We start from the raw sequence: 51897 nt of genomic DNA, 5'->3' as shown, positions 1-51897 counted from the left end.
TGTTTATCCACAGCCCATGAGAGAGATCAGATCAGCAAAGTAGTGAAATTTGCTGTTTGTTTTATGGAAAAAAGACAAATTCACTATGGGCTTAAAATATCAGAATGAGTATTTTGATAAGTTTTATGAATTATTTTATAGAGAGGTTTTGTCTGTTTTTAAAACCCCCAAAACACCTACAAAACCCTCTTAGATATATATTAAAAATTGTATTTATGTGTTGTGTTTAGTATAGGTTGTTTATTTGAAAGATTAACTTATTGAAATATAATAACTTTTATTTTTGACTAAAAAATATATATAAAGGGGGGGGTAAAAAGAACACCCAAAACCCCCATAACCCCCCAAAACTAATGATGGGGAGTGCTTTGAAGGTTTACTGTTATATTGTTTAATGTTTTATAAGATTTCCAAATTGCCTCAGTGTGATGTCTTATGATCTTTCACTAAGGGGTGCCATTCATAGCGTATGGTAGGTCGACCACTTTGAGAGCACTTGTCTCCAGAGATTTTACGAATATAGTTACAACGACATAAAAGCTCTAAAGCTTGCTTAACGGTTTGATTGTCTGTTAAACATTTCCAATCACGTTTATAAACATCCCTTGCTGTAAAACCATCGGGTAAACAATCACAGCGTTCAACAATTAATTTTGCACGCTCTGCTGTTAATGTATCCCCCGCCGCATAAAGTCTTTTGACATGACTTAACAGATATTTTTCCCAACGCAACGCTGTTGTAATGGCATAGAGACCAATTTCAAAACCACCACTATTAAGAAGTTCAAAAATCAACGCAAGGCTTGCTATGGTCTTTGGCATTTTTAAAAGATGCGATTGTAAGCTTTCTGAGTGAGTACCTCCTTTTGCCTCTCTATGAAGGTTTTCTAACCATTCATAAAATTTCTCTTGTGCTTTTGGCATAAAACGCATGATCAGCGGGTGTTCTGGAGAACCTAATCGTTTATCACGAAAAGAGCGAAAAACACCTTCATACTTTTGCCAGCCCTCTTGATTGGGAGGTCTATCAATCAATTTCCATTCTTGATTTTCATCGGGCCACACAATCATTTGAAACCGTTGCAATAAACCGTCATCGTTTATTCCATGGTGGATTGCTTGAATGATGGGAAGAATTCGTGAAGGTTGAATGCCTCCAATTATTGATAACGTTACATGGGGGATAAAAATGGTTCCCCGCTCGATACGGTCATAGGTAAATTGATCATCTCCATTAAAAGATGTGAGATAAAAAGCACGGTCTGTTTGATATTCCTTTCTTTCTAGATTGGTTAAAAAACCAGATAACTCATCACGAACCATTAAGAGACCACGGGGGTTTTCTTTTAACAATTCCCCAAGCTTTTCGACCGTGACATCATTGACAATAAACCGAGAGACATCATCATCATGTGTATTATCTTTAGAGGGGGCTTCAGACAAAAGAGCACGGGCTGTTTCAAGATCTCCTTTTTTGATCGCTTTATGGGCTTGTTTTTTCTTTTCTGATTTATCTAAAATTTCAAGTATCTCTTCAATTTCTTGTTTTTCTTTCTGTTTTAACCAGTCTTTATACCATTGCTTTTGAAGGCAAGTGATAGGAGCTAAAGCGGCTTTCATGGCTGGTGTTTTCATGGTTGAAGGCTGTCCAATAAGAGCGCCCCAGAGATTAGGGACAATCGTCCAATCATCATGTTGTTTTGGAGCAACCCGCACGCCATTACCAATGACAGCCGCCAAACCGCATAAAGCAGAGACAGCAATAAAATCCATTGGAGCTTGTTGACGCTCTGAAACGTCATAAATATAGTCCATGAATGGCATTGGGAGCTGTAATGGATTAAAAGGTTCAACGGGTAAAAGAGCACTCTCAATCTGTTGTAATTCCTTCCAACCGTTTTGTTGCAAGGCGACTTCATAAGGAATGGCTTTTAAACAAGTATTTTCGTTTAAAGAGACATTATCGTTATCATTGACGGGAGTATTTTCATTCTTGTTTTGTAAATTACTATCTTTCATAGTTTCCCTCTTTTAAGAAAGTAATACGTTATTAAAATCAGTTCCTTTTGGAGCTTGCATGATAAAGACCTCAAAGCCTTGTCTATAGGCACGCTTTGCAAGGGTAAGACCTGCTTTACGACCCGCATCATCGCCGTCCATTGCAATTGTCAGACGTCCTTTTGTATGGGGTAAATTCACACGCATCATGCCACTGGTTGAAAGAGACGCCCATAAATTCACGGGCTCTGATAACAACCCAGACAGAAGAGATAGACCCGTTTCAATGCCTTCACAAATGACCAGATGTTTGGGATTGGATTGACTTAAATGCACAGCACCGCCCATGACAGAACCCAACATGGCTTTTGCTGGTTTCTGATCTGTTTTGCAGCCATTGGCTTGTAAAAAGGTTCTATGAATGGCAAAGGAGCCAGCGCCCTTAACAAGAGCCACCAACGCGGGCAGTGTAATCCCTAAAGGGTGTGGACACTTGCTATGAAAGCGTAAATCAGTAGGCAAATCACATGTAATACCCCGCATACGTAAATAGGTTTCTGCTAAAGTATTTTTGATTGGTTGGCTTTGTTGCCAAATTGCTTTTGCTCTCTCTGTTTTCTGTTTTGCTCGTTTGAGATCAGCACAAAACTGTTTTGATAAAGAGAGCGTATGATCATAAGCTTTATCAAAAAAGGCTTGTTTTCCAAGCAAGCCAATTCTTCTGAGCGCTTGTATGATCTCTCTAAAAGAGCAGCCAGCATAACAAGTGAGTAAAAGACGCCCATCATATCCATTGGCAAGGGATAAGCTAGGCAGCCTATCATCATGAGCAGGACAACGGGCTATCCCATAATATCCATGCCAAACTCCACGTAATGCACAAGTAATTTTTTGAGCTGTTGTATGCAATGCATAAGCATTGCTTGTTGTAGCATTTGTAAAATGCATAAAATCCCTTCCTGCTACTTGCATTACAGGACAGATTCTGTTATTTCGGGATTTGCGAAAGTCGAAATACTTTGTCTGTCCTATAAGGCAAAGTTTTCTTTAGGCGGTGTCGTTGCCACGTTGGTTTTTTGCTTTTTCGATTACATCGCAAAGGTCAGATTGTAACCAGCGCGCTAAGGAACCAATCTTTAAAGGCTTTGGTACCGAGCCATCAGCGACCCGCCGCCAAAGTGTTGAAACGCTTATATTAAGTAGTTTTGCACTCTCACGTACTGTGAGGAGTGGTTCATTTGGAATCATGAAATCCCCTCTATATTAAATGATAGAATCACTGTTTATTAACTATATATAAATAGCAATTCGTAGCAAACTTTTCCAGCAAAAAAACAATATCTTGTGATTTTTTATCAAGATAAGCAATAATTTGTGATTGTATTATCCGTTATGGATAAAACAAGGAAAATGGAGACATAGAGCTATCCACAACTTTTATTGTTTTGACCAGTGATATAAGAAGCCCATCTATCCATAAAAATACGACGCTGTTCTAAATAGTCTGTACGACGATAAGCACGCTCCACTTTTCTCCCTACCGTATGACCTAGAATGGTTTCAGCGACCTCATAAGGGGCATTGGTTGTTTCTGCGAGCCAATCACGTAAACTAGAGCGAAAACCATGGGGGCAAGCTTCCAGAGCAGTTTTTTTCATGTATTGTAGCATGCTGTTTTGTGCAAGAGGACCGCGACCGGTTGCAGAAAAAAGAAACCCATTGCGAGATAAAAGGCGTGCTTGTTTAATCACTTTTAGTGCTTCTGATGATAAAGGAACGCGAAATTCTTCTGTAGCATCGCGTCGTCCTTTCATACTTTCAGCAGGGATAGTCCATATATCCCCATCAATCTGATCTTCACGCATATAACGCAAAGGGCGTGTACGAACACCTGTCAAAATAAGTAAACGCAAAGCCAGTTGTGTCATGGTTGTTGTTTTGCAGAGTGACTGATAAAAGGAAGGCACATCTTTCCAATCCATTGCAGGTAAATTTTGTGCTTTATGGCGTTGCTTCCCTAAAAGAGCGCGTGCTTTTATTGTTGCTTGTAAATCAACATCCAATCCTAATGCAGCCGCATGTTTAAGACAAAGATTAAGACGATTTATTGCTTTCTCTGCTGTTGCAGCTTTTGTATGCCATATGGGAGCAAGAACATTACGTATCTCTGTTTGTGTAATTTCTGAAATAGGAATACAGCCTAATTTGGGGAGAATATAAAGTTGTAAAGGTAGAAACCAATTCCCAGCCTTGCCATCTCCTTTTAATTCAGCTTTACGACTTTCAAAAGCATCTAAGGCAATGTCTTTTAGGTAATGGAGATTACTTATTGCCTCACGCTTTTGTTTCTCACGTTCTTTAATGGGATCACGCCCCTCATGCAAAACAGAACGCCATTGATTTGCTAATTCACGGGCTTTTTTTAAAGAAACATTTCGCAACGCACCCAAGCCCATTTCGCGGCGCCGACCATGAATGGTATAACGATAAAGCCATTGAGCACCACCATCTTTACGCTTATGGAGAAGCAAGCCGGCACCATCATTATATTTGCCAGCCCCCAATGTTGCGACAGCCCTTGCATTAAGACGATTCATAAGAGGCATTTTTACTCCTTTCTTTCCTCATTTTTACCCACACACCAGCCCCGCTTTTGACGTGCAAGCAAGTGATATTAATTGATTCAATCTGAGAGGGTTTGTGATGAGAAAATCTTACTATATTCGGAGTTATGATTCAAGTTGAAAAAGAATGATTTATTATTATAAATCAATGTGTTGCCAGATCCCGGATACTAATGCGAGGGCGCTCGCAACCGGAGGGGGCTTTAAGTGCAAAAAGTGCAAACTAAAAATCCACATTTTTACGATATTTCTTTGGGCAAGAAAATTCGCTTCAAAAGAAAAATCATGGGGATTTCTCAAAAACAATTGGGAAATCATTTGGGGGTAACATTCCAACAAATACAAAAATATGAAAAAGGTTTAAATCGCGTAAGTGCAAAATGTTTGCAGGAAATTGCTGATAGACTCGATGTTCCCATTTCCTTCTTTTACGCTGATAGCGCACAAAAAGAAGATAGCCTCTGTTATTATGATGACCAAATATCGAGTAAAGAAGAGTATTTACTTTTGAAAAACTTCAGAATCCTTACTCGTAAAAAACAAAAGGCAATCTTGCAATTGATTTCTGATGAAAAAAACAGCCTCTTATTTTCATGAATTTACGGAAAAGAAATCAATGTGTTGAATAACATTGAAAAGCATTTTCAACTGTCTCCCCCAAAGGACGAAGATTTTTATCCGATCTGGAAACAGTTTGAGTGGAAATCTTTGTCTTTAGAGAGGGAGGGAAGAGATCAAATAATTGAACACTGAACAAATAAAAGATTAAAAAAAACTTCCAACGCAATGCATCATACCATCTTTTAAAAATTAAAGAACGTGAAGAGAAACAATTGACAGAAGATAAAAAATTCACTTAAGTGCACTCTCAAAGAGATGAAGACTTCGCATAAAATATTCAATTTTTTCAATTCTGAAAGATTAAAAAAGACCGAATTATTTGAAATAAAACTAACTTATTGTGCGAACGATTATGATTGATGTGCACAAAATGGGATTGTTGAAGATATAATTTAATGATGTTCCTTGACCAACTCACTCTCTCCTGAGTATAGCGCGGGGAATAAACGTGGAGAGACACGAAGGAGTATAGAAAATGAGTTTTAAAGTTGCAATTGTCGGCGCAACAGGAAATGTCGGTCGTGAAATGCTTACAATTTTAGAAGAGCGTGGTTTTCCTGCACACGAAATCGTCCCTCTGGCTTCACGACGCTCATTAGGGCAAGAAGTTTCTTATGGAGACAAAACTTTAAAAGTAAAAGCACTGGATACTTATGATTTCTCTGACACAGATTTGTGTCTTATGTCTGCGGGGGGAAGCATTTCCAAAGAATATGCTCCTAAAATTGCTGCAGCCGGCTGTGTCGTTATCGACAATTCCTCCACGTGGCGCTATGATGCTAATGTTCCGTTGATTGTCCCTGAAGTCAATGCACAAGCTGTAACTGCCTTTTCTAAGCGTAATATTATAGCCAATCCCAATTGTTCAACCATTCAACTGGTCTTAGCTTTAAAACCTCTCCATGATGCTGCCACCATTAAACGGGTTGTTGTCTCTACATATCAATCGGTTTCTGGAGCTGGTAAAGAAGGAATGGACGAACTTTTCGAACAATCACGCGCAGTGTTTGTTGCTGATCCAATTACATCAAAAAAATTCACCAAACGCATTGCCTTTAATGTCATTCCCCATATCGATGTTTTCATGGAAGATGGTTATACAAAAGAAGAATGGAAAATGACGGCTGAAACGAAAAAAATTCTTGATCCCAAAATTAAATTAACAGCCACTGCTGTTCGGGTTCCAGTCTTTATCGGTCATGCAGAAGCCGTCCATGTTGAATTTGAAAAACCACTCAGCGTATCTGAAGCACAAGAGCTTCTCCGCGATGCACCCGGTTGTCAGCTTATCGATAAACACGAAGATGGTGGCTATACCACACCTTATGAATGTACGGGAGAAGATGATACCTTTATTAGCCGTGTTCGTGAAGATATCACCGTTGAAAATGGTTTAGCTTTCTGGGTTGTCGCCGATAATTTAAGAAAAGGAGCCGCATTAAATGCCGTTCAAATTGCTGAATTGCTTATTTCTCGTAATTTGATAAAGCCTAAGTCTGTAAATTAACCATTTCTCTATCCGAAAGAATGAAAAGGTAAAGAGCCGATCTATCAAAAATTCCGGCTTCTCTTCAGCAGGATCTTCCCCTACTAAGGGTTCATATCACCACCCTAAAGGACAGTAATTCGAGGCATTGATAAATTTTACTCTGAATATTCTTAACTCCCGCCACCTTAAGTTACCTCTCGCCGCCTTAAAAAACGAAGATCTCTATCTGCTCTTGTACACAATCGCACTTTTTAACGCGTTTGCACCGATCACCGTCCTCATGCCGCCTTACGACACAACAGTAACAAGGAAAAAAAGCCCTAGCCAGTCTGTAAAAATCCAACTTTTCTCAAGCAAATTCCACTGAACGCCCCCCGAAAAGGACAGAGCTAGAGGCATTGATAAATTTTACTCTGAATATTCTTAACTCCCGCCACCTTAAGTTACCCCTCGCCGCCTTGATACCATTTTACGGTACAATAGGATCAGCAGCATAAAGCATTTTTTGCTTCATGCTGCCATCTTGTTTGTCATCTCTCTCGTGAGATTGACTTTATCCTTATTGAGCAGGATAGGTCACAACACGGTAACGCGTTTCATTGCGTTCAAAGTTTTTGTAATTGACATCACGAGGAAAGAAGGGATTATAAGCATTCACACGCTTTACAGAAACGCCTTGTGCTTTTGGCGAAGGATTTAAAATTGTCCGTTCATCCCTTTTTTTGACACCTGTGGCATCGATAATCACATCGGTTCTATACAATTTTTGCATGTTTTTGCGTGTTTTTTGCATCGCCGGAAGCGCTTTAAAGTCAGAAACAGCCTGTTTTACTTTTTCTTTTTTTACTTTTGGCGACTTTATCATGGAAGTTGATTTTACAGGCGCCTTTTTAAAAGCAATAGTAGGAACATTGTTGACATTGACATAACGTGCAGATGCCCAACCAACTTTTCCATGATAACCAAGAGAACACCAAGTTTTATTGGATAGACAGCCATAAATTTGTACTTTTGCTCCCATTGGAACCATTGCGATCACTTTATAAGCTGTCGCAGGACCTGTGCGTAAAGATACCTGACCTGATGCAACACGCGCAACGGTTCCAGCAATGGTCCCAGCTGCTTGCGCGTGAGAAGTAGTCACAGCCCCCCCTGATGCTCCCAAAGCGCATAAACTCCCCAAAGCCCATAAAGTCATCGTCGTTGATAAAAAATTCTTTCTTAACATTATTTTTCTTCCTCTCTAACATGTGAAGGGCAAAATATTCGCCTTTGCAAAAATTTGCTGCGTTTAAATCCAGTAATCATCAATCTTTCTTTTCCCCCAAAGCCCCCAACCACAGGCAACAAAATCTCTCTTTGTCCCCTCCACCGCTCTCCACAAACACGGGCCTTTTGATCTTGATTGCGCAGTCTATTCCTCATGAATTGACGACTAAAACATCATCTGATTGCTTGACTCTTCAACCAATCATTCTCTTAAAGAAGTTTTTAAAGTGTCATTGGTTCCCTCAACAAATCATTACAATAGAAGAATTGATGACCTGAATTTCAGAGATTTTCTATGAACAAATGATGATATTTCCCCAAAACTGCCGAAAATGGAGAGAAAAAGAATACTCTTTTTAAAATAAAAGTGATTGAATATTCTCTAAAGCTTGTATAGGCTCAGATCTTCCTAAAAAAATACAGAGTATATTGAAGATTTCCTCAAAAAATCTCTTATAAAAGAAAGTTAAAAGCACATGACATTAAAATTTTTTTCTCGTAGTTGTCTTAGAGGATTATTCCTCTCTCTCTTGGCACTTTTTTTGTCTACTGCTTTTTCCATGGCTGCAGACAAAACAAAAATCAAACTCGGTATTATGGAGGGACGGGATGCGATTATCTGGAAAATTGCTGCTGAACAGGCTAAAAAAGACGGTTTAGATATTGAACTCGTTTATTTTTCTGATTACGCTTTGCCCAACGACGCTGTTAACGCAGGAGAGATCGATGCGAATGCTTTTCAGCACGCACCTTATCTTAATGAACAAATGAAACAACGTGGCTATAAACTTTCAATTGTTGGCTATACATTTATTGCTCCAATCGGTGTTTATTCGCACAAAATAAAAGATTTAAAAGATCTGCGTGATGGTGCACATGTTGGTATTCCTAATGACCCATCGAATGGTGGAAGAGCCTTACTTCTTCTCAATTCTTTAGGTCTCATTAAGTTAAAAGATCCTCATAATATTCTTGCATCTCCACTTGATATTATTGAAAATCCTAAAAACCTACAAATTCGTGAACTCGATGCCGGTATGCTCGGGCGTGCAATCGACGATTTTGATATTGCAATTATAAACACAAACTGGGCTATTGTTTCTGGATTAAACTTCGAAAAAGATGTAGTCGCATGGGAGAGCGCAAAAAATAATCCTTATGATAATATCATCGTTGTACGCACGAGTGAAAAAGATGAACCATGGGTAAAAAAATTAGTTGCCGCTTACAACAATGAACTTATCCGTGCAAAAATCAAAGAGGTTTTTGGTACAACAGCCCAAACATCTTGGTAATTGTGCCAAATATCCCGGTAATCGTGAATGGAAAAACCTACTCTTATCTCCTTAAAAAACATCAGCCGTTGTTTTAACAAAACGGCTGGTGTTCCGGTAATCAATAATCTCTCTTTAAATATCCATGCTGGTGAAATCCTTGGCATTATTGGGCGCAGTGGAGCAGGAAAATCAACACTTATTCGCTGTTTAAATGGGTTAGAGAAAATTGATGCAGGGTCCATTTTTTTTGAAGGTGTTGATATTTCAAATCTATCAGAGATAGAATGGGCGCCTTATCGACAACGGATTGGAATGATTTTTCAACATTTCAATCTTCTCTCATCACAAAATATTCTTGATAACATTGCATTGCCCCTTAAATTAAGTGGTGTCAGTAAAAAACAACGCCACAAACGCGCCCTTGAACTGATTGAATTGGTTGGGTTATATGGGAAAGAATATTGTTATCCGGCACAATTATCCGGAGGGCAAAAACAACGGGTTGGCATTGCCCGTGCTCTAGCCGCTAATCCTAAAATATTGTTATCCGATGAAGCAACTTCTGCTCTTGATCCTGAAACAACACAATCTATTCTAGAGCTCCTTGCTAATATTAACAAACACCTCAATCTCACGATTGTGCTCATTACCCATGAAATGGAAGTTGTACGCACCATAGCGCATCGCGTCGTTGTTCTTAATCAAGGGCAGATTGTAGAAGAAGGACATGTGAAAGATATTTTTACATCACCGCAAGACGATACAACTATCGCCATGCTCAAACTTGTCACGCCACAACTTCCTGAAAAATTTGCGAAAAATCTCAAACCCATCGGACAAGAGGCTGTCATTGAAATCAATATTGCCGGTGAAATTGCCCAGCAACCTTTTCTTCATCTGCTAGAAAATGAGAGTGGTTTAAAAGCACGTATTTTGCATGGTGGCATTGATACAGTTCAAGATGAAACCATCGGGCGACTCTTCTTGGCTCTTCCTGGAGAAGATAAAGAAGCTTTAGACAAAGCTGTTCAATGGTTAACGAAAAAAGGACGATATTGTGAGGTATTAGGTTATGTTTAATGTTCTCACGCATGAACTTCCCCAAGCTGTTATTGATACAATATTGATGGCACTTAGTGCATCTTTTATGGCATTTATTATAGGGCTTCCCCTTGGTCTTCTTCTTCACACAACAGCACGTGGAGGGATTTTTGCCTCATGTCTCATCAATCGCCCTTTAAGCATGATCATTGACAGTATTCGTGCCATTCCCTTTATTATTCTTGCATTTTATCTTCTTCCCGTTACGCGTATCGTTGTAGGACGAGGGATAGGAATGCCTGCTGTAATTTTTATACTGACCATTTCAGCCATTCCTTTTTATGCACGCATGGCCGAACTCTCTTTTAAAACCGTTGAAAACGGCCTCATTGAAGCTATCCGCTCTATGGGTGCAAGCCGTCTGCAAATTATCAGACATGTTCTTATTCCTGAAGCTCTCCCTAGCCTAATTACAGGTTTTACAGTCATGGTCATTTCTCTCATAGGTGCCACCTCACTTGCCGGATATCTTGGTGGAGGCGGTTTAGGAGACATGGCAATCCGCTATGGCTATCAACGTTATAATACCTTCATCATGACCATCGTTATCATTCTTTTGATCATGCTCAATATTATAACCCAATGGACTTCTGATAAAATCGTACAAAAACTTGATAAAACGAAGCATTAAAAGACTTAGAATTTCACGGGCTTGCATTATCACTCTCTTTGCCACTTCCAAAGTGCAACACCTTGCAAGTAGAAACACCCCTTGGCGATCTGAAACCGCTCATAAAAAGCCAAGCACTTTTTCTCTTTTCTTAAACGATTTTATCGGCAAAAGCCCCAATTTGTAACCAAGCAAATAGTTTTAATGGCTTCAACATAAAAGGGGATAAAATGAGAGATCTTACAACATTCAAAACTCTCTCTCACCATAAAACGATAAATTATCTTGTTAAATCATTCTCTTAATCACGATCTGATCAAAACTTAGACAAGATATTGATTTATAGTGATAATATAGCGTTATTCATATTGAATGAGAATACCGAATATCGTAAGATCTTTTATTTCAAATCTCTCCATGTTGAATCAATCAAAATCGCCTGCACGTTACAAATGAGATTAGCGTGTGGATAAAAACTATTAAGAAAGGACTAAAAATGGCTCTTATGAACCGTCTTAAGAAAAGTCTGTCGCAATTGGGCGCTGGCAAATATAACGATGGTACCGACTTGTTACTTCATAAGCGTAAAGATGGGGGCTCAATGGCTTTATCGTTCTACCATTCACGGGCCCGTCACGAAATGGGCTTAGATGCCTTGAGAGGTGTTTCTTTTAAAAAAGCCAGTGAACGAGCAACCCAATAGCGTTCTGTTTTGCATGAGAGGCGTGACTCCATTAGCAACACCCCATCAAAACAATCGAACAGACAGAACAATCTGCTATCGCTATCAAGGCTATAACACCTCCACCATAATTATGATTGATCACTCTCAATGTATGATTGTTATCTTCCAAAGTGTTTGATAAAAAATAGCAATCTCTCGCCAATCCATTGCTGATCTATTAATGGTTTTATGACATTATTTTCTTAAACAAGGTTTGTGCTTTAACTTTCTACCTGTAAATCAAAATCTAAACCAAATACAGCAGCATATTTTAAACGATATTGAGTTGGATAAAATCTCTAAACACTATTCCTGCTTTTGTATGCCAAAGTGCAAACAAGCCTATTGCATATCTTTGTAGACATAATTCTAAAACGGGAAAACTGCCTAATTTTAGAAGAATATTAAAGGCGTAAAGATGTAAACCAATTTCCATCTTTACCATCATTCTTTAGTTTGGCATTAAAACTTTCAAAAGCATCTAAAGCAATATCCTTTAAAATAATGGAGATTACGCATTGTCCCACGCTTTTTGTTTATCACGTTCTTTAATGGATCATAACCTGCTGGTAAAAACAGAAGTCCCCAAACGAAATAGACTTGGCTCACATATTCATACGCTTGTTTGAAAAAGGCATCAAAGCCTCTAAGTCCATTTCGCGACAGTATCCGTGAATGGTATAACAGTCAATCCATTGAACCTCCATCTTTACGCTTTATAAAAGAGCAGACTAACATCATCATACACTTTGCCAGTGCACAGTGTTGCAAATCACCCCTTAACACTCGAGACAGTTCATAAGAAGCATAGCTTTCTTGTACAGTTTCACTCCATACAAGACCCCCCGCTTTTAAACATGCAAATGAGTGGTTTTGATTGTTTCAACATAAAAATAGGTTTAGAATGAGAGAAGCTTACGATATTCTAGCCTCGCATTCCGGATGAATGACACGAAGCTATCCTTATAAATAAATATATCCTCAATGTTATCATCGAAGAAAATTCGAAGAAAATTGTATGAAAATTCTTCAAACAAAGCACTCAAATAATCTTAAAGGTTGGAAGATTTTTCTCCCATAACAGCAACAATAAGCCATTGAGCCGTAAGGGCTGGTTTTTTTAACTGTTCAACTTCCACTGTAACCCCATAATGGAAAACCACGCGACCAGAAGGGCGAATTTCTGCATCATCTAACACAAAACGCGCACGCACCCGTGCCCCTGTTTTCACAGGACTCATGAAGCGTACTTTATCAAAACCATAATTAATCCCCATTGTAGCCCCGTCTAACTCTGGAAGAGCCTCATAAGCAAGCGTAGACAAAAGCGATAATGTTAAAAAACCATGAGCAATCGTTCCCCTAAAAGGCGTCTCTTTAGCCTTTTCCTCATCAACGTGTATCCATTGATGATCATCTGTAGCGCATGCAAATTGATTAATCATATCTTGTGTAACAAGACGCCACCCCGATAATCCTATTTCTTTCCCAATAAAAGTAGTGACATCTTGTACTGCGATTTTTTGCTGCATAACGCTATTCCTATTTTATTTGATAAAACCCACCACCCCTCTTGCTTTTATAAAACCCATTGATTAGAGCATCAAGAATAAAAGATTAATTGTCTTAAAAACAAATACACCTTATGAATAAAAAAACTCTTTTAGTAAAATAGTTTTCAAATGGGAAAAAAGAATGGCGAGCAATGTGAACCTAACAGGTTTAGCGCATGATTTGAAGCAACGTGCAGAAAACCATCCCCCCATCCGTATTGGACTGATTGGCTGTGGTGAAATGGGCACAGATTTATTATCAAGTGTTGCGCATATGGAGGGTATAACAGTCGCCGCCGTAGCCACGAGGACACCATCGCGTATTTTTGATGCTGCAACACTCGCCTATGGTGAAGAAGGACATGTCTGTGAAGTTGAAAATGCTCATGCCCTCACGCAAAGCGTTGAAAAAGGTTTGATTGCAGCCACAGACGATATTGACCTTGTTTTGCGCCATGAACAAATTGACATTATCGTTGATGCAACAGGTTATCCTGAAGCAGGAGCTGAAATTGGTTTTAAAGCGCTTGAAAACAACAAACATCTTGTCATGATGAATGTGGAAGCCGATGTTACGATTGGTGTGTATCTGAAACATGAGGCAGAAAAACGAGGCCTTATTTATACCCTTGGTGCTGGTGATGAACCTACTTCCTGCATGGAACTCATTGAGTTTGTTTCAGCTCTTGGGCATAAAATTGTTGCAGCAGGAAAGGGAAAAAATAATCCTCTCCTCTTTGATGCCACACCTGATGCTTACGAAGAAGAAGCTCTCCGCCGTAATATGAATGTGCGTATGTTGGTTGAATTTATTGATGGTTCCAAAACAATGGTTGAAATGGCAGCAATTGCCAATGCCACTGGGCTTCTCCCCGATTGCCCAGGAATGCACGGCCCCCAAGCGGCGCTGCAAGATTTAAACAAAGTCCTTATCCCTAAACAAGATGGGGGCATTTTGCAGCAATATGGTGTGGTGGATTATTCAATAGGTCAAGGTGTCTCCCCAGGTGTCTTTGTCATTGCAGAAATAACACATCCACGTTTACGCGAACGTATGGAAGATTTAAAAATTGGTCAGGGACCTTATTTCACCTTTCACCGCCCCTATCATTTAACAGCTATGGAAGTTCCCCTCACCTGCGCACGCGTTATGCTTTACGGCAAAAAAGATATGGTTCCCCTTAGCCACCCAGTGGTAGAAGTCTGTGCTGTTGCTAAAAAAGATTTACACCCCGGCGATCAGTTAGATTTTATCGGTCTTTATAGTTATCGCGCTTGGATCATGAATATTGCAGAAGCACGCGCTCGCCAAGCCATTCCTTGTGGTCTTTTAGAAAAAGCAACAGTAACAGCTGAAATTAAAAAAAATGAACTCATTACAGTACACAATACGGCTATTCGTGAAGATCAATGGATTGCACGTCTTCGTGCCAAACAAGACCTTTTACTTCATTGTCCTTCTCTTGGCTAAGCTATAAATATCCTCTCCTTACCCTAATATAAAAATCCATTGATTTATAAGGAACAACGTTTCTTTTCTATATGAGAGTAACGCGTAAAAAATAAACGCATTTTGGATTAAGAATACTTCCTTCGTGAAGATTACATGAATTGAAAATCTTTATATCAAACAAGACCTTATGCTTGCCCGCTCCTCCCGCTCATGTATTCCCTCCTTATCACCTTACTTAACAGCATCCTTCCCTTTAAGCAACAGAACAACCCAGAATAAACTTGTATTGCAAATTCAAGTGTCTGTTTTAATAAAAACATTTTCCAACACCGCACATCAGCACCTCTCTCTCACAAGAAAGCCTGTAAATACTATAAAAACTCTCCATGAAATAATATAAAATTTATTATGTATCGATATCTTTACGCTATAAAAATACAAAACGGCATCATAATTTTATTTTCCAATTCCCAATACTACGATAGCCCTTGAGCCTTAGAGATGAATAATGAAAGAATTTTTACTCTTTTCTTAAAGAGTTTTTATCCATACACGAATGCACCTTGTGATAGGCAAAAAATGCTTTTGATGAATTCAACATGAACAGACTTGAAATGATGAATATTTATAAAGCAATAAGTTATTTTTAATTTAATATATTGATTTATAACAATAAATTTCATCAGTCACTTATATTCTAAGAAAAAATACAGAAATATTTTTTATTTTATCTCTTCTTATTTTACCCTATAAAAACATTGTAAAAAGGATAAATATACCTTTGATGAATAGCCTTTATATAAGAACAGCAAAACAATATTAAAAGGCTGATAAAGAGGGTGCAAGTGTTATGACGAGGAAATAACCATAGACTTAAAAAAATCAGGTTACACCACTTTGAAAAGAAAAAACATCAATTGTCGGGCGTTGAACTTTAATAACACCCAAAAAGATATGTTAAGTATTAAGAATAGTGATTTCCCATCCAATACAGCATATACTACTCCAAATATTGATTTTTTCAAAACAATGAAGTGAGAATAAAAAACTCATCGACTGTGTCGATGAGTCTTCTACTAAAGTGTAGAAAATATTCCTAAAAGAGATACAACAGTCCCCAATATATCTCCACCCCATAAAGAAGCAAGAAGTGATAAAATGCCTATCCCACCCCAAAAGGCTGAACCTGAAAATGCAGAAACTTTTTCAACTTTCCCAAAAGAAACGCCATCTTGTTTCTCAACGCCATAAATAACAGCTCTATCCGCAGCTTTAATAACTGCATTGTTGTCTTCTGTAGAAACAGTAACTGCCATTCTCTCTTGAAATTGATTTTTTACAAAACTTGCATTCCCCTCTATAATTTGTACAAAAAACAGAATAAATAGTGTAAAAGTAAATGAACATACACGATTTTTAAATATTTTAAACATAGCTTTATTTGCTCCTCTTTTTCTTCACTGTAAAAGTAAAAGAATATTCATATATATAAAAATATATAATACAATATGATATATTATATATAAATTTACGATAAATATAATACATTATGTATTACATGTAAAGACATAAAACAACATAATTTAAATGTTAAAAATAAACCTGATGAATTCAAAATAATAATAACAATACTAAAAAATGTCTGAACGGACTACTTAAGAAAATTTATTTTAAAATCAAATGATTATAAAACATATTGAACACCATAGAGCATCGCCTCACATTACAAAAAAACTTATTAAAGTAAAATGTATCGCTCATCTCTATTCTATTATCATTACCTAAAATTTTAAAAAGATTCATGAATATCAAAAATAATTTCTTCCTTTTACAATAGAATCATTGATCATTAATGCTATTAAATTAAAAGAAGACCAGCAATATTTTGTAATTTCTATCTCTCTACTTCAAAATAATAAAAATTCATCAACTTTCACATCAAAATAAAGATTTAAAAAGTAAATTTTCATTTGGAAAATTATATAATAAAACTTCTATAAATGCTTTGAAATGACAATAAATTTTAAAACAGTATAAACTTTAAAAATGACAACATAATAATATTTATCTCTTATATTAATAATACTTGTCTATTATTAAGATAAAAGAAAGCTGGAATAGCGCTTCGAATATCTTTTATTATATTACGCATCGATACGGCGCAAGTTCGCTATCGGTTGTCGAGAAATAAAATTTCTAGCAAGTAAAAACAGCGACCTAACACAAATATATCTCCATAAATAAGCCTTAAAAGTGTGTACTATTTTTTAACAAAACGGTTATAAATTGTAAAAGAGCTATCAAGATCTCTATTTCCAAACAGAAAAGACGTGAAGGAAATGATTTTCAACTTTTATTAATATATAAAACACACTATAGTATCTTCAAAAAGGTCACTCAGCCTCCTATCTCATACAGCATAAAGCATTGAAAACTTTTCAAAATTAACAAAATGCATTTATAAAATAAGACAACCTATTAACTTTACAAAAACATTATAAGCAACACGAGAGCGCTAGAAAACTACCTAAAACCAAATACTAAGAGTGTCATGAAAAATGAGATAATCCCCCAAAATACTGAAAAACAACTTTCCTGCTTCACTTTCATAAAAGTTAGCTGATTTTTTTCCTCAATAGGATAGATCACAGCCCTATCTATATTTCGAGTCACTATATTTTCTTCTTCATTAATAAAGAATAATTCTCTTTGAAAGAACTCTTTAGCAATATTCATATGCCTTTCTGCACCTTGTGCAAAAAAAGAATGAACGCTATAAAAATATAGAAATAAAAATTATTTTTAAATATTTTAAACATAATTTCATATTATCCTATTTTTCTTTAAATAAAAAAGTAAAATAATAATACAAGTTATAAAAATTATTTGTCTAATAATGTATTTTTATACATACAATTAATATATTATATATTTGATGCAAGTGTCATTAAAATTTTAATAAAAAGATTGATCAAATATTTGAAAGAAAAGTGATAAAGCAACCTATGAAAAAATCACGTTTTTGAAGGACCAGCTTCAAAATAAACAACTTAAAAAAATATGCCCTTGAAAACCGATATTAAATAATCAATTTATCAACCACTCATCTTAAAAGCAACCTACTGTATTTATAGTCATGATGCATTGTTTTGCATGTTGAATGAAAGACCTGACCATTATAAATCCCCCCTTAATCTTAATGCTGTTTATATTGAATCAATGAAATTTATTTGCTTACAGATTACAAGCAAGAGTGGTGTGTAGGGCGAAAAACTTAAAGAAAAAAATAGCACTTATGGGATATTTAAAGAGCCGAATGCTGTTGTAAAAATCGGAAATTGACCAAGTGTATGATAGTGCCCCCTTTTTACTTCAACAAGTATAAAGATGATAGTGTACAACAGTTTTGTTATTATATGAATTTACCATTATATCATTCGACGTGCAACGCCGCAAAATAAGCTTGGATACCTGATGTTTTCTTTAAAACAAGCGATGTGCAACACGATGGGGTTCTGTTTATCATGGTTTCAACGGTGTTTCTTCTTTATCATCTTATAAGCTCATTAAGCTTTCTAGAATTTCGTGACGCTGCGCATAAAATGGTATAACTGTAAATTCACTGAGCGCCACCATCTTGACGCTTAATAAAAGAGCAAGCCAGCACCATCACACACTTTGCCAGCACCCAATATTGCAAACCAGCCCTTGGCACTTGAAATGGTTCATAAGAGGCAAGTCTTTCTTATACAGTTTCACGTCACATAGCTAATCCGCCCACACAGCTAATCCGCTTGTGATGTACAAGAGGCATGATTTTATTGCCTCAACATGAAACAAGCTTGGGATAAGAAAATTTTATGATATTCGAGACTCTCATGCAACATGAAAAAACAAACACTCTTTACAAATCAATATATTGTCATTATGCGATTTCATCTCACATAAATTCTTCTCATGACATTCATTTTTCTCATGAATACTAAAATCTGTTAAGACATTATTCAAAGTAAAATGAGTCAACAACCATTTCTATTCTTTTGTAAGATGTTGATGCAAACTTGAATTAAGAAACGTAAGAATCCTGATTGAAACCAAAGTCTGTATCCTCGTAGCCTTTGCTACAACACAAACGCTTTGGTTATCCTCGCTCCATAGCAGAAAGAAGAATATCCAACTTCATCTAAACTTACCTTTTTAAGAGATAATGAAAGAAATATTTTTCATTCCATGATATGAATTATTTAAATTTCCTAAATACTTACTTATCAAAAACAAAAAGACGCATCAAAAACGCTTACAAAAGATACCGATCTTTAGAGAGGCGCCACATATTCCATCAAAACTGTGTTAGCTTTTCTCAATAAAACCTTCACTATTTTTAATAAAGTTCTCATTTTTAGAATATCCCTATGGGATGTAAAAATACACTATTTGCGTTTCTCATATAGATAGATTAAATAGTGACAGCACCTTTGATCACTTTGTCTGTGTTAACTTCTCTTTTGGGCAATAATTTATGGTATCTAACACGCCTTTTCTCGCTCTTTTACCTTTGGGCGCACACGAATATCACGGAGAGCACCTTCCCTTTGAAACCGACTGGATTATTGCTGAAGCTTTTGCAAAAGCCCTCACTTTACAAACAAAAGAGCAATATCATATCGCACTTTTACCGGTTGAAAAAATTGGCTATTCTATAGAACATATGGATGTTACAGGGACACAGACCCTTACCTTTTCTGATGCGATTAAACGCTGGATAAAGATTGGTGAAAACTGCTATCACAAAGGGATCAAACGTCTTCTTATTCTCAATGCTCACGGAGGCAATTCACCTTTAATGAACATTGTTATCACCGAATTACGAAAGCGCCTTTCCATGCTCGCTGTCGCAACAAGCTGGAGCCGTTTTGGTTTGCCAAAAGGTCTGATAGAGCCTTCTCAACAGCATCTTGATATCCATGGAGGTTTTATTGAAACCTCTCTCATGCTCTATTTAGCTCCAGAAAAAGTCCATATGGAAAAGGCAGCAAACTTTCACAATAAACAAGCGGATATGATTGCCAATTATCGCTATTTACGCGCTTATGGTCCCCATGCCTTTGGCTGGACAATGCGTGATCTAAACACGCAAGGTGCAGTAGGAGATGCAAGCAAAGCGACACCACAAGCCGGTGAAGCAATCTTTTCTCATGTTCTATCTCAGCTTCGTGATTTACTTGATGATATCAAGCGATTTAACATAAACACATGGCAATAAAGAACAATAAAAGGTCCCCTTATGGAAACATCCCCCCCAAAAAAACTTCCTGTTACGGTTCTCACGGGCTATCTTGGTGCAGGAAAAACCACCCTTCTCAACCGCATTCTCAGTGAAAATCATGGCAAACGTTATGCCGTCATTGTCAATGAATTTGGTGAAATTGGGATTGATAATGACCTGATCATTGAATCAGATGAAGAAATTTATGAAATGAATAACGGCTGTGTTTGCTGCACTGTGCGGGGCGATCTCATTCGCATTCTGGAAAGTCTGATGCAACGTTCTCATCGATTTGATGCGATTATTATAGAAACAACAGGACTTGCTGATCCCATTCCCGTAGCACAAACCTTTTTCATGGATGATACTGTCCATGAAAAAACAGCTCTCGATAGTGTCATAGCTGTCGTTGATGCAAAGCATTTGCCCTCTCAACTGCAAAAAAGTCGTGAAGTTGAAGAGCAAATTGCTTTTGCAGACATCGTTCTTTTAAATAAGATTGATCTCGTCACAGCACAAGAACGTGCGCATGCTGAATCTCTTATTCTTGCCATTAATCCTCGCGCCATACTCTATACAACACAGCGCACCAATATTCCTCTTGATAAACTCCTCAATCGTGGTTTCTTTGATCTCCAACGTGCTTTAGACCATGAGCCTCATTTTCTTGATCACGAGCATACAGATCAACATGGAGATCATGTGTGTGGTCCCGATTGCCATCATGACCATCATCATCACACATCCAGCATTCATGATATTACCGTCACTTCTATAAGTTTAAAAACAGGTACCCTGCAACCAGAAAAGTTTTTCCCTTGGATCCAACAGGTTACGCAACAACAAGGACCTGATATCTTGCGTCTTAAAGGCATTATTGCCTTTCAAGGAGATGATGATCGTTATGTCATTCAAGGCATTCATATGCTTCTTGAGGGACAACACCAACGCCCATGGCGTGAAGATGAAAAACGAGAAAGCCGCCTTGTTTTTATCGGCCGCTCTCTTGATGGCGAAAAATTAAAAACTGATTTTGAAAATTGCGCATAAAATGAGTGACAATGTCAAACATAACCCATTATGATCTCCAAAGTTACTGCCTTTCCTGTGGTTTTATAGGCAATAAACCAGCCTTTGTTTCCGTGGAAGGTTTGATTGTTTTTTTAACCCCAACCCCACAAACCTTTGAAATTCACCAAGGAATAATTTCAAGTCATTTTTCCCATGATAATACCGCGATCATCACAGGGGGAGAAGATGGAAAAGTCTGTCAAACAAGAGCAGATGGTCACACAGAACTACTCAGTCAAAAAGAACGCAAATGGATAAATAACGTTGCTTTTGGTCCCCAAAAAGCTTTTGCCTTTTCCGTCTCACGTCTCGCATTTGTGCATGTTGGAAAAGAACAACAAGAGCTCACATATGAGCGTAGTGTAGAAGGTCTGGCTTTTGCCCCAAAAGGTTTACGACTTGCCGTTGCCCATTATAATGGCGTGACGCTTCATTGGCTCTCAACGCAAACATCTCCCACTAGATTGGTATGGAAAGGCGCTCATTGTGGTGTCACCTTTTCACCAGACAACCGCTATGTCATTTCCACGATGCAAGAAAACGCCTTGCACGGCTGGCGTCTTAGCGATAATCAACATTTACGGATGAGTGGCTACCCAAGTAAAGTCAAAAGCTGGTCTTGGAGTGCAAAAGGAAAATGGCTCGCAACATCAGGTGCTTCTGCTGCAATTGTTTGGCCCTTTCATACAAAAGACGGCCCCATGGGAAAAACACCCCTAGAACTTGGAACACGAGCAAATGCCCTTGTTAGCACCGTTTCATGCCATCCAAGCGAAGAAATTGTAGCCATAGGCTTCAATGATGGAATGATTTTAGCAGCACATTTTCGTGATGGAAAAGAAGTTCTTTTAAAAAGGTATGGAAAAAGCGCTATTTCAGCACTCAACTGGGATCAAACAGGGCAGATCCTCACCTTCGGCAGTGAAAATGGTGAATGTGGTATAATTAATATCACTGATTAAGCCAAACACCAACAAGCACAACCATCCCCGATAAAAATACCCACGCAATCCTCTAGAAATCTTAACCTCCACACATCTCTAGAACTCACAGAAGTTGCAAACACCCTCCCCCCAAATCCCCAAAGTCTTTATAATCATAAAGCCTTCCACCTTGCTAGCGGCTCCCTTTAGACAAGAAAAGGCCTCTTTATTCCTACGATAAAAAGAAGAAAACTCGACACTATTTTTTTAATAAAATTTTTTTGACCGCCGCTTGATACCTCAAAAAATAAAATTCCCTACCTGTTCTGATCGACAATCCGGTTTCTTTTCTAGACATATCAAATTGGTTTAATAAAGGGTGTTCATCGTTTTACACGTAGGAATGAAAGTCCTTCAAATCATAAAATTCTCTCGGTTCCAATCTGTTTATATTGAATCAACCAATTATGAATACTTTCAAATGCTAAAATCACTGCAATATTGGAATCCTAAAAAATAGAATGATGACACCCACTTATTAGAGCAATAACAAATACTCTATATCTTATCAAAATTTCTCTTGGCATCTATCATTTGCAAAAAAGAAAAAAAACTTAAAAACACGATAAAGCATACTTTAATTTTTTTATTATAGTTTGACCTTAAACTCTCTCTGTCTTTTCTAACAAGACAAATATTTCTCTAAAATTCTCAAGTAAACATCCTAAAACAGAAAACAAAAAATATACATATTGACGGTTATAAACGTGAATACAGTTTATATTTTTTTCTCTAAAACAAAATTCAAAACAATGTATAAAAACCACAAAATTAAAACGTGTGATCTATAAAATTAATAAAGAAACGAACAAAAATAACCATAACCACTCTTAAGAAAAACACCTAAAACACACCCTCGTCCACTTTATATTAACAAAACAACCATCAACACCGCTTCTTTTGAAAGATTACGTAACAAAGCATTCAGTATGAAAAATTCTCATATTCACAATAAAATCTGTCTCCATATCATACATCAAAAATTGTAGAAAAATTCCTCATCGCATAGAAGAAAACAACTTGTGTATCTTCAACCTATAAGTCAAAAAAATCATTTATTGTAACCTTTTATGTTTAAAAAATAACCATATTGATGAAGGAAAATAAATTCTAAGATATGAAAGGCAGAAAATCTTTCTGCCTTTCATATAAAAATACACAATGGACCACTTTTTCAAAAAAGGTAACGCAATCCCGCAGAGAAACTCGCTCCAGAAAAACCAATTTTCTTAAGCCTATGCTGATAAGTGACATCCCCATGAAGGGAAAGTTTTGAAGAAAGACGCGCATTAAACCCAAGTCCTGCTTCCAAAGAAGAACCAAAAGAACCTAACTGAAAATCATCTTTAAAAGAAACAAATTGCTTATCTTCAAAATTATGCAAATAAGAAAGCTTACTATAAAAAGAAACCTCTCGTCCCTCTTCCACAACTCCAAGCGTCTTGCTTAAACGCCCACCAACACGCCCCGCCCATTGATGAAATTTTCCCAAATCAACATCAATATCATCAACATCATACGCCTGATGAAACCGAAGATGCTGATAAATAACCTGAACCTGTGGATCAAAAACAATACCCTTATAGCCTATTGCAAACGTTCTGCCACTCGTTAAAGAGCCGCTCAACTGTTTTCCCTTTAACGCCAAAACCTTATCCCGTGCAAGGGTCAAAACATCTCCCTTAAAAAAACCATAGGATAACACCCCGTCAATATAAAAACCCGTATCATGCTGTAGACTTCCATAAGCCCCAACAGACCATTTATTAAAGGCACTTTTTTTGCTTTGTTCAACATTCTGAGGGTGTAGAGAAAGGTTTCCATAGTTTCCCAAAGCCCCCAAAAATGTACGCGTATATAAACTCTCAATCTCTTTTAACAAAACACCTGCTTGAAATGCATTATAATCAAGCTCAGCATCATAGCCATATTCAAAAGCAGATAAATTGGAAGCATAATGATGGCTTCCCCCATAAGCACGCAGAAAAAAGGCTGTGTTTTCATCATCTCTCCCAAAAGAATGAAAAGCACCCCGCATTGTCTCCAACTTCTTATTTTGCATAGTCATATCCATCAAACCAGCATGGAATAAGGCATTGGGCAAAAGGAGATACGTTGGCAATTGAGGAACAACAGCTCTAATTCCTTGTTCAGGCTGCACATCAAAGGACACAGGAAGATCAGATGAAGGAGCAGAAGGTTTAGAAGGCTTTGGCTCAACTGGTTCAGGAGGAGGAGCAACAGGTTCAGAATCCGTAGATGAAGGAGCTACCGGAACAGATGGCTCAGATGGCAAAACCTCATCAGTAGAAGGCTTCTCTGGAACAGTTGGTACAGAGGGAAACTCAGAAGGCTTTGGCTCAACAGGTACAGAAGGAGGAACAACAGAATCCGTAGAGATAAATGTTTCAGACGGTTCAGATCCTTCAGGCAAAGAAGGTGTAGATGGTATAAGCGGAGGCTCAACAGAAGGAGGTTTTTCAGGCAAAATAGTCTCTGTTGGTCTTTCAGAAGGAATTGTTTCTGCTTCAGATTGAGGGGGTAAAACTGTAGACGTTGGCTTAGAAGCAGTTTCAGAAGAATCTAATTCAGAACCAATGTAAACACTTTCAAGACGAAAATCCCAAAAATCCCCTTCCCCAGCAGCCAATTTATTCTTTGGATCTGCATTTCCAGAAGAAGAACCTGGACCATAGCCACGAAGTTTATATTGATAAGGAAATCCATTCACCGTAGTATAACTATTGGCTAACTTAAAAGAACTTTCCTCTGCCGTCCCAGCAACTTGAACAAGTGAAATACTTTGCCCCCCTTTATTGCCAGCTTCTTTTTCTGAGGTTTTGGAAAGTTTTTCCATCCCAATGAGTGTGGTTCCAAAAACATTCCCGTAGATCAAAATGCGATCCGTTTGTTGAGGATCAAATGAACCATCATTATTCATAAATGTGCTCATCTTAATCTGAGTATTACCCTTTGCACTATATCCATAGTCTTCTTGGTCTGATATGACTGCATCTCTATCACTTTTTTTTCTAATTTGCAGCGTTTGATAACCAGGGGATTGATAGTGATCAAAAACAATTGTACTATCCTCAAGAGAAATACCTGAAAGCGATGAAACCATAGCATCTGTTTCCTGAGAATCTTGATATTTGCTTTTGGTAAGGTACCATTTAGAACCATTCTTTAAATCCAAATAAATATCAGAGGTATCCTCGGTACGAGCATCTCCTGTAAGTGTAGAGGAATTTGCTTCAACGAGAAGATAAGAATTATTTTCAGCTTTTAACAACAAATCACCGGAGATTCTTGTCTTTTCTAATCTAACCTTAGCTTGGGCTCTATAAACATGTTTTCCGACACTATAAATGGCAATACCATCCGGAACCGCAAAATTTGTCTCTGACAAATGAACAAATGCCTTTCCCGGAGCAACTTTCTTTGCTCGCGAAAGCGCTCTATAACCATTGTACATATTGCCCCATACATCTTCTGGATTTAACCCATAAAAATACAGACCATAGGCTCCCTTACCCTGAACAGAAATATTGGATTTTTTAATCTTAATATTCGTCTTCTTAAACTCATCAGCTGAATTAAGTCCTTGCCACAACAACTTGCCTTTATTATCCTCATCATCTGAAAAATTTTTAACCAAAAAGCCATGCATATCACTAAGTTCAATAGAACTATTATTCAATTGAACAAAACCATCTTGAGATATATCAAAAGCTTCTGGTAATTTATTGACACTTTTCTCACCAATGATAACAGTTTCTTGTTTTCCTTTGCCCTTAATGACAGAACTATCGAAACTATACTCTCCCCCATAAAATGATGAAAATGCGCCTTTCCCATTAAAAGTAACGGTACTCCCTGACAGCCTAATCTTTGAACCAAAACTACTAATCAGACCTATATCTACACCATTCAATTCTTTTGGTGTAGTTTCAATATTGACACGCACTAAAGCAATATCGGTTCCTTTTCCCAATGCATAAATAGCGTGAGAAACTTCCGTAATAGTCCCATCTATCATTTGAATAACCGCATTTCCAGCATGAAGAGCAGGTACATTCTTAAAATTTGAATTTGTTAAATTAAGACGAGCACCCTCTTTTACAGATGCACCATATCCGAATATTTCATCTGAGTTATCACCCGTAACTGTTATCTGAGATGCATCAACAACTGTACCTGCTTTTTCTACATATAGAGCTGAAATAGGAGTAGAACTAGAAACATATTCTTGAGAATATTTTAAATGATAAGTTTTATTTTTAATCGTGTGTTTTTTACCATCATTGCATTTATAAAATTGAGCGTCTGGATCACAGGAGGTTGCAAAATTATTAGAATTTGCATTAACACTTACGATTGGCAAAAAAGAAACAATAGCCGTTGTGATAAATAAAAATCTATAATCCCTTAATACATTAACCATAACTTTATTCCCAATTTTCCCTTCTCCCCCTTTACTTAAAAATAAAAAATACTCGCAATAACGCTAAATCAAACACACAAAAGGTAAGAAGTATAAAACTTAAATATCCATTTTATACTTCACACAACACTCTATAACTTATGTAAAAATTACTCTATATTTCATAGGCACCTAAAAATGATAGCGTAAACCGCCTGAAAAAATCATCCCTGAAAAACCAGCTTTGCTAAGACGATGCTGATAAGTTACATCCCCATGTAATGCAAAGTTTGAAGACAACTGAGCATTCAACCCCATTCCAGTTTCTAGAGAAGAACCAAAAGCCTCTAATTGGAATTCATCTCCAAATTGCACACGTTGTTTTCCTCCGAAATTATTGGTAAGATAAAGTTTTCCACTGAAAGAAACAACTTGTCCTTCTTCAAAAGCAGCAAGCGTCTTGCTGAAACGCCCACCAACACGCATTACCCACTGATCAAGTTTTCCCATTTCAACATCAAAACCATCGATATCAGACGCCCTATCAAATCGCAAATTTTGATAAACGACCTGAACCTGCGGATCAAAAATAAGCCCCTTATGTCTGCTCATAAATGAATTACCCGCAATCACTGAAACACTCAAAGGTGCTCCCTTCAATGTTGTTGTCTTGCCTCTTGCTTTTGTCTGAACATCCCCTTTAAATAAACTATAGGAAAAAAGACCATCTATATAAAAGCCTGTATCATGCTGCATGCTGCCGTATGCTGTAATAGACCATTTATCAAATGTACTTTTTTTGCTTTCTTCAACATCGTGAGGTTGTAGAGAAATTTTCCCATAGTTCCCCATTATTCCAAAGCTTACAGTATGATGTGTATCCTCAATCGCATTGAGCAACACGCTTGCCTCTATAGCATTATCATTCAAATTTCCCCCATAACCATATTCAAGCGCAAATAGATCAGAAACATAACGGTAACTTCCACCATAACCTCGCACAAAAAGTGCCAGACTTTTACGATTTTCTTCCAAAGCCCCAGCAGCGCTACGCGATGTCTCCAACTGTTTGTTATGATTGTTCACATCCGTCAAACTGATTTGCAACAAAGTATTCGGCATCAATAGATAGGTTGGAACTTGTGAGATAACAGCTTTAACGCCCTCTTCAAGATAATGAGCAGAAGCATCATGACCGGCTAGCTCATCATTATGATGAGCATGAGTACTTAAAGAACGGGACACACGGCAATGAGACACATCATTTTTCAACTGAATATGAGGACAATGAGAAAAACTGTGAACATATTCAGATTCAAGTCGAAAATCCTCAAAATCTTCATTCCTCTTTATCGATTGCCCTTTAGCTAATTTATTTTCCTCTTTTGCGTGTCTAAAAGAAGACGTTGAACCATAAACACGAAGACAACACCGATAAGGCATCCTTTTTACAGTGACATAATCAGCAGCCAGTTTAAAAGAATCTTCCTCTGCCTTTTCATAAAACTGAATAATTGAAACGCCTTTATTATCTCCTTGGGTAGCTTTGTTATGGCTCCTTTCTTTCCCTGAAACTTCTATAATAGAAACTTTCGTTTTCCCATAAATATTATCATAGATTAAAACTTTATCGGCCTCGATCCCTCTCACTTGATTGTCTGTTGTCGCAAGAGATGCATTGATAAAAAGGCGTGAATCATTCCCAGCGTAAGCATAATCTAAGCCATTATCATCATCCAATTTCCCAATGCGAAGTGTTTTACAATGACCATCTCTTGGTCTCTGAAAGGAAATGGAACAATCAATATCCTTTACAAAGGAAACAGATGAAGCATGCCACTTATTATTTTTCCTTAACGTCACCGTCCATTGCGACTGATTAAATAGCCCAACTTCAACATAAAAATTCTTATCAATGCGTGTTCCCCCTACAAAAAAAGGCGCATCAGTTTCAACTGCTACATTCGCATTAACATCTAAGAACCTATCAGCAAAAAGATGCCCCCCCTCTAACATAGTAATATAAAGAAATCTTTTGGCATCATCGATATAAATCGCTGTATCATTAAGAACATTAAAGTTAGTCTTCTTGAACTGAATCCTCCCCAATGCAGCTAATGCCTCTGCTTCTATATATTCCTCTTGTGAGAAATTTCCTTTTAAATAAAGCCCACAAGTTTCACGCCCATGAAGAGTAATATCTGAATTCTCAAAAACAACGCCAGAATAATGCCAATCCCATGAATCAGATAAAGATTGACTATCCAACACGCCATATCGCACCGTGCCACCAGGAATGAAAACGCCCTCCTTGCCCTCCATCACGAGACCATCAATATTTGAAACATTAATCTTACCATCCTCAACGACAAGGGAGACGCCTTTCTTTACGCCCAAAACGGCCTGATTAAAGCCATTATCATAGGCGCTTATATTTTTATTATTGATCGTGTTCTCACCACTTCCAGTAACGGACACCTTATCCAAAACAATCTTCATTTTTTCCTGTGCAAACACTTCTGACGAAATTGTACCAGTGTTTTTTAACGCCAAAATCCCATAAATCTTCAAACTTCCTTTTTCGCCACCTTCATGCTTCCCTGACCATTTCTTTACCTTCAAAACATCAGAAAATCGCTATCAGCAGTATCTAAACGAACGTCACTCGCAGACCCCACGCTTCTCAAGAGCATCACATGAATAGAACTTTAGAAGAGAACGAGACGAAGATTCTTCTTGTGCATTCACATTTATATTGTACACAAAGAATAAAACAGACGCTATAAGAGCACATAAAGATACATGACCTCTTAATACTTTAACCATAATTGACTCTAAAATTTCCTTATTCATCTTTATCGAAAACCGCAAAGACACATGTAGCTCATCGATAGGTTGTTCCTATTATGTATCATCCACGTAATTCGTTTTGTGTTATATGTAAAGTTAAAAACAGAAAAATAACACAATAAAATCACGTTTTGTGCTTATAATTTTCACAAAGTATGAATTATAAAGAAAAAATACAGCTAAAAATGATAGCTTAATCCACCAGAGAAATGCGTTCCAGAAAAACCAGCCTTTGTAAATTTATGCTGATAAATGAGATCGCTATGAAAAGTAATTTTTGCAGATAACTGCGAATAAACACCAATTCCAGCTTCTAAAGAAGACCCAAAGGAACCAAGCTGAAAAGCATCTTTAAAATATACAAATTGTTTATCATTAAAACTACGAACGAAATAAAGCTTACCATAGAATGAAAGAACCTGTGCCTCTTTCGTAAATGTCACTGTTTTGGTTAAATGTCCACCAAGACGCACCCCCCAATGATCTGGCCTTCGCATATCAATATTAAAATTATCAATATCACGAGTCTTATGAAACTGGAGATTTTGATAAACAAACTGAACTTGTGGTTCAAAAATAAAACATCGACAGCCTATCATAAACGTTTTACCAGCCGTTAAGGAAAAACTTAAGGGCTTGCCTCTTAATGCAGCCGTTTTACCTCGCTCACGTGTGAGAACATTTCCATTAAACAGACCGTAAGAGAAGAGACCATCCATATAAAAACCCGTATCATGCTGCATGCTGCCATATGCTGTAATGGACCATTTATCAAAGATACTTTCTTGACGTTGTTTCACCTCTCGAGGACGCAAAGAAAGTTTGCCATAATTTCCCATAATTCCAAAAGATGTCGTACTGTATGCATTTTCGATTTTCTTGAGTAAAATACCTGCCTCTAGTGCATTATAATCAAGGTCGCCTCCATATCCATATTCAAGTGCAGATAAATTTGAAGTATAACGATGATGTCCACCGTAACTGCGCAAAAACAAAGCCGGATTTTTATTAGTTTTCAACACTCGACGAGAAAAAGTTCGCAGTGTTTGCAATTGCTTGTTTTGATTACTGATATCCATCAATCCAGCGTGAAATAAAGTATTTGGCACAAGAATATAAGTCAAAACTTGTGGTACAATGGCTCTCACATTTGGTTCAAAATGCGAAGAAAGCTCAGAAACAGGGCGGGTAACAACAGAAGGAGGGGGAGTAACAGATGATGGTACAGGTGAACCAGATGCGGGGGGTGCAACAACAGAAGGAGTGGAAAGAACAGGTGGCGGTAAAGGTGAACCAGATGCGGGGGGTGCAACAACAGAAGGAGTGGAAAGAACAGGTGGCGGTAAAGGTGAACCAGATGCGGGGGGTGCAACAACAGAAGGAGTAGAAGGAACAGATGGCGAAACAGGTGAACCAGATGCGGGGGGTGCAACAACAGAAGGAGTAGAAGGAACAGATGGCGGTAAAGGTGAACCAGATGCGGGGCGGATAACAACAGAAGAAGTGGGAGGAACAGATGGCGAAACAGGTGAACCAGATGCGGGGGGTGCAACAACAGAAGGAGTAGAAGGAACAGATGGCGGTAAAGGTGAACCAGATGCGGGGGGTACAACAACGGAAGGAGTAGAAGGAACAGATGAACCAACTGTCGGCACAACAGGATCAGCTTCAGCGACAACCGGAATAACCGGTGAAAGAGAGGGAGGAGGAGAAAAAGGAGGAGGATTTGGAACCTCAAGCACAGAAACATCAGGTGTATCAAATGTGGTCGTAAGATGGGAATCCCTATCAGGAGAATCTATAGGAGTAGAAAGACTTGGCTCTTGAGGTTCTTGCTGAGAGTTAGAATCGATAGCCTCCCCGTCAACTCCAGTAATACTAGGATGATTTTCAGGAAAAGAAGGAATATCATTAGAAGAAGGAGGAACAACGAAATCAATCACAGGAACAATTTCAGTGAGATCAAGAGAGGAAGAATCAACAAATTTACTTTCGAGGCGGAAATCCCAAAATGTTTCAGAGTTTTTAAGCACTCTTTGATTGGAATCTGCCGTCCCTAAAGCAGAGCTTGGACCATAACTCTTTAGATGATACTGATAGGGGGCGTCTTCAAGTGCGACATACCCTCCCTTTAACTGAAAAGAATCTTCAGCGGCTTGTCCATAAACCTGAACAATGGAAATCCCCTGATCATTACCGCCCTCTCCCGTCAATGCCCCTGGGCTTCCAGGAATTTTATAAACATGGACTGTTGTTTTTCCGTCAAGATCCCCATTGATTAAAAGTCGATCAGTTTTTTGCTTTTCAAGCTCTCCCCCTTGATCCAAATATGCATTAAGATAAAGGTTCACATCACCGTGCGCTTTATAGACAGTCCCTGAGCCTTTTCCGATGAGAAGTGTCTGATAACCATCTGTTGTTTTGGATTTTAATTCTTCAAAAATAAGAGAACTATCTGTAAGTTCGACCGATGAAATAGAGGAATAATCTTTTAACCTAGAACCAGACACATCAAAGTTTTGTAATTTTTCATATTTTGGTCGCGATAAAATCCACTTTGAACCATTTTTTAACACGATCTCAGCTGTAGAACTTTCATCAACATTTGCGCTTCCTACAAGGGTAGAAGCATCGGCCTCAATCTTGATATTGGAACGCTCAACAGCGTTCAGCAGTGAATCGCCAGAAACTTTTGAATTTTGTAAGAGTTTAACAGAACTTTCGAATTGGCGGCTATAAATAGCCGTACTTTCTGGAGCTATAAAAGTTGTCTGTGTCAAATGAACAGCCCCTTTTCCAGGTATAACTGTTTTTTTATCATCCAAGACAGCTTCCCAAAAAAAGCGCATACCATGAAATGCCTTCCCTCTCACAAAAACATTGGAATATTTAATATGAGCAGCATTATGATTATTCCCCTGCAACACAATGCCATGAGCATTGTTAACATTAACGTTGCCCTTCTCAAAATTAATCATGCCTTTCCCCTGAAGCATACTAAAAGCAGAAGCTTCACGATGATCATCTGTATTTGTCGTCTGTTTCCCCTTTCCGGTAATAGAAACACCCTCTAAATTAATTTCTCCATCCCCTCCTGTTTCAACGCCAATACCATCAGAAAAGTCAATCTTTCCTCCTTTCATATACATTTTTGCACCATTATGACTCAAAAGACCTATCGCATCAGCAGGTGTCCTAATCTCTGTCTTAGTCAAAGAAACCAACGACTGCTCACTCGAAACACTGATGCCTATTCTGGTTGCTTTAATCACCCCATCCTGCATTTCAAAAGCGCCATCCTCGTCAATATCGGCCCCTATCGACACTTCATTTAACATAGAATTAAAGAGAGCAACGCCTCCCCCTTTTGAAGCTTTTACACCTGTTGTCCAAGCGCCTTTTCCTGAATGGCCATTTACATTCGAAACACCGTTAATGATTATCGCCTTTCCCTCAATGAGTGTATTTTCCCCTAATGCCTCTAAGGCAGCACCAGAACTTTTTCCCGTGAGTTGATAAGTTTTTCCAGCAATTTCATGCGTTTGGCCATCGTTACAGTGATAAAATGAAGCACTTTCGCTACATGAATATTGCTTCTTTTCAGAAGAAATTTCACCAGCATCAGCATTGTGTACAAAGAAAAAAATAACCGTTGTAAAATGACATAAAGAGAGATGTTTTTTGAGCATAATTTTCTACAAACTTTCTTCCCCTTCTCTAAAAACAAAAAAACACGCGTTCTATTTAATAATTTCGGGTACGCGTGATAATTTAAAATACATTTTGTATTTTATATATCCACGACGCTCCTTATGTAAAGCCATAATCTAAAAATATAACAATTTAAAATTGTATTTTTATAAAAACGCGTAAAAATAGAAATAATAAATCCACCATACCCCAAAACAATGATCTCAAGAGAATTTGTAAATTTACACAAAAGGAGATTATGTCTTGCCGCATACTTTATGTTTATCGCGTATTTAATAGATTAACGACCATCACAAAGAACAAAACAGCATTATATTGCTAATTCATGTGCTTATTTTTAAGACACATCTCTCAACCCACCTAAACCCATTTCACGATAACGCCCGTGAATAGTATAACGATAAATTCATTGAGCATCCCATCTTTATGCTTATGAATAAGTAAGCTGATCCCATCCCCCACTTTGCCAACCCTAAAATGTTGCGACAGCCCTTAGTACTTAAGACGGTGCATAAGAGGCATTTTGACTCTTTTCTTGTCTAGTTTTATCCACACGGCTCTGCCCACTTATAACATGGAAACGAATGGTTTTAATCAATTCAACGGAGAACAAATTTGAAAGGAGAAAACCCTACGATATTCGTGTTTCTCATTCAATATAAAACAATGAATTCTTATAAATCAGTATCTTGCATAGAGCAAAAACAGCATAAAAAGTCAAAACTGGAACCCTGAAAGCATTATCTCGTTTCTAAAAAGAAATAAATTTGCTCATGCAAAAAAACATTCTTTAAAAAATTTGTTTTAAAAATTGCAAACAAAACAATAAAAAACCACAAGCTGTACTTGTGGCTTTTTTTATGAATCCCGAAGGCAATCATCCTAAAAATGATAGCGCAATCCACCAGAAAAACTAATTCCAAAAAAACCACCTTTACTCAACTTATGCTGATAAACCAAATCACCATGAAACGCGAATTTTTGAGACAAGCGGGCATTAAGACCCAATCCAGCCTCTAGAGAAGAACCAAAAGCTCCTAATTGGAAAGAATCTTTAAAGCGCACAGATCTTTCTTTACCAAAGTCATGGGCAAAATGAACCTTCCCATAGAAAGAAACATCACGATCCTTTTCAGGTGCAGCAAGAGTCTTCGTCAAACGTCCACCAACACGCACCATCCATTGATCAAGCTTATCCATCTCGATATTAAAATTATCAATATCACGGGCCTCATTAAACTGAAGATGTTGATAAACAACCTGAGCTTGTGGATCAAAAACAACGCCTTCATATCCTGTGGCAACTTTTTGACCACTCATCAAAGAAAGACTTAAGGGATTACCCTTCAATGTTGCTGTCTTTCCCCTTGCCGTTGTCATAACATCACCTTTAAACAAACCATAAGATGCAAGACCATCGACATAGAAGCCTGTATCATGCTGCATACTGCCATAGACTGTAGCAGTCCATTTATCAAATGTACTTTTTTGGCTTTGTTCAACATTCAAAGGCTGTAGAGAAAGCTTTCCGTAAGAGCCCATAATCCCAAAGGATATGACATTCTCAACATTTTCAATTTTTTGTAACAAAACACCTGCCTCTAGTGCATAATATCCTAGATCACCTCCGTAACCATATTCAAGCACAGACAAATCTGAGGTATAATGGTAGCTTCCCCCATAACCACGCAAAAATGAAGCAGGATTTTCACGAATTTCCAACATTCCACGAGGATGAGCACGCTGTGTCTCCAACTGCTTGTTTTGATTGCTGATATCCATCAAACCAGCCTGGAGCAAACTATTGGGCAAAAGCAAATAAGTTGGAACTTGCGGAACAACAGCTTTATCGCCTTGGTTAGGACGAGAAGCCGACACAAGCTTAGAATTCTGAGTGGGTTTAGATGTAGTATCAGAATCAATATATCCATTTTCGAGGCGGAAATCCCAAAAATCTCCTTCACCTTCGACTAATCTTTGAGACACACTTGCATTTAGAGACGCATTTGCTCTTCCTAAATGAAATGCTGGACCATAAGCATAGAGCTTATACTGATAGGGGCCGTCTTCAAGTGTGACATACCCCCCCTCTAACTGAAAAGAACCTTCCTCTGCTTTTCCAGAAACCTGAATAATTGAGATACCTTTGTCATTTCCATGAAGCCCTGTACCACCTCCTGGACTTCCTGAAACGCTTTGCACATGTATTATGGTTTTTCCTTTAATATCACCATGAATTAACAACCTATCAGTTTTTTGATTTTTAATATCTCCCCCTTTATTTAAATATGTATTAAGATAAATATGCGCATCACCCTGCGCTTTATAAACAACACCCTCTCCTTTTCCAATACGAAGTGTTTGATAATCATTCATTGTATTATCTGCGGGTTTCTCAAAAATAATAGAACTATCAATAAGCTCGATCAACGAAACCGACGAAACACCTATAGCACCAGAAACTTGTAAAGTTTTATTTTTCGGTCGTGATAAAGTCCATTTCGAACTACCTCTCAACTGAAATTCAGCAGAAGAATTTTCATCAACATGCACTCCCCCTACAAGCATAGAATCATTAGCTAAAATCTTCACTAAAGAGCCACCTTCAGCCTTCAACAATAAATCTCCAGAAATTTCAGATTTTTCTGAAAACTTAATAGAACCACGAGATTTGTTGCTATAAATAGCTGTACTATATGGAACTTTAAAAGCAGTCTTTCTCACCTCAACATGCGGTGATCCTCCATTGAACAGATCAGCTAATGTTGTCATATTTTTAAAGTACATACCATAAAGTGCATTCCCTTTCACTGTAATATTAGAATCTTCAATATTAGCACGAGTATCATCAGCATGATCACCCTTTTTCTGCAATAAAAGCCCATGAACATCACTAACATCAACAGAACCGTTCGAAAACTGAACATAACCATTCCCAGATATATGAAAAGCAGCATGATCACTCTGATGCTCTGTATTCCGCCCTTGCCCCACCTTGTCGGGATTACCCTTGCCGTTCATAGAGACACCCTCTAAAATTAAATATCCATTTTCTCCTGCTTTAACCCCAACAGTACCGAAGTTCACCTGTGTATTCGTTAAATAAAGTATACTGTGAGATTTCCCTTCTGCAAAAGCCCCCACTTCAATTGCATCAATCGATCCGCCAGATATCGCAATGCCGTAACCTTGAGATTCTACTCCCACTAAAACCCCACTCAAAGTGGATTCGGACAGAGAGACGTACGCCTTTTCTGATACCTTTACGCCATATTTCCAAAAGTTCTTTTCCGAATTACTCTTTTGATCTAAAATACCCTTAACAGTTATATTTTTACCGTGAATAAATGTACGTTCCTTAGACGCCTCTATGGCTCCATGATTACCATTAACCTTTTGCCCCGTGAGCGAATAAACTTTATTATTAATTTCATGCAGTTCACCATCATTACACTGATAAAATGCTGCATTCGGATTACATAAATCTTGCTTTTCTCTAGAGATAATTTGAGATTTAGCATTGTGTGCAAAAACATCAACATTATGTGTAAAAAAAAGAACTGCTGTTGTGAAAGTATATAAGGAGAAACGATTTTTAAATAAACTGGCCATAATTCCACCATAATTTGCCCCCTTGATTAAGAGCAATACATAACGTATCAAAAAAACTTAACTTAAGAGAAGATTAATACGTTTTGGGTTAAATATATAAGATTTATTAATATTTTTTGTGTTTTATGTAAATATGGAATTTTAAAAATTACTAAAAAATGCACTTTGAATCTGTCATTTTTACAAAAAAATTGTCAAAATAGAGCTGAAAAACGAGAAAAATCACTTTTAAAGTTGTTATTCAAAAACAGCGTTATAGGGTTACATGCATTTAAAATGCTTACTTTAACTCCTGCCTAATCAACACCAGAGCATATATAGTCAACATGTTTCGATAAATATTTATATTGAAACAATGAGCACTCTGTAAGCAGATAAAACTTAGTATATGCCAAAATTGGAAAACAAGGAGAGCACATATATCTGTTTTTAGGCAATCTTTATGGAAAGACAGCCTAATTTAGAATAGGAACGTGTAAAAATCAAAATCAATTTCTATTTTACCGCCTCCATTTAATTCAACTTTATAGCATTCAGAACGATAGCTTTAAAAAGTCAAAATTACACATGACTTCATCCTGTTATTTATTGCATTCCTTTTAAGAAAGCACATTTTCAAAAAACAATACTATGTTTCTCATTCACCAGATTTTTCAGATATCTCTCATTTTTTCTACCCCCATTGCACAACAACAGCAGATATAATATAAAGTATCTACCGGATACAGCGCTCATTGCGCTTAAGTTGCGTTATTTTCTTTACCAACTTCTAATATTGCAAGTCCTCTCTGATTAACACCATTCTCAAAACTATACTGTCTCCTTTCTTAAACGATTTTTTTATCCACCTACCAATCCTATACATGCCAATGAATGCTTTTTATGGATTCATAATAAGAACATTGAAAATATCTTTAGCATTCTCAGTTAAAAAATACCTTTATAAACCAGCATATTATAAAAAATATGAAATACATATTTTGAAACGATAACGTACAAACTTATTCAATTTTTCAAGCAAAATAAAAGAAGCCCAGCCCCTAAATATATTAAAAAGAGATGAAAAATCATACTCTATAAAAAAGCGATAACAACAAAATGAATAGAAATGAAAAAAGCCACAAGGATAACTTATGGCTTTTTCAAAGATTAAACAAAAACAGTAACAACTCTAGAAATGATAACGCAATCCACCAGAAAAACTCGTTCCAGAAAAACCAGCTTTCGTTAGCTTATGCTGATAAACCAAATCACCATGAAGTGCAAAATTTTGAGACAATTGAGCATTAAAACCTAATCCAGTTTCTAATGAAGAACCAAAAGCCCCTAGCTGAAAAGCGTCTTTAAAATGCACAAATTGTTTTCCTTCAAAACCATGAGCAAGATGAAGCTTGCCATAGAAAGAAATAACTTGAGCCTCATCAGTAGCAACCAGCATCTTTGTTAAACGCCCTCCAACACGACCTACCCACTGATGAAGCTTTCCTAAATCAATATCAAAGCCATCCACATCGCGCACTTTATTAAATGGAAGATATTGATAAACAACCTGAACTTGCGGATCAAAAACAAAACCATCCTCTCCCACCATAAATGTTTTTCCAGTCGTCAATGAAGCACTTAAAGGATTTCCCTTTAATGTTGCCGTTTTACCCCGTGCTGTTGTAAGAACGTCTCCCTTAAAAAAACCATAAGACACAAGACCATCAACGTAAAAACCTGCATCATGCTGCATGCCGCCATATGCCGCAACGGACCATTTATCAAATGTACTCTTTTGGCTCTGTTCAACATTCACAGGATTCAAAGAAAATTTCTCGTAAGACCCGATAATTCCAAAAGAAGCCGTCCCATACATATTTTCGATTGCTTTCAGCAAAACACCTGCCTCTAGGGCATTATAATCCAGCTCACCGCCATAACCATATTCAAGCGCAGAAAGATTTGAAGTATAACGATGATTGCCGCCATAACCGCGCACAAAAAAGAAAGGCTTTTCGCGGCTTTCTAACAAACTGCCAGAAGCAATTCGCAAAGTTTCCAAGCGCTTATTTTGATTGCTAACATTCATCAAACCAAGATGACGTAGGGCATTAGGCAAAAGGAGATAAGTCGGAACCTGCGGAACAACAGCCTTTACTCCCGGCTTAGGACGAGGATGAGGTTCCGGAGCTGGTCCTGGAGGAGGTGTCGGACGAGGATCTGGTTCAGGTTTAACTTCAGAATCTATAGATTGACTTTCAAGACGGAAATCCCAAAACTCTCCGCTTCCTTCAACAAGTCTTTGCTTCGTACTTGCTTTTCCTAAAAGAGATCCTGGACCATAACCATAAAGCTTATACTGATAAGGCAATTCGTCTAACGCTACATAACCACCTTCCAACTGAAAAGAATCTTGCTTTGCTTCTCCAGAAACCTGAATGATTGAAAGTCCTTCATCATTTCCTCCCCTTCCCGTATACCCTCCTGGACTTCCTGCAACAGCATGCACACGGAGCATTGTTTTTCCCGAAACATCACCATGAATTAAAACACGATCCGTTTTTTGTTGATCAAGATCCCCTCCCTTATTCAGATATGTATTAAGAGAAATAAAGGCACCGTCCCGTGCTCTATAAACCTCACCTTTTCCATTTCCAATATGCAGGGTTTGATAATCATTAACAGAAGAAGATTCTTGTCTTTTAAAATGAATAGAGCTCTCGCCCATAAGACTGACCAATGAAATAGAAGAATCTTTTGCAGCCTTATGTTGATCTTTTTGCAACTGTTGTTGTAAAATCCATGTAGAGCGACCTCCCAAATAAAGTTCGGCATTAGAATCTTTATCAGTGTAAGCACGACCTTCAAGAGTAGAAGCATCAGCCAAAACCGTTATAGAAGCCCCTTTTTCAGCTTTTAATAAAAAATTCCCCGAACGAAGAGTGCTTTTCATTAAACTTACGGCACCAGAAATAAGGTTTTCACCGTAAAGAGCCGTATCGTCTAAAACAGAAAGCTCTGTTGTATCCAAATTAACAACTTCTAATCGTGGTGGCGCTTTTTCTTCCCCTAATGAGATATCCTCTTTTTTATCCCCATCTTCGCTCCATGGCTTTTTTCCCTTAAAATATATACCGTAAGATCCAGCGCCATTGACATTAATAGTAGAGGATTTAATATTAACTTCAGTCACAGGAATCCCAGATTCAGAAGGAGAATCCTCATTCGATAAATCTTTAACTTCCTGCAAAGGAATAGAATTGACTTTATTTTCTAATAATATGCCATGGACATCCATAGCATGAATAGTCGTACCCTTTAAATTAACAGCCTTCCCTAAATCCGTATATAAAACTGCATGATTATCCGAATTTTTTTCTTTACCCTTCCCAGTAATTTTAACATTCTCGAGATTTACTTTCCCACCTAACGTCGAAGAAATCCCATGGCTGTTCATAAAATCAACTGATCCACCTGACATCCAAACTTCTGAATGATCATAACTTAAAAGACTTGCATTCCCATTAGCCGTATTAATTTCTGTATCTTCTAAAAGAACAAATGAACGATCTGCTGCATCAACACCTTCATGACTTTCCCCAATCTTTCCATTTTTTACCTCAATCACTCCATTATTCGCACGAAGGGCTATAACTGTATTTTTGATAATCGGATCCTCCAAAACAATCTTACCGTTCTCTAATACGTGCACCCCCATTAGAAAAGTCTTATCAGCAACTTGACTGCTAACCGTTACATCCTTCCCACGAACTTCTGTCCCTATTCCCTTCACCGTTATAGCAATAGGATCAGGAGGGTAGTTGGAAGCATTTTCATTGGTAATTTTATAAGATTTATTATCAATTTTAGGCCCCTCTCCTGTAGGCTTCACATTGTTAGGATCCGTCCCGCAATTATCGCATACATAATACAATCCACTATAATAATAAAACGCAGGATTCATACCTATTGCATCAGAGCCCTCATTTCTAACCGTGTTATCGATATTTTTCACATACCCTTTTCCCCCATTTTGTTGTCCGTTCTCTCCCTCCTTTCCACTCAACTCATGATAGTTGCTCCCCCCACGAATACCCTCATCGTTATTGCCAATACTAGGATGATAATAACTGCCCCCACTCTCTCCACCCAGAGGCTTATTCACATTACTTCCACTAAGATGATGACCAGAAGTAACACTGATACCGTTAAGCGGAGTAACAGTTATAACATAAGGTTTACCCTCCTCATCCCGTGTCGCCGCATAAACTTCTCTTCCATTTTGGAGCAAAGAAAGGATAGCTGTTGTACAAGCACATAAACATACATGATTTCTAAACACTTTAATCATAGTTCCCTCGAAACTTTCCTACCCCTCTCATTGAAAAATAAAAGCACTTGCAAAACATCCCACTGCGCACCTCAAAATACGAAAGGTGTAACAAAAAAGACATGCCTCATGCTCACTTGAACCGTGCAATGAATTGTCCCTATAAACTTGTCAGAAGCTCTACGCGCAAAACCATCTATAGGAGAATAACAACAAAGCACAATTTATAAGTGTATAATGCATTCTGTATTTCGTGTAAAGAAAAAATAAAACCAGTGCGTGCAATTAATTTAAGTCACAATTTAGCCTTGTGAACTTTAAAAATTAATCCACAAAGAGATAAATGAAAAAATGATTTAAAACAGTGAAAAACAAACGCCAAAAAACGAGCCTTAGAAAGCATTAAATATTATGTTCGATAATATCAATACGGTACCAAAAAAGATAACATAACACATAATGGACTCATGAATGCTTAAAAAGCTCATACAAGTGAGTCACTCTATCGCATTATCAGTCGCAACAATTTTAAGAAAATTCGCTTGAGCGTAGGAAAACCGCGCTCATGCGCATAATAAACTACGTCTTTTTTTATTCATATCTAGAAGACGAAAAACCTTTTAAGAACAACACAAGTTGTTATAAAGAAAAAAGGCAGCACAATGTGCTGCCTTTTCTAAAAAGTACATACTGTACCTTATATTAGAACTGATAACGCACGCCTCCGGAGAAACTTGCTCCAGAAAAACCAGATTTATTAAGCTTATGTTGATAGAGAACATCAGCATGCAGAGAAAACTGCGGCAACAATTTGGCATTAAAGCCTAATCCAGCCTCTAGTGAAGAACCAAAAGCCCCTAACTTGAAAGCATCATTGAAACGTACAGACTGTTTCTCTCCAAAACCATGAGCAAGATAAAGCTTACCATAGAAAGCAACAGCATCCACGCCTTCAGAACCTGTAGGAGTCCTGGTTAAACGTCCACCAACACGTGCTACCCACTGATCAAGATTACCCATTTCAATATCAAAATTGTCAATATCACGGGCCTTATTAAACTGGAGATGTTGATAAACAACCTGAACCTGCGGATCAAAGACAAAGCCCTTATATCCTGTCTCAATTGTCTGACCACCAGATAAAGAAACACTTAACGGATTAGCTTTCAACGTTGCTGTCTTACCCCGTGCAAGAGTGAGAACATCACCTTTAAACAGACCATAGGATAAAAGACCATCGACATAGAAGCCAACATTACGCTGCATGCTACCATATACTGTAGCAGTCCATTTATCAAATGCACTCTTCTGGCTTTGCTCAACATCCAAAGGCTGCAGAGAAAGTTTTCCATAAGTTCCCATAACGCCAAAGGATAGAGCACTGTCAGCATTTTCAATAGTTTGCAACAGCACACCTGCCTCTACACCATGATAGTCAAGATCGCCACCATAACCATATTCAAGTGCAGATAAATTTGTAGCATAACGGTAACTTCCACCATAGCCACGTAAATATAAAGCAGGATTCTCACGAACCTCTACCATTCCTGTAGAAGTCATCCGCAACGTCTCCATCTGTTTGTTTTGATTATTAATATCCATCAAACCAGCATGGAATACGCTATTAGGCAAGACGAGATAAGTTGGCACTTGTGGAACAACAGACCTTACAAATTGTTCAGGAAGGGCAGCAAATCCAGCAGACTTAACATACTGATTTTCTAAACGGAAGTTCCAAAACTCTCCACCATCCCTAACAAATTTCTGCTGAACATGCTCCTGTTTCGAAGTCGCTTCTGGACCATAAGCACGAAGCGTGTATTTGTAAGGTGAATTCCTCAATGCGACATAATTGCCATTGAGTTGGAAAGAATCTTTCTTTGCTTGACCATAAACCTGAATAACTGAAACACTGTGAGCAATCTTGGCTTTCGCTTTAGCATCTCCACCATTGCCCGCATCACCTCGTACATGTATTTTTGTTTTTCCAGAAACATCACCATGAATGACAAGTCGATCAGTGACTTGCTGATCACTTGGATCATGAGGATTTAAACGCGCATTGAGATGAATTACAGCATCACCCTGCGCCTCATAAACTGTGCCTTTTCCATTTCCAATATGGAGAGTCTGATATTTCCCTTCAGATTCGGAAGATTTAAAATCAATAGCACTATTTACAAGACTTACAGAAGAAATACATGAATCCACACATCCTAAATCTGGAGTACCCAAATTCCTCTGTGCACTCCTTTTTAGAATCCACTGCGATTTATTGGCTAAACCTAATTTTGTATAAGAACTTTTATCAACGCGGACAGCACCTGTAACAATAGAATTATCGACTGAAACCAATACATTAGAATCATTCTCAGCCTTCAATAACAAGTCACCAGCGAGAGTCGTTTTATTTTCTAATGAAACCTGACCACCAGAATTATTACCATAGATCGCTATACCATTTGCAACTTCAAAATCAGTTTTTTTCAACGAAATTGCCCCTGTTATGCCTATAGGTGTTTTTTCCTGTTTGGATACAGTGCTCCGCTTAACAACATTTGCTTTCTCAGCGGCTAAATCCTTACTCCGATTTTGTTCACTTGCTTCTTTCTGTATTCCCCCATCAAAATATATGCCATAGGTTCCATCACCTTCCACTCTAACAGTAGAAGCCTCGATATTCGCGTGATTCATAGCAGAACGAGCCTCTGAAGATCTTCTCTTCCTAGAAGACCCCGTTTCAATCACATCATCACCCTTTCTAACCCACAAAGCGTGAGAATCAGTCACAACACTCCCATTCTTAAAATCAATAGAAGCATTATCACTCAACAGAAAAGCAGCACGTCCAAAATTCTCTGCAGAATCTAACTTCCCTGCTTCGTCTTTCACAGTAATGTTAACTTTGTCTAACTTAACACTTCCCCCAGCTTCTGACCTCACGGCCACTCCCTTTGCCAAAGTAATAGCTCCAGTATTCATGGTTATCTCACCAGCCTGACTCGCCAGACCAGCAGCAGCCAAATCTCCCGTTACGTTAATTGTCGTATCCTTTAGATTAACAGATGATCCAGAACCTGCCAAAGCGCCCACATAGCGAGCATTGACCGTTCCTCCTGTCATCTGGACCTTTCCGCCACTTTGCGCTTCAAGTCCAATCACAGAAGATTGAATTGTTGAGTTTTTACTCAAAACAACCTCTGCTTTTTTTTCTGCAAGTACAGCAGTCACAAGCATAGAAGGTACCAAATCAATACTACTGTCCAAATTAGAAGAATCCGCACTACTAATTGAGGCCCCTTCTAGGTTAATAATTGTATTCTGATTTGTTGCATGCACAGAATGTTGAGTTGCCTCACTTGCCTTCAGTGTAAGGTTTGTCACTGTACGTGTTTGGCCATCACTACACAAATAAGGAGTCTGAGATCTTCCCGCACCACTTCCTTGTGTAGCATCACCACACTGAGAAGAAATAGTTTTCTTAGCACCATTCAACACAAGAGTACGCCCAACAGCTCCATTAGAAGATGCCGCAGGTGTATCAGAAGAAGGTGCAGCAGATTTCTCAGAAACTACAGAAGCAGAAGAACTCATAGAAGCTACTGATTTTATAGGTATAATCCTATTTGATACAGTATGATACCCAGATCCTAAGGAAATCCCATCGGCAGATATTACACTCTCCCTACCTGTATCAGATCTCCCAACTGAATTAGCTCCTGAAGTTCTTAAAGTTACCAAACCTCTACCTCTAGATGAAGGAGATGAATTGGATAAAACGGTATTAGCAGATGTCTTCTCCTTAGATGCAGCAGGAGCAGACGCAGCAGGAGCAGACGCAGCAGGAGCAGACGCAGCAGGAGCAGACGCAGCAGGAGCAATAGAAGAAGAATTAGATGCTACTTCAGATATTCCAGCCCCTCCCAGATCAGTAGATGCATTCCCCTCAGATACAGTAGAAGTAACAGAGGACGTCGTAGAAGAAGGTATAGACGTTATAGTTTCAGATGCCTCATCCACTACTCCATCATATCCACCACCTGTATTATCTTCATCACCTGTATCAGATCTCAAAAGTGAATTAGGAGTAGAAGGGACTACAGATTGAGATCTCTCAGATACATCAGGAGTAACAGAAATTTCAACAGTCTGAGTAAGTCCATCTTCACCTGCTGTCACCATTAATCTATTTTCTGCACTCGGTAATGGAGTAGATACATCACCTAAGTTCATATCAGGATTATCTGTTCGTGTATCGTCTTCGCCAACCAATTCAGACCTCAAAAGTTGTGCAGGATTCCTATCTGTACCAGAATTAATAACTTGATTAGATTCTCTAGATTCAGAATCTCCAGATGGGAGACTTGATACTACAGGAGGCTCATCTACTTCATTTCTCACAGAATTATGAGATAATGGTACAGAAGGAGCATTTACCGTTGTCCCACCTAAGAAAAAAGTAACACCGCGTTCATAAGGCAAGTTTTCATCTTCCAAACGAAAATCCCAAACATCTTGACTGTTCCTCACCAAAGTCTTATCGAAATACTGCATTTGCGGAGGAATAGTTGGGCCATAAGCACGAAGAACATATTTGTAAGGTTGCCCTCCCAGCGTGACATAACCACCGTTTAAAATAAAAGAACTATCTTCTGCTTCTCCAAAAACTTGAATAAGCGAAATTCTATGTCCTTTTCCATTCTCACTATTTAGACCTGTGCTTTTATCCTGCACATACACCGTAGTACGTCCTTTAACATCACCGTGAATTAAAAGTCTATCAGATACTTGACCACTACTCGCATTATTAGCTACCAAACCTACATTAAAGTGAACACGAGAAGCTCCCTGAGCACTGTAAACTGTGCCTCTTCCTTCTCCAACTCGAAGAGTCCGATACTCAATATCTCCATTACCTCCATTTTTACCTCCATTTTTTAAAGAAGTAAAAAATCTAATATCACTATTTATAAGACTCACAAATGAAATACATGAATCTATACAACGTGGATCTGAATCTCCAAAATCTTCATATGAACTCTTTGTTACATACCACTCCGTCCCATGGGATAAAAAAAGCTTAGCATGAGCATTTTCATCAACGCGAGTAGCACCATTTATAACAGAGTCGCTAGCAAAAACTGATAGATCAGCAGATTTCTCAGCTTTCAACAAAAGCCCACCTGAAACTTCTGATTCTTCTTGCAAAAAAACGGAACTATTTAAACCATTACTATAAATAGCTATACCTTCTGGAACTTTGAGAGTAGTATTTTGTAAAAGAACAGTATGTAGCGATGTATCTTCATGGCGTTCCCCACGCGCACCATCAAAGTATATACCGTAGGATCCTTTACCTAGTATTTTATTAGTTGAATATCTTATAGCGGCATTTAAATCCAAGTCACTTGGTGATGCCTCAGTACCTAAAACAATATCTGCATGTCTTACAACATCACGTACCCCGAAAGTAATATCCCTAAAAGCTCTGGAATATTCTTCCGAAAGGCTGCCCTCATCATTATCTATTACACTTGGAAAAGTACCCATATTTTTAGCAATTTCAGCAAGATCTTCCTCGAGTGTATTTTCAAGAGAATCTACCTTGCCAACAATCTGCAGAAAAGTAGCATCTGAAACAGATACTTTTCCACCATTAAGAGCAATATAGCCTCCCTGTGATAGCAAAACAACACGATCATTCGTAGAAGAAGAACTGCCTTCATCAGAATCATCAGAACCACTGTACCGCCGCGCGAAAGACTCTTTTTGGGAAATCTTAGTCCCTCCTAATTGAACAATCCCCATCTCTGACGCGATAACCCCTACTCCAGATCTATCTAAAGTAATCCCGCCGTCCATAACTATTAAAGATTTACTATCACTCCAAAGACCAACTGATTTCACTTCAACCTCTACATCATCCAAAACAATGATCCCTTCAGAAGAGGCTAAAGCGTTTACATAATCATTTTCGAGAGAACTACTGCTCACAGCGATTTCTCCAGAATTAAAAGCTCCAAGCCCAAATATAAATCCATCAACCAATGCATCTTCCAATTCAATCTTTGCTCCAACTCCATCGGCCAATACAGCCCCCCTATCCCCACGACCAATCTGAATTTGTTTATTTACATCCTCAACGTTTAGAGCTTTACCGCCATCTTCTTCAGCTATTATATATACGTCCAACAGATCAACCAGTGTAGGAGAAGAACTTTCCGCAGAAGGAAGGCTTTTTACATGTATAACATGATCATACTTTCCTGCTTTAAGAATAAAGGAACCATTATCACTTCCTTCGTAGTACTTATGTTCCTCACCATCATTACAAAAAATCGGAGCCGTAGGTTTAGAATTACTCTGAAAACAAGTAGAAACTACTGAAGCTGATTTTAATTGAGGGACTCCTAGAGAACTAGGAATATCTTGACTGCCCCCTCCAACAGATGGCTCTCCAACAGATGGCTCTCCAGCAGATGGCTCTCCAGCAGATGGCACTCCAGCAGATGGCTCTCCAGCAGATGGCACTCCAGCAGATGGCACTCCAGTTATCTTCTCTGCTCTAGGCGCAGGAGGAGTTTCAACAGAACGCTCAGATGAACCAAAAGATGGAAGAACTTGTGTCAATGTTGATAGTGTTGATGAAAACCAACTAGCCCCTATAGAAGAATCAACACCTTGTAAAAGGAAGAGAGCGCTTGTTGTCAGTGCGTACAAACGTGTACGCTTTTTAAATACATTGATCATATGTCAAACTTTCTAAATAATGTTGCAAAAACACTAGAATTAAGTGAAAATGAGGTAAGTGAACGATTTGTAACATATGTTAGTCTATTTTACAACATAGTGTTATTTATTGACGCATCATTTTGTGCATAAAACTGCCTAAGTTAAAGTTTTTAAATGCACAGAACCTTGTCATATCAAATAAAAGGATAAAATCACGATGATAAAATATATGAAATGGATGACTTCTACCTTACTGGTTGCAATCAGCTTTGCAACATTTTTATGGACAAAAACGAGTATTGCAAATACGAGTACTCAGACAAATGTAATGATTAATCATGTTTCAGGAACGACTCCTGTTCCAGCTTCTCCACAAAAGGTTGTTGTGTTTGATCTTGCCGCGCTTGATAATATGAATCGCCTTGGTATCAAAGCAGTTGTCGGTATTCCTGAAGGGAAAAAACCATCCTATCTGCAACAATTTAATGATGAAAAATATGAAAAAATTGGCACCCTTTTTGAACCGGATTATGAAAAAATTGCTACTCTTCAACCCGATTTGATTGTTATTTCCTCCAGAACCCAAGCAAAATATAACGATTTATCCAAAATCGCTCCTACGATTGATCTAACGGTAGGAAACGAAAATTCTCTTGAAGATATTAAACGAAATGTGTCTACCCTTGGAAAAATTTTTGGCAAAGAGCAGGAAGCAGAAAAAGAAATTGCAAAACTCAATGAAACTTTAGCTGAAGTCCGTAAAAATACCCAAGGAAAAGGCACAGGGCTCATACTCATGACCTCTGGTGGAAAAATCAGTGCCTTAGGACAAAAATCACGTTTTGATATTTTCCATTCCGCTTTTGGAATTGCCCCTGCAACCGATAAACTTACCGTACAAAAACATGGACAACTCATTTCTCCTGAATTTATTCTTGAGACAAATCCTGATTGGTTGTTGGTGATTGATCGGGATGCAGCAATTGGACGGGAAGGACAATCTGCAGCGCAATTGCTTAACAATGAGCTTGTTCACCGTACAACAGCGAGCAAGAAAAACCAAATTATTTATCTGGACTCTTGGAGCTGGTATCGTGCAAGTGGTGGTTTAACGGGACTCCTTGAAACCACTAAGCAGATCAATGAAGCCTTTACAAAGAGCAAATAAGCATACAAAAGAACTTGCTTGCTCTATAAATTAAATTTAAAAGCAGAGGTTGTTTATTAAGCAACCTCTGCTTTTATTAGGTTTTATTAGAAAATGATTTAACGTGAAGAATTATTGGATAACCATAATATTTCTAATTTTCTTATCCATCTTCAGCATTTTTGTTGGTTATTCGGATGTCACGCCGTCTAGCCTCTTCGCAGCCGATCCCCATGCGTGGTTTATTTTTTGGCAAACGCGTCTTCCTCGTACCATTGCAATCCTTTTAGTAGGCGCAGCACTTGCACTTTCAGGCATGATTATGCAACTGTTGACACGTAATCGTTTTGTCGAGCCATCAACCGCTGGAACCGTTGAATCTGCTTCCCTGGGCATTCTTTTTACTATGATTTTTCTGCCCGATATTCCTGTTTTAGGGAAAATGGTCATTGCGACACTTTTTGCCATGACGGGCACTTTACTTTTCATGTTTTTATTGCGCCGCATTCCTCTAAAATCTGCTCTCATTGTACCCCTCACAGGGATTATGCTAAGCTATATTATTGGCTCTTTAACCAATGCCATTGCAGATTATGAAATGTTACTTCCTTCTCTTCAAGCTTATTTATTTGGTAGTTTTGCCATGATTCTTGAGGGAAAATATGAACTTTTATGGTTCTCCCTTCCCCTTTGTATTTTAGCCTATTGTACTGCTGATCGCTTTACTGTTGCAAGCTTAGGAGAAGATTTAACCAATAACCTTGGATTGAATTATCGTGTTGTCATGTTTTTTGGTCTTTTTATTGTTGCTTCAATCACTGCTGTTGTTGTCTGTACCGTCGGCCGTATTCCTTTTGTTGGATTGATTATTCCAAATATTGTTTCAAGTTTCATGGGAGATAATATGCGCTATACCGCTCCTTGGGTAGCCATCAGCGGTGCAGGATTGGTCTTGATTTGTGATCTTTTAGGACGAACCATTCATCCATCTCTTGAAATTCCCATCAGCACCATAATGGGCGTGATCGGTAGTTTTATTTTTATGATACTGCTTTTACGCTGGAGAAAGCATCTTGGATAGAAGAAAAAAAACAATATGTGTACTAACAATGCTCATCATCATGGCATGTACCGTCATGAGTCTTTACATGACGTGGAATATCAATGTTTATACATGGACATTTCGTCTTACAAAACTTTCCTCTCTGCTTCTTATTGCTTATGCAATAAGCGTTTCTACGGTTTTATTTCAAACAATCACGAATAACCGCCTTCTGACCCCTTCAATTATGGGATTTGATCAGCTTTATATTTTAATAAAGACTGTCCTGATGTATTTTGTAGGCTCTCTTTCTTTGCCCTTTTTAAATGAAGAAGGACAGCTCATTCTCGAAGTCTTCATTCTCATTCTTTTTTCCATAAGCCTTTTCCGCTGGCTCTTTTCAGGAAGCTTAAAAGGACTTCACTTAACGCTCTTGATTGGTGTTGTTTTAGGCGGCTTTTTTTTCAGTTTACGAATGTTTATGCAATTGCAACTCAATCCAGACCAAATGATGAGTTTAACGGATATTATGTTTGCAAATTTTAATAAATTTAATACGTCCCTCATAAGCTTTGCTACAATCATTGTTTTCATTGTGAGTCTGATTGGATGGCATTCCCGTCATCTTCTGGATATTTTGGCTTTAGGACGTGAAAATGCTCTCAATCTTGGCGTTAATTACTACAAAAGTGCGACATCTATCCTTATTTTTGTTTCCATTCTCGTCTCTATTTCCACCGCATTAGTAGGCCCCGTCACCTTTTTGGGACTTTTAGTTGCCAACCTTTCCTATGAACTTTCTCCTCAAGCAAAACATAGTGTTGTTGTGCCAATTGCAATATTATTAGCGATTATTTGTTTGGTGGGGGGACAATTTATTTTAGAACAAATTTTTCACATGGCAGGACGTTTAAGTTTTATCATTGAGTTTTGTGGAGGGATTGTTTTCTTAATGTTACTGATGAAGGGAAAACTAAAATGATTGAGATCAATCATCTTTCCAAGGCTTACGGAGCACGATTGATTATCGATAATTTATGCCTTCATCTTCCCAAAGGGGGGATTATTTCTCTTATTGGGCCCAATGGTTCGGGAAAATCAACGCTTTTAATGCTGATAAGACGTCTTTTACCGCACGACAAAGGAACAATTAATATCGACGGTTTTGATATTGATAAAATGCCTCATGACATTTTGGCTCAAAAGCTCTCAATTTTGCGTCAAGATAATCCTTTATCTTTCCGGTTAACTGTATATGATTTAGTGAGTTTCGGTCGCTATCCTTATTCAAAAGGCTGGTATACACATGAAGATAGACAATTTATAGACAGTGCACTACGCTATCTCGGCTTACAAGATTTAAAAGACCGTTTTTTAGATGAGCTTTCTGGGGGACAGCGTCAACGGGCTTTTATTGCCATGGTTATCTGCCAAGATACTGATTATCTTCTCTTAGATGAACCATTAAACAATCTGGATATGAAACATGCCGTTTCTATGATGAAGCAGCTACGCCGCACAGCTGATGAACTGAAAAAAACCATTCTTATTGTTATGCACGATATTAACTTTGCCTCATCTTACTCAGATATGATTGTAGCACTGAAAAATGGAAAAGCGGCCTATTGTGGGACTCCAAAAGAAATCATGCAACCAGAAATTCTTAAAGATATTTATGATGTCGATATTCAAATCAAAACAATCAACGACATCCCTATAGCTCTTTATTACCGATAATCATAAAGATTTTTTGCACTTGCCTAGACTATAGAATCTGCTAGAGATGATAAAATTGGCTTATTGGGGAATAGTTTAATGGTAGAACAGCGGACTCTGACTCCGTCAATCTTGGTTCGAATCCAAGTTCCCCAGCCAAGGTATATGTAGCTGTAGCTTGCCTGTTGTAGCTTGCCAGTAGGTTTTGTATAATTTGCCACTAGGTTTTGTAGCAATTTATTTTTTCTCAAAGAGTTTTAAAGTGGTTCTCAAAGGATCTTCAAAGACCTTTCAAAGATCATTTAAAGCCTCT

27 protein-coding genes, 1 tRNA gene and 2 pseudogenes are annotated in these 51897 nt (G+C 37.9%); 15 read left to right on the top strand and 15 right to left on the bottom strand.

Translation table 11 applies throughout. The features are described from left to right. Window positions 1–420: 420 nt before the first annotated feature. The 4 genes from PVV57_RS06560 to PVV57_RS06545 all read right to left on the bottom strand — a co-directional run bounded on the left by PVV57_RS06560 (window position 421) and on the right by PVV57_RS06545 (window position 4604). Entirely contained in the window at window positions 421–2019 is a 1599-nt protein-coding gene (locus tag PVV57_RS06560) for a YfjI family protein (protein ID WP_273719135.1), read from the bottom strand. A gap of 12 nt (window positions 2020–2031) precedes the next feature. Then, window positions 2032–2946 carry a toprim domain-containing protein gene (locus PVV57_RS06555; RefSeq protein ID WP_273783700.1) on the bottom strand — a complete coding sequence of 305 codons (915 nt, stop codon included), beginning with the start codon at window positions 2944–2946 and terminating at the stop codon, window positions 2032–2034. A 99-nt stretch (window positions 2947–3045) separates the two neighbouring features. Beyond that, entirely contained in the window at window positions 3046–3246 is a 201-nt protein-coding gene (locus PVV57_RS06550; RefSeq protein WP_273719133.1) for an AlpA family transcriptional regulator, read from the bottom strand. A gap of 176 nt (window positions 3247–3422) precedes the next feature. Then, window positions 3423–4604, bottom strand: coding sequence for a site-specific integrase (locus PVV57_RS06545; protein WP_273783698.1), 1182 nt, complete (start codon window positions 4602–4604; stop codon window positions 3423–3425). A gap of 234 nt (window positions 4605–4838) precedes the next feature. Here PVV57_RS06545 and PVV57_RS06540 point away from each other — a divergent pair, with 234 nt between their 5' ends. Together PVV57_RS06540 and PVV57_RS06535 are read left to right on the top strand one after the other, a co-directional pair. After that, a complete protein-coding gene (locus tag PVV57_RS06540) occupies window positions 4839–5219 on the top strand; it encodes a helix-turn-helix transcriptional regulator (protein WP_273719137.1) in 381 nt (126 codons plus the stop codon). A 499-nt stretch (window positions 5220–5718) separates the two neighbouring features. Further along, window positions 5719–6750, top strand: a complete 1032-nt coding sequence (locus PVV57_RS06535) for an aspartate-semialdehyde dehydrogenase (protein ID WP_273719131.1) — start codon at window positions 5719–5721, stop codon at window positions 6748–6750. Window positions 6751–7291: 541 nt separating this feature from the next. Here the strand turns inward: PVV57_RS06535 and PVV57_RS06530 are convergent. After that, the gene (locus PVV57_RS06530) at window positions 7292–7960 is read right to left on the bottom strand and encodes an SH3 domain-containing protein (protein WP_273719130.1); all 669 of its coding nucleotides are present in this window, start codon (window positions 7958–7960) and stop codon (window positions 7292–7294) included. A gap of 517 nt (window positions 7961–8477) precedes the next feature. On the opposite strand from PVV57_RS06530, the gene PVV57_RS06525 reads away from it, so the two are divergent. From PVV57_RS06525 to PVV57_RS06510, 4 genes and pseudogenes are all read left to right on the top strand, one after another. Next, entirely contained in the window at window positions 8478–9296 is an 819-nt protein-coding gene (locus PVV57_RS06525) for a MetQ/NlpA family ABC transporter substrate-binding protein (protein ID WP_273719129.1), read from the top strand. A 27-nt stretch (window positions 9297–9323) separates the two neighbouring features. Further along, window positions 9324–10358 carry a methionine ABC transporter ATP-binding protein gene (locus PVV57_RS06520; RefSeq protein ID WP_273719128.1) on the top strand — a complete coding sequence of 345 codons (1035 nt, stop codon included), beginning with the start codon at window positions 9324–9326 and terminating at the stop codon, window positions 10356–10358. Continuing rightward, window positions 10351–11010 (top strand): methionine ABC transporter permease, encoded by a 660-nt coding sequence (locus PVV57_RS06515; protein ID WP_273719127.1) that lies wholly within the window; start codon window positions 10351–10353, stop codon window positions 11008–11010. The genes PVV57_RS06520 and PVV57_RS06515 overlap by 8 nt, the downstream gene beginning before the upstream one ends. Window positions 11011–11485: 475 nt before the next feature. Next, window positions 11486–11767, top strand: a pseudogene (locus PVV57_RS06510) (integrase); the annotation flags it as partial. A 998-nt stretch (window positions 11768–12765) separates the two neighbouring features. Here the strand turns inward: PVV57_RS06510 and PVV57_RS06505 are convergent. Continuing rightward, a complete protein-coding gene (locus PVV57_RS06505) occupies window positions 12766–13245 on the bottom strand; it encodes a MaoC family dehydratase (protein WP_273719125.1) in 480 nt (159 codons plus the stop codon). A gap of 163 nt (window positions 13246–13408) precedes the next feature. Between PVV57_RS06505 and PVV57_RS06500 the strand changes: the two genes are divergently transcribed. Further along, window positions 13409–14737: an NAD(P)H-dependent oxidoreductase gene (locus PVV57_RS06500; protein WP_273719124.1), complete on the top strand. Its 1329-nt coding sequence runs from the start codon at window positions 13409–13411 to the stop codon at window positions 14735–14737. A 1058-nt stretch (window positions 14738–15795) separates the two neighbouring features. On the opposite strand, the gene PVV57_RS06495 is transcribed toward PVV57_RS06500, so the two are convergent. After that, on the bottom strand, window positions 15796–16152 hold the full coding sequence (locus PVV57_RS06495; RefSeq protein ID WP_273719123.1) for a hypothetical protein: 357 nt from the start codon (window positions 16150–16152) through the stop codon (window positions 15796–15798). Between the two features lie 1090 nt (window positions 16153–17242). Beyond that, the gene (locus PVV57_RS06490) at window positions 17243–17455 is read right to left on the bottom strand and encodes a hypothetical protein (RefSeq protein WP_273719122.1); all 213 of its coding nucleotides are present in this window, start codon (window positions 17453–17455) and stop codon (window positions 17243–17245) included. Between the two features lie 1783 nt (window positions 17456–19238). On the opposite strand from PVV57_RS06490, the gene PVV57_RS06485 reads away from it, so the two are divergent. Genes PVV57_RS06485 through PVV57_RS06475 form a run of 3 tightly spaced genes read left to right on the top strand, consistent with a single transcriptional unit; the run spans window position 19239 to window position 22018 of the window. After that, window positions 19239–19982 (top strand): creatininase family protein, encoded by a 744-nt coding sequence (locus tag PVV57_RS06485; protein ID WP_273719121.1) that lies wholly within the window; start codon window positions 19239–19241, stop codon window positions 19980–19982. Window positions 19983–20003: 21 nt separating this feature from the next. After that, window positions 20004–21035 carry a GTP-binding protein gene (locus PVV57_RS06480; protein ID WP_273783697.1) on the top strand — a complete coding sequence of 344 codons (1032 nt, stop codon included), beginning with the start codon at window positions 20004–20006 and terminating at the stop codon, window positions 21033–21035. Window positions 21036–21046: 11 nt separating this feature from the next. After that, window positions 21047–22018 carry a WD40 repeat domain-containing protein gene (locus PVV57_RS06475; RefSeq protein ID WP_273783695.1) on the top strand — a complete coding sequence of 324 codons (972 nt, stop codon included), beginning with the start codon at window positions 21047–21049 and terminating at the stop codon, window positions 22016–22018. Window positions 22019–23213: 1195 nt separating this feature from the next. On the opposite strand, the gene PVV57_RS06470 is transcribed toward PVV57_RS06475, so the two are convergent. The 7 genes and pseudogenes from PVV57_RS06470 to PVV57_RS06445 form a co-directional block, all read right to left on the bottom strand. Further along, window positions 23214–26483 carry an autotransporter outer membrane beta-barrel domain-containing protein gene (locus PVV57_RS06470; protein ID WP_273783693.1) on the bottom strand — a complete coding sequence of 1090 codons (3270 nt, stop codon included), beginning with the start codon at window positions 26481–26483 and terminating at the stop codon, window positions 23214–23216. 171 nt (window positions 26484–26654) lie between these two features. After that, window positions 26655–29084 (bottom strand): autotransporter outer membrane beta-barrel domain-containing protein, encoded by a 2430-nt coding sequence (locus tag PVV57_RS06465; protein WP_342753458.1) that lies wholly within the window; start codon window positions 29082–29084, stop codon window positions 26655–26657. Window positions 29085–29491: 407 nt separating this feature from the next. Then, window positions 29492–33001, bottom strand: a complete 3510-nt coding sequence (locus PVV57_RS06460; RefSeq protein WP_273783691.1) for an autotransporter outer membrane beta-barrel domain-containing protein — start codon at window positions 32999–33001, stop codon at window positions 29492–29494. 362 nt (window positions 33002–33363) lie between these two features. Continuing rightward, window positions 33364–33545 (bottom strand): annotated as a pseudogene (locus PVV57_RS10525) (integrase); the annotation flags it as partial. A 360-nt stretch (window positions 33546–33905) separates the two neighbouring features. After that, window positions 33906–36635 carry an autotransporter outer membrane beta-barrel domain-containing protein gene (locus tag PVV57_RS06455; RefSeq protein WP_273783689.1) on the bottom strand — a complete coding sequence of 910 codons (2730 nt, stop codon included), beginning with the start codon at window positions 36633–36635 and terminating at the stop codon, window positions 33906–33908. Between the two features lie 1171 nt (window positions 36636–37806). Next, entirely contained in the window at window positions 37807–40968 is a 3162-nt protein-coding gene (locus tag PVV57_RS06450) for an autotransporter outer membrane beta-barrel domain-containing protein (protein WP_273783687.1), read from the bottom strand. A gap of 681 nt (window positions 40969–41649) precedes the next feature. Beyond that, window positions 41650–47697, bottom strand: a complete 6048-nt coding sequence (locus PVV57_RS06445; RefSeq protein ID WP_273719114.1) for an autotransporter outer membrane beta-barrel domain-containing protein — start codon at window positions 47695–47697, stop codon at window positions 41650–41652. Window positions 47698–47896: 199 nt separating this feature from the next. On the opposite strand from PVV57_RS06445, the gene PVV57_RS06440 reads away from it, so the two are divergent. From PVV57_RS06440 to PVV57_RS06420, 5 genes are all read left to right on the top strand, one after another. Then, on the top strand, window positions 47897–48847 hold the full coding sequence (locus PVV57_RS06440) for a siderophore ABC transporter substrate-binding protein (protein WP_273719113.1): 951 nt from the start codon (window positions 47897–47899) through the stop codon (window positions 48845–48847). A gap of 103 nt (window positions 48848–48950) precedes the next feature. Continuing rightward, entirely contained in the window at window positions 48951–49907 is a 957-nt protein-coding gene (locus tag PVV57_RS06435; RefSeq protein WP_273719112.1) for an iron chelate uptake ABC transporter family permease subunit, read from the top strand. Between the two features lie 40 nt (window positions 49908–49947). Continuing rightward, entirely contained in the window at window positions 49948–50850 is a 903-nt protein-coding gene (locus PVV57_RS06430; RefSeq protein ID WP_404977243.1) for an iron chelate uptake ABC transporter family permease subunit, read from the top strand. After that, a complete protein-coding gene (locus PVV57_RS06425; protein ID WP_273719110.1) occupies window positions 50847–51605 on the top strand; it encodes an ABC transporter ATP-binding protein in 759 nt (252 codons plus the stop codon). Before PVV57_RS06430 ends, PVV57_RS06425 begins: the two co-directional genes overlap by 4 nt. Window positions 51606–51669: 64 nt before the next feature. Next, window positions 51670–51743: transfer RNA gene (locus PVV57_RS06420), tRNA-Gln, on the top strand. Window positions 51744–51897: the final 154 nt, after the last annotated feature.

The sequence above is a fragment of the Bartonella sp. AU15XJBT genome (genome assembly GCF_028618615.1).
Lineage (GTDB): Bacteria > Pseudomonadota > Alphaproteobacteria > Rhizobiales > Rhizobiaceae > Bartonella.
This window is presented reverse-complemented; position numbering and strand designations above follow the sequence as displayed.

What these genes read in the sequence shown, in the direction of transcription:
- PVV57_RS06560 (WP_273719135.1), bottom strand. Translation starts at nt 2,019, where the DNA reads ATGAAAGATAGTAATTTACAAAACAAGAATGAAAATACTCCCGTCAAT.
- PVV57_RS06555 (WP_273783700.1), bottom strand. Translation starts at nt 2,946, where the DNA reads ATGCATTTTACAAATGCTACAACAAGCAATGCTTATGCATTGCATACA.
- PVV57_RS06550 (WP_273719133.1), bottom strand. Translation starts at nt 3,246, where the DNA reads ATGATTCCAAATGAACCACTCCTCACAGTACGTGAGAGTGCAAAACTA.
- PVV57_RS06545 (WP_273783698.1), bottom strand. Translation starts at nt 4,604, where the DNA reads ATGCCTCTTATGAATCGTCTTAATGCAAGGGCTGTCGCAACATTGGGG.
- PVV57_RS06535 (WP_273719131.1), top strand. Translation starts at nt 5,719, where the DNA reads ATGAGTTTTAAAGTTGCAATTGTCGGCGCAACAGGAAATGTCGGTCGT.
- PVV57_RS06530 (WP_273719130.1), bottom strand. Translation starts at nt 7,960, where the DNA reads ATGTTAAGAAAGAATTTTTTATCAACGACGATGACTTTATGGGCTTTG.
- PVV57_RS06525 (WP_273719129.1), top strand. Translation starts at nt 8,478, where the DNA reads ATGACATTAAAATTTTTTTCTCGTAGTTGTCTTAGAGGATTATTCCTC.
- PVV57_RS06520 (WP_273719128.1), top strand. Translation starts at nt 9,324, where the DNA reads ATGGAAAAACCTACTCTTATCTCCTTAAAAAACATCAGCCGTTGTTTT.
- PVV57_RS06515 (WP_273719127.1), top strand. Translation starts at nt 10,351, where the DNA reads ATGTTTAATGTTCTCACGCATGAACTTCCCCAAGCTGTTATTGATACA.
- PVV57_RS06505 (WP_273719125.1), bottom strand. Translation starts at nt 13,245, where the DNA reads ATGCAGCAAAAAATCGCAGTACAAGATGTCACTACTTTTATTGGGAAA.
- PVV57_RS06500 (WP_273719124.1), top strand. Translation starts at nt 13,409, where the DNA reads ATGGCGAGCAATGTGAACCTAACAGGTTTAGCGCATGATTTGAAGCAA.
- PVV57_RS06495 (WP_273719123.1), bottom strand. Translation starts at nt 16,152, where the DNA reads ATGTTTAAAATATTTAAAAATCGTGTATGTTCATTTACTTTTACACTA.
- PVV57_RS06490 (WP_273719122.1), bottom strand. Translation starts at nt 17,455, where the DNA reads ATGAATATTGCTAAAGAGTTCTTTCAAAGAGAATTATTCTTTATTAAT.
- PVV57_RS06485 (WP_273719121.1), top strand. Translation starts at nt 19,239, where the DNA reads ATGGTATCTAACACGCCTTTTCTCGCTCTTTTACCTTTGGGCGCACAC.
- PVV57_RS06480 (WP_273783697.1), top strand. Translation starts at nt 20,004, where the DNA reads ATGGAAACATCCCCCCCAAAAAAACTTCCTGTTACGGTTCTCACGGGC.
- PVV57_RS06475 (WP_273783695.1), top strand. Translation starts at nt 21,047, where the DNA reads ATGTCAAACATAACCCATTATGATCTCCAAAGTTACTGCCTTTCCTGT.
- PVV57_RS06470 (WP_273783693.1), bottom strand. Translation starts at nt 26,483, where the DNA reads ATGGTTAATGTATTAAGGGATTATAGATTTTTATTTATCACAACGGCT.
- PVV57_RS06460 (WP_273783691.1), bottom strand. Translation starts at nt 33,001, where the DNA reads ATGCTCAAAAAACATCTCTCTTTATGTCATTTTACAACGGTTATTTTT.
- PVV57_RS06455 (WP_273783689.1), bottom strand. Translation starts at nt 36,635, where the DNA reads ATGGCCAGTTTATTTAAAAATCGTTTCTCCTTATATACTTTCACAACA.
- PVV57_RS06450 (WP_273783687.1), bottom strand. Translation starts at nt 40,968, where the DNA reads ATGATTAAAGTGTTTAGAAATCATGTATGTTTATGTGCTTGTACAACA.
- PVV57_RS06445 (WP_273719114.1), bottom strand. Translation starts at nt 47,697, where the DNA reads ATGATCAATGTATTTAAAAAGCGTACACGTTTGTACGCACTGACAACA.
- PVV57_RS06440 (WP_273719113.1), top strand. Translation starts at nt 47,897, where the DNA reads ATGATAAAATATATGAAATGGATGACTTCTACCTTACTGGTTGCAATC.
- PVV57_RS06430 (WP_404977243.1), top strand. Translation starts at nt 49,948, where the DNA reads ATGGCATGTACCGTCATGAGTCTTTACATGACGTGGAATATCAATGTT.
- PVV57_RS06425 (WP_273719110.1), top strand. Translation starts at nt 50,847, where the DNA reads ATGATTGAGATCAATCATCTTTCCAAGGCTTACGGAGCACGATTGATT.